The 57,671-nt window shown below is 70.8% G+C and carries 44 protein-coding genes and 1 other RNA gene (1 of these 45 only partly in view); 21 read left to right on the forward strand and 24 right to left on the reverse strand.

The genetic code is table 11. The features are described 5' to 3' along the window. Window positions 1–12: 12 nt before the first annotated feature. A complete protein-coding gene (locus ITJ56_RS03185) occupies window positions 13–684 on the forward strand; it encodes a response regulator (protein WP_194627604.1) in 672 nt (223 codons plus the stop codon). Between the two features lie 166 nt (window positions 685–850). On the opposite strand, the gene ITJ56_RS03190 is transcribed toward ITJ56_RS03185, so the two are convergent. The 4 genes from ITJ56_RS03190 to ITJ56_RS03205 form a co-directional block, all read right to left on the reverse strand. Beyond that, the gene (locus ITJ56_RS03190) at window positions 851–2,116 is read right to left on the reverse strand and encodes an MFS transporter (protein WP_194627606.1); all 1,266 of its coding nucleotides are present in this window, start codon (window positions 2,114–2,116) and stop codon (window positions 851–853) included. 162 nt (window positions 2,117–2,278) lie between these two features. Continuing rightward, window positions 2,279–2,458, reverse strand: coding sequence for a hypothetical protein (locus ITJ56_RS03195; RefSeq protein WP_194627608.1), 180 nt, complete (start codon window positions 2,456–2,458; stop codon window positions 2,279–2,281). Window positions 2,459–2,574: 116 nt separating this feature from the next. Beyond that, window positions 2,575–2,883 (reverse strand): thiamine-binding protein, encoded by a 309-nt coding sequence (locus ITJ56_RS03200; RefSeq protein ID WP_194627610.1) that lies wholly within the window; start codon window positions 2,881–2,883, stop codon window positions 2,575–2,577. Beyond that, entirely contained in the window at window positions 2,880–4,208 is a 1,329-nt protein-coding gene (locus ITJ56_RS03205; RefSeq protein WP_194627612.1) for a glycosyltransferase 87 family protein, read from the reverse strand. The genes ITJ56_RS03200 and ITJ56_RS03205 overlap by 4 nt, the downstream gene beginning before the upstream one ends. Before the next feature lie 82 nt (window positions 4,209–4,290). On the opposite strand from ITJ56_RS03205, the gene ITJ56_RS03210 reads away from it, so the two are divergent. Then, window positions 4,291–5,001, forward strand: coding sequence for a YceI family protein (locus ITJ56_RS03210; RefSeq protein WP_194627614.1), 711 nt, complete (start codon window positions 4,291–4,293; stop codon window positions 4,999–5,001). 184 nt (window positions 5,002–5,185) lie between these two features. Here the strand turns inward: ITJ56_RS03210 and ITJ56_RS03215 are convergent, their stop codons facing one another. Further along, window positions 5,186–6,046, reverse strand: a complete 861-nt coding sequence (locus tag ITJ56_RS03215) for an ADP-dependent NAD(P)H-hydrate dehydratase (protein ID WP_194627615.1) — start codon at window positions 6,044–6,046, stop codon at window positions 5,186–5,188. 24 nt (window positions 6,047–6,070) lie between these two features. On the opposite strand from ITJ56_RS03215, the gene ITJ56_RS03220 reads away from it, so the two are divergent. The 4 genes from ITJ56_RS03220 (at window position 6,071) to ITJ56_RS03235 (ending at window position 10,430) form a co-directional block, all read left to right on the forward strand. After that, window positions 6,071–6,703, forward strand: a complete 633-nt coding sequence (locus tag ITJ56_RS03220; protein ID WP_194627617.1) for an HAD family hydrolase — start codon at window positions 6,071–6,073, stop codon at window positions 6,701–6,703. Window positions 6,704–6,712: 9 nt separating this feature from the next. Then, window positions 6,713–7,795: an NADH:flavin oxidoreductase/NADH oxidase gene (locus ITJ56_RS03225; protein WP_194627619.1), complete on the forward strand. Its 1,083-nt coding sequence runs from the start codon at window positions 6,713–6,715 to the stop codon at window positions 7,793–7,795. Window positions 7,796–8,010: 215 nt separating this feature from the next. Continuing rightward, complete coding sequence (locus ITJ56_RS03230; RefSeq protein WP_194627621.1) at window positions 8,011–9,396, forward strand: hemolysin family protein; 1,386 nt, start codon at window positions 8,011–8,013, stop codon at window positions 9,394–9,396. Then, entirely contained in the window at window positions 9,393–10,430 is a 1,038-nt protein-coding gene (locus ITJ56_RS03235) for a hemolysin family protein (RefSeq protein WP_194627623.1), read from the forward strand. The genes ITJ56_RS03230 and ITJ56_RS03235 overlap by 4 nt, the downstream gene beginning before the upstream one ends. 95 nt (window positions 10,431–10,525) lie before the next feature. Here ITJ56_RS03235 and ITJ56_RS03240 read toward each other — a convergent pair whose 3' ends face one another. Further along, the gene (locus tag ITJ56_RS03240; protein WP_194627625.1) at window positions 10,526–11,965 is read right to left on the reverse strand and encodes a GuaB1 family IMP dehydrogenase-related protein; all 1,440 of its coding nucleotides are present in this window, start codon (window positions 11,963–11,965) and stop codon (window positions 10,526–10,528) included. Window positions 11,966–12,143: 178 nt separating this feature from the next. Between ITJ56_RS03240 and ITJ56_RS03245 the strand changes: the two genes are divergently transcribed. Continuing rightward, window positions 12,144–15,884: a multifunctional oxoglutarate decarboxylase/oxoglutarate dehydrogenase thiamine pyrophosphate-binding subunit/dihydrolipoyllysine-residue succinyltransferase subunit gene (locus ITJ56_RS03245; protein WP_194627628.1), complete on the forward strand. Its 3,741-nt coding sequence runs from the start codon at window positions 12,144–12,146 to the stop codon at window positions 15,882–15,884. A gap of 79 nt (window positions 15,885–15,963) precedes the next feature. Here ITJ56_RS03245 and ITJ56_RS03250 read toward each other — a convergent pair whose 3' ends face one another. The 3 genes from ITJ56_RS03250 to ITJ56_RS03260 all read right to left on the reverse strand — a co-directional run bounded on the left by ITJ56_RS03250 (window position 15,964) and on the right by ITJ56_RS03260 (window position 17,775). Continuing rightward, a complete protein-coding gene (locus tag ITJ56_RS03250; RefSeq protein ID WP_194627630.1) occupies window positions 15,964–16,404 on the reverse strand; it encodes a GNAT family N-acetyltransferase in 441 nt (146 codons plus the stop codon). 235 nt (window positions 16,405–16,639) lie between these two features. Then, entirely contained in the window at window positions 16,640–16,882 is a 243-nt protein-coding gene (locus ITJ56_RS03255) for a zf-HC2 domain-containing protein (protein WP_194627632.1), read from the reverse strand. Beyond that, window positions 16,879–17,775: a sigma-70 family RNA polymerase sigma factor gene (locus ITJ56_RS03260; protein ID WP_194628174.1), complete on the reverse strand. Its 897-nt coding sequence runs from the start codon at window positions 17,773–17,775 to the stop codon at window positions 16,879–16,881. Before ITJ56_RS03260 ends, ITJ56_RS03255 begins: the two co-directional genes overlap by 4 nt. 81 nt (window positions 17,776–17,856) lie before the next feature. Between ITJ56_RS03260 and aroA the strand changes: the two genes are divergently transcribed. From aroA to ITJ56_RS03280, 4 genes are all read left to right on the forward strand, one after another. Then, window positions 17,857–19,245, forward strand: coding sequence for a 3-phosphoshikimate 1-carboxyvinyltransferase (gene aroA, locus ITJ56_RS03265; RefSeq protein ID WP_194627634.1), 1,389 nt, complete (start codon window positions 17,857–17,859; stop codon window positions 19,243–19,245). Beyond that, window positions 19,242–20,303, forward strand: coding sequence for a ribosome small subunit-dependent GTPase A (gene rsgA / locus ITJ56_RS03270; RefSeq protein ID WP_194627636.1), 1,062 nt, complete (start codon window positions 19,242–19,244; stop codon window positions 20,301–20,303). Before aroA ends, rsgA begins: the two co-directional genes overlap by 4 nt. 264 nt (window positions 20,304–20,567) lie before the next feature. Next, window positions 20,568–21,719: a hypothetical protein gene (locus ITJ56_RS03275; protein WP_194627638.1), complete on the forward strand. Its 1,152-nt coding sequence runs from the start codon at window positions 20,568–20,570 to the stop codon at window positions 21,717–21,719. A 20-nt stretch (window positions 21,720–21,739) separates the two neighbouring features. Then, window positions 21,740–22,528, forward strand: a complete 789-nt coding sequence (locus ITJ56_RS03280) for an inositol monophosphatase family protein (RefSeq protein WP_194627640.1) — start codon at window positions 21,740–21,742, stop codon at window positions 22,526–22,528. On the opposite strand, the gene ITJ56_RS03285 is transcribed toward ITJ56_RS03280, so the two are convergent. Next, window positions 22,525–24,039, reverse strand: a complete 1,515-nt coding sequence (locus ITJ56_RS03285; RefSeq protein WP_194627643.1) for an MFS transporter — start codon at window positions 24,037–24,039, stop codon at window positions 22,525–22,527. The genes ITJ56_RS03280 and ITJ56_RS03285 overlap by 4 nt on opposite strands. Before the next feature lie 535 nt (window positions 24,040–24,574). Here ITJ56_RS03285 and ITJ56_RS03290 point away from each other — a divergent pair. The 5 genes from ITJ56_RS03290 (at window position 24,575) to ITJ56_RS03310 (ending at window position 33,298) form a co-directional block, all read left to right on the forward strand. After that, window positions 24,575–27,271: a helix-turn-helix transcriptional regulator gene (locus ITJ56_RS03290; RefSeq protein ID WP_194627645.1), complete on the forward strand. Its 2,697-nt coding sequence runs from the start codon at window positions 24,575–24,577 to the stop codon at window positions 27,269–27,271. A 527-nt stretch (window positions 27,272–27,798) separates the two neighbouring features. Beyond that, window positions 27,799–29,613 (forward strand): glutamine--fructose-6-phosphate transaminase (isomerizing), encoded by a 1,815-nt coding sequence (glmS, locus tag ITJ56_RS03295; protein ID WP_194627647.1) that lies wholly within the window; start codon window positions 27,799–27,801, stop codon window positions 29,611–29,613. 162 nt (window positions 29,614–29,775) lie between these two features. Next, entirely contained in the window at window positions 29,776–30,489 is a 714-nt protein-coding gene (locus ITJ56_RS03300) for a M50 family metallopeptidase (RefSeq protein ID WP_194627649.1), read from the forward strand. A gap of 91 nt (window positions 30,490–30,580) precedes the next feature. Continuing rightward, window positions 30,581–31,993 carry an O-acetylhomoserine aminocarboxypropyltransferase/cysteine synthase family protein gene (locus ITJ56_RS03305; RefSeq protein ID WP_228517111.1) on the forward strand — a complete coding sequence of 471 codons (1,413 nt, stop codon included), beginning with the start codon at window positions 30,581–30,583 and terminating at the stop codon, window positions 31,991–31,993. Next, the gene (locus ITJ56_RS03310) at window positions 31,994–33,298 is read left to right on the forward strand and encodes an LLM class flavin-dependent oxidoreductase (protein ID WP_194627651.1); all 1,305 of its coding nucleotides are present in this window, start codon (window positions 31,994–31,996) and stop codon (window positions 33,296–33,298) included. It begins immediately after the preceding gene. Between the two features lie 17 nt (window positions 33,299–33,315). On the opposite strand, the gene ITJ56_RS03315 is transcribed toward ITJ56_RS03310, so the two are convergent. The 11 genes from ITJ56_RS03315 to ITJ56_RS03365 all read right to left on the reverse strand — a co-directional run bounded on the left by ITJ56_RS03315 (window position 33,316) and on the right by ITJ56_RS03365 (window position 44,553). Next, window positions 33,316–34,161, reverse strand: coding sequence for a hypothetical protein (locus tag ITJ56_RS03315; protein ID WP_194627653.1), 846 nt, complete (start codon window positions 34,159–34,161; stop codon window positions 33,316–33,318). A 161-nt stretch (window positions 34,162–34,322) separates the two neighbouring features. Further along, window positions 34,323–34,699, reverse strand: a transfer-messenger RNA (tmRNA) gene (ssrA, locus tag ITJ56_RS03320). A gap of 94 nt (window positions 34,700–34,793) precedes the next feature. Then, window positions 34,794–35,270, reverse strand: a complete 477-nt coding sequence (smpB, locus tag ITJ56_RS03325) for an SsrA-binding protein SmpB (protein ID WP_194627655.1) — start codon at window positions 35,268–35,270, stop codon at window positions 34,794–34,796. 130 nt (window positions 35,271–35,400) lie between these two features. Continuing rightward, entirely contained in the window at window positions 35,401–36,315 is a 915-nt protein-coding gene (ftsX, locus tag ITJ56_RS03330; RefSeq protein WP_194627657.1) for a permease-like cell division protein FtsX, read from the reverse strand. Next, on the reverse strand, window positions 36,312–37,067 hold the full coding sequence (gene ftsE, locus ITJ56_RS03335; protein WP_194627659.1) for a cell division ATP-binding protein FtsE: 756 nt from the start codon (window positions 37,065–37,067) through the stop codon (window positions 36,312–36,314). The genes ftsX and ftsE overlap by 4 nt, the downstream gene beginning before the upstream one ends. Window positions 37,068–37,128: 61 nt before the next feature. Beyond that, window positions 37,129–38,238 (reverse strand): peptide chain release factor 2, encoded by a 1,110-nt coding sequence (gene prfB, locus ITJ56_RS03340; protein WP_194627661.1) that lies wholly within the window; start codon window positions 38,236–38,238, stop codon window positions 37,129–37,131. A 162-nt stretch (window positions 38,239–38,400) separates the two neighbouring features. Then, complete coding sequence (locus tag ITJ56_RS03345; protein WP_194627663.1) at window positions 38,401–40,038, reverse strand: alpha-L-arabinofuranosidase C-terminal domain-containing protein; 1,638 nt, start codon at window positions 40,036–40,038, stop codon at window positions 38,401–38,403. Window positions 40,039–40,097: 59 nt separating this feature from the next. Next, a complete protein-coding gene (locus ITJ56_RS03350; RefSeq protein WP_194627665.1) occupies window positions 40,098–40,967 on the reverse strand; it encodes a carbohydrate ABC transporter permease in 870 nt (289 codons plus the stop codon). 26 nt (window positions 40,968–40,993) lie between these two features. Continuing rightward, on the reverse strand, window positions 40,994–41,968 hold the full coding sequence (locus ITJ56_RS03355; RefSeq protein ID WP_194627667.1) for a carbohydrate ABC transporter permease: 975 nt from the start codon (window positions 41,966–41,968) through the stop codon (window positions 40,994–40,996). Then, window positions 41,965–43,299 (reverse strand): ABC transporter substrate-binding protein, encoded by a 1,335-nt coding sequence (locus ITJ56_RS03360; RefSeq protein WP_194627669.1) that lies wholly within the window; start codon window positions 43,297–43,299, stop codon window positions 41,965–41,967. The genes ITJ56_RS03355 and ITJ56_RS03360 overlap by 4 nt, the downstream gene beginning before the upstream one ends. Window positions 43,300–43,356: 57 nt before the next feature. Continuing rightward, complete coding sequence (locus tag ITJ56_RS03365) at window positions 43,357–44,553, reverse strand: ROK family transcriptional regulator (RefSeq protein WP_194627671.1); 1,197 nt, start codon at window positions 44,551–44,553, stop codon at window positions 43,357–43,359. A 210-nt stretch (window positions 44,554–44,763) separates the two neighbouring features. Here ITJ56_RS03365 and ITJ56_RS03370 point away from each other — a divergent pair, with 210 nt between their 5' ends. Both ITJ56_RS03370 and ITJ56_RS03375 read left to right on the forward strand, forming a co-directional pair. Continuing rightward, the gene (locus ITJ56_RS03370) at window positions 44,764–46,239 is read left to right on the forward strand and encodes a sulfatase-like hydrolase/transferase (RefSeq protein ID WP_323749709.1); all 1,476 of its coding nucleotides are present in this window, start codon (window positions 44,764–44,766) and stop codon (window positions 46,237–46,239) included. A gap of 296 nt (window positions 46,240–46,535) precedes the next feature. Further along, window positions 46,536–47,420, forward strand: a complete 885-nt coding sequence (locus ITJ56_RS03375) for a formylglycine-generating enzyme family protein (RefSeq protein ID WP_416354747.1) — start codon at window positions 46,536–46,538, stop codon at window positions 47,418–47,420. Between the two features lie 34 nt (window positions 47,421–47,454). Here ITJ56_RS03375 and ITJ56_RS03380 read toward each other — a convergent pair whose 3' ends face one another. Then, a complete protein-coding gene (locus ITJ56_RS03380) occupies window positions 47,455–48,642 on the reverse strand; it encodes a cysteine desulfurase family protein (RefSeq protein WP_194627673.1) in 1,188 nt (395 codons plus the stop codon). 59 nt (window positions 48,643–48,701) lie between these two features. On the opposite strand from ITJ56_RS03380, the gene ITJ56_RS03385 reads away from it, so the two are divergent. The 3 genes from ITJ56_RS03385 (at window position 48,702) to glgB (ending at window position 55,472) form a co-directional block, all read left to right on the forward strand. Then, a complete protein-coding gene (locus ITJ56_RS03385; protein WP_194627675.1) occupies window positions 48,702–50,774 on the forward strand; it encodes a glycogen debranching protein in 2,073 nt (690 codons plus the stop codon). A 172-nt stretch (window positions 50,775–50,946) separates the two neighbouring features. Beyond that, window positions 50,947–52,947 carry an alpha-1,4-glucan--maltose-1-phosphate maltosyltransferase gene (locus tag ITJ56_RS03390; RefSeq protein WP_194627676.1) on the forward strand — a complete coding sequence of 667 codons (2,001 nt, stop codon included), beginning with the start codon at window positions 50,947–50,949 and terminating at the stop codon, window positions 52,945–52,947. Further along, complete coding sequence (gene glgB / locus ITJ56_RS03395; RefSeq protein WP_194627678.1) at window positions 52,944–55,472, forward strand: 1,4-alpha-glucan branching protein GlgB; 2,529 nt, start codon at window positions 52,944–52,946, stop codon at window positions 55,470–55,472. The genes ITJ56_RS03390 and glgB overlap by 4 nt, the downstream gene beginning before the upstream one ends. A gap of 193 nt (window positions 55,473–55,665) precedes the next feature. Here glgB and ITJ56_RS03400 read toward each other — a convergent pair whose 3' ends face one another. Together ITJ56_RS03400 and ITJ56_RS03405 are read right to left on the reverse strand one after the other, a co-directional pair. Next, a complete protein-coding gene (locus tag ITJ56_RS03400) occupies window positions 55,666–56,673 on the reverse strand; it encodes a tetratricopeptide repeat protein (RefSeq protein ID WP_194627680.1) in 1,008 nt (335 codons plus the stop codon). Then, window positions 56,670–57,671, reverse strand: partial view of a hypothetical protein gene (locus ITJ56_RS03405; protein ID WP_194627682.1) — the 3' portion only. The gene runs 741 nt beyond the window's last position; the window shows 1,002 of its 1,743 coding nt (coding positions 742–1,743); its start codon lies off the right edge, out of view; the stop codon is at window positions 56,670–56,672. The genes ITJ56_RS03400 and ITJ56_RS03405 overlap by 4 nt, the downstream gene beginning before the upstream one ends.

The following is a 57,671-nucleotide window of genomic DNA, read 5'->3' on the forward strand; positions in this document are numbered from 1 at the left end:
AAGGACGCCAGCATGGCGACTCCAGAGGAACCGATCCGACTCGCACTGGTCGACGACCACAGGATGCTCCTCGGCGCGCTGACGGAGTGGATCCGGAACGCCGCCGACGACATCACCCTGGTGGCCGCCGTCACGACGTGGCCCGAGCTCCTGACGAGTCCGGCTTTCCCGGTCGACGTCGTGCTGCTCGACCTGGACCTCAAGGACTCCATCCCGGTGTCGCTGAAGATCTCCACGCTCAAGACCGCCGGTGTGAAGACCGTCGTGATGAGCACCTACTCGGAGCCCAACGTGGTGCGCGAGGCCCTCGGTGCCGGCGCCCTCGGCTACCTGGTCAAGAGCGAGGACGCCGACATGATCGTCGAGGCCATCCGCTCCGCCCAGCGCGGCGAGCAGTACGTCTCCGCCGAGCTCGACCTCGCCATCAACAGCGGTGACGTCGGTGGCGTGCCGAAGCTGAGCGCCCAGGAGCGCCGCGTCATGGCCCTGTACGGCGGTGGCGAACCCGTCAAGAGCGTCGCGTACCAGCTCGGCATCTCCGAGGAGACGGCGAAGAGCTACCTCAAGCGCATCCGCGAGAAGTACCGGGTCGCCGGCTTCGACGTGGGCACGAAGGTGGCGCTCCGGAAGCGTGCGATCACCGACGGCATCATCGTGCAGGACGGCAGCCCCATGAACCTGTAGCGTGCGTCGCGGTTCGCTTCGAGAGCAGGAATGGTCGGGTCCCGTGACGGGACCCGACCATTTCTGCTCACCATGGGCGGCCTGCCGCACAACACGGCCGACGGGAGGCCCGTGGCGGCGTCACCACGGGCCTCCCGTCCGGTGGGGTGCGCGTGGACCCCGCGGGTCAGGCTGTCGGGACCGGTGCGGTGATCGGGCCCGTGGACGGTGTCGAGGAGCGCAGCGCCGCACGGCGATGGCTGCGGCGCTCCACCGAGTAGCTGACCATCGTGACGAGGACGCCGAGCAGGGCGAGGCCGATGCCGAGCCAGCCCGGCGCGAGGAACCCGAACCCAGCCGCGATGACGGCGCCACCCAGGGCCGCGCCGAGCGAGTTGCCGATGTTGAACGCCGAGTGGTTGAGCGCCGCCGCGATGGTGCGAGCGTCGCCAGCAACGTCCATCAGGCGCGACTGCACGGCCGGCGGGATCGCCGACGAGGTCGCTCCGAGCAGGAACGCGCCGAGCAGCATCCCCCAGAGCCACTGCGCGGTGAGCACCGTCAGGAGCAGCGCCCCGATGAGCGCGAACATCCCGACGTAGATCGTGCGCTTCACACTGCGGTCCGCCAGCAGGCCGCCGAGGACCCCGCCGACGACCATACCGATGCCGACGACGACCAGGACGATCGGGACGAACGACTCCGGCATGCCCGTGACGTGCTGGACGAGCGGCGAGATGTACGAGTACACCGCGAAGAACCCCCCGAAGCCGACGGCGCCGAGGCCCATGACGATCCAGACCTGTGGCACGCGGAAGGCCCTGAGCTCGCGACCGATGGTGGCGTGCTTGTCGCGGGCGCTCTTCGGCACGAAGGCCGCGACCGCCAGGAACGTCAGGGCGAACAGGGCCGCGACGACACCGTACGCGACCCGCCATCCGGCCATCTGCCCGATCCAGGTGATCGCCGGGACTCCGACGACGTTCGCGACGGACAGCCCCAGCAGGACCATCGCGATGCCCTTGCCGCGCTTGCCCGGGCCCATCATGTCGCCGGCGACGATCGACGCGATGCCGAAGTAGGCGCCGTGCGGCAGACCTGCGACGAAGCGGGCGACGAGCACGAGGCCGAAGGACGGCAGCAGTGCGCTCGCGACCGTCGCGAGGACGAAGCCGACGAGCAGCACGAGGATCAGCCCCTTGCGCGGGAACCGGGCGGACATCGCCGCGATCGTGGGCGCACCGACCACGACCCCGAGCGCGTACGCGCTGACGAGCCAGCCGGCGTGCGCGATGCCCGCGTCCGGGTCGATGCCGTACTGCTGCGGGAGCAGGGCCTGCGCGATGTTCGGCAGCAGCCCCATCGCGACGAACTCGGTCGACCCGATGGCGAACCCGCCGAGGGCGAGCGAGATGAGCGCGAGGGTGCGACGCGCAGGCGTGAGCGGTGACATGGGGCCTGTTCTCGTGCGAGCGGAGCGGGACGACGGTGCAGCACCCCGCTGAGCGGGGCGGCCGTGTGGTATCCGGGTCTCAGCAGTGTAGACCGCTCCAACCGACCAGCGAAAGCCCGCTCGTCCAGCGCATCAGCGTGCAGGCGGACTTCCGGACAGGCGTCAGGCCGCCCTGCGCTCCGGGGTGCGGGTCTGTGCCGGGGTCTGCTCGGGCAGCTCGTCGCGGTGCACCCATCCGCTGCCGCACTCCGCGCAGGTCGCCCACGCGTGGTCGCCCCGTTCGTCCGTGTCGATGACGACCGTTCGCAGGTCGCAGTCGGGGCACCAGCCGTCGTGCATCATCACGCGCTCCTCATCGTCGTCTCGGGACCACCCGATGTGGCTCGATGCAGACCATGAGACACCCGACCACCGACATCCGAGGGACCGCTCCGGCGTGTCGCGGGCGGCGGAGCGGGCTAGTCGCCGAGCGCCGCCTCGAGCCGTTCGAGCTTGCCGTCGATCTCACCGGTGTGCCCGGGTCGGATGTCGGCCTTGAGCACGAGCGACACCCGCGTGCCGTACTCGCCGACGGCCTCGGTTGCGCGCTTGACGACGTCCATGACCTCGTCCCACTCCCCCTCGATCTCGGTGAACATCGACGAGGTGCGGTTCGGGAGCCCGCTCTCGCGGACCACCCGCACGGCTGCGGCGACGGCATCGTGCACGGACCCGTCCGACGTTGCAGCGGGACCACCGGACGGAGCGACGGAGAAGGCGACGATCATGCGTCCATCCTGCCCGGCTCGGGCTCGTCGCGCACCGACGATCCGACGCCCGAACCCGGCCCCGCGCCCTGCCCCGCACTTCGCCCCGCGCCGATTCCCATCCGCACCAGCACCGCCACGCTCCACACCAGGATCGCCACCTCGAGCACGTTCCGCAGCGTGAGCACCACGAGGATCCAGGGCTGCACGGCGAGCAGCTGGTCGTAGTAGCCCGGGTAGACCAGCTGCGTCAGCAGGGCCATCGGCAGCGCGAGCACCGCGACGGGCACGAACCGGCGCGCACTCGGGGTGCCGGCCGCGAGCCCCCACACGATCGGCACCGCGAACCAGCCGATGTACTGCGGCGACCCCACCTTGTTCGTTGCGATGAGCGCGGCGACGAACAGCAGCGCGAGGACCGGGGCGAGCTCGGCCCGTCGGGCTCCGCGGTGTGCGGCCCAGAGTGCGAGCACGACACCCGCCACGACGACGACGGCCATCAGCGGCGTCGACACCGCGGCGGCCGCGTCCGTGCCGGCACCGGACACCTCGAAGGTCAGGATCTCCTGGTTGTAGAACACCGCAGCTCCGGGAGCACCGAACGCCGCCGCCCACACGAACGGCGTGGCGAGCGGCGACTCGATCTGCAGCGCGCGGCCGGTCTGCTCGCCGATGAACGACAGCAGGTACGGCGCCCCACCCCACAGCACGTCGACCAGCACGATCAGGGCGCTCAGCACCAGCGCCCCGGCGAGCACCCCACGGCGGTGCCCGCGGCGCAGGAGCAGCAGCACCGCGACGAGCGCCGCGGGCCACACCTTCGTCCAGGCACCGGCGGTGAAGAGCGCCGAGGCGACGGCCGGTCTCGAGGCCACGAACGCCACGGCGACCAGCGCGAACACGGTCGCCACGGTGTCGATCCGACCGAGCGCGATCGGCCCGAGCGCGAGCAGGAACAGCAGCCACCACCAGACCACCCGCACGCCGTCACCGCCGAACCGGTGGGACGATGCCACCCGTGCCCGGAACCGCCAGAGGAACGCGCACGCCACGGCGTCGAGCAACACCATCAGCAGGAGCCACCCGGAGCCGATCGACGCGGCGCCCCCGAGGGCAGCGGCAGCCATCGGCACGATCGCCAGGATCGGGTAGACCCACGCTCCGTCGATGCCGACCCAGAAGTCGGCGGTCCGCCCGGTCTCGATCCACCGGCTGTACGTGATCGTCACGTCGCCGAGGGGCAGGTTCGCCGACACGAGGGTCAGCCGCCACAGGAACGCGTGCACCGCGGCGAACGCCAGGACGAAGCCGGCGAGTTCGAGCCACCGCTCCGAGGTCCTCTGCACCGATCGAGCGTAGCGGCCGGATCGCAGAGGACCACGCCGTGGTCCCAGGCTCTCCCGAGCATGCCGTGTCAACGTTCTGATCGTGACCCCAGCCACCCCGCGCAAGCGCCGCAAGGCCGTCATCTGGATCTCCGTCATCGCCGCCGTCGTCGTCCTCGGCGTCGTCGGCGCGGTGGTCTTCACGAACGTCTACACGAGCACCGAGAACGCGAAGGCCTCGGCCGCCCCCTCCGTCGCCGCGTCGCGCCAGGCTTCGACCCTCGAAGCCACGGACCTGTCCGGCGAGTGGACGGTCGGCGGTGACTCCGAGGCCGGGTACCGCGTCCACGAGGTCCTCAACGGCTCCGACGTCACCGTCACCGGCCGCACCGACAGTGTGTCCGGTACCGCGACCGTCGACGGCTCGAGCATCACCGCCGCGACCATCACGGTGCAGGTCGCCGACATCACCACCGACTCCGACCAGCGCGACGCGTACTTCCGCGACTCCGCGATGGACGCGGCGGCCTTCCCCGAGGCCACGTTCGAACTCAAGGCGCCGATCGCCGACGCGGTGCCGAGCGGATCCGACACGACGACGGTCGAGGCCGCCGGTACCCTCACGCTGCACGGGGTCACGAAGGACGTCACCGCGACGCTGCAGGTCGGTCTGAACGGCGACGGCGTGGACATCTCCGGCTCGGTCCCGGTCACGTTCTCGGACTACGACGTGCAGGCGCCGAACCTCGGTTTCGTCAAGGTCGACGACTCCGGCGCCGTCGAGTTCCTGGTCCACGCGACCCCCGCCGACTGACGTCCGCGACGCGCGTCACGCCCGTGCCGTGACCGCCGACGGCCGGGAGGCGCGGTGCCAGCTGGCACCGCGCCTCCCGGCCGTCATTGGTTGCGTACCGCAGGCACCCGTTGCGTGTGCATCGTCCGACAGAACACGCGTCGATCACCTGGTGGATCGTCGGAAGATGCGCGCGCACCGGCCCCTACCCGCGCGCGTCCCCGTTGACGACGAGGTCCCGCACGACCCCCGGCAGCTCGGCGATCAGCGACGTCATCGGGAACGGGCCCCCGCCCGATGCCCGCCGCGCGGCGAGACCGTGCACCACTGCGGCCGACGCGGCCAGGTGCGCGAGGTCCGACGGTGTGAGCGACGAACCGGCGGCCTCGACGGATCCCTGCCGAGCGGCGACGAGCGCCCCGAGCACCCCGCCCAGGACGTCCCCGGCACCGGCGGCCGCGAGCCACGGCGTGGCGGAGGACGCCACCAGCCGCACCGACCCGTCCGGGGTGACCACGTGGGTCCGCTCCCCCTTGAGCAGCACGACGCTGCCGGTCTGCTCGGCGGCGCGGAGGGCGGCCGCAGCGGGATCCTGCTCGATCGACTCGCGGGAGACCCCCAACATGGACGCGAGTTCGCCCGCGTGCGGCGTCAGGACGGCGAGCGGGCCGAGGTCGACGAGCGGGATCGCGCCCGCGTCCACGACGACCGGGACCCGGTCGTCGGAGGCACGGGTGAAACCCGACGCCGTCGTGTCGTCCAGGTCGCTCAACGACGACGCCGAGATCCCGGAGCCGACGAGCCAGGCCTGCACGCGTCCGACACCCGCCACGGCCTCGGGGCGGCGGGTGAGCACGTGGTCGGTGGCACGCGCGGGCCCGACGTACCGGACCATCCCGACCCCGGTGTGCACGGCGGCGTCGACGCCGAGCACCGCGGCCCCGGGGTACTGGTCGGAACCCGTCGCGATGCCGAGCACCCCACGGCGGTACTTCGTCGACTCCCCGGTCGGCGCGGTGATCCACCGGGCGGCATCGGACGGCTGGACGGGCACGAAGTCGTTCACTCCGCCCACGTTACGGTGGACCGCATGAGCCTGTTCCTGCGTGACCGTGTCGTCGTCTTCGACTACGGCGAGGTGATCAGCCGGACTCCGCACGCCGCGCGGGATTCCCTGGTGGCGGCGACCGGGGTCCCCGCCGAGGAGCTGTTCCCCGTCTACCAGGAGCTCCGGCACGACCTGGACCGCGGCGACCTGTCCGTCGTGGCGTACTGGCGCGCGATCGCGGCACGGACGGGGCGGACCTGGAGCATCGCGGACGTCCACCGGTTCTGGGCGATCGACTTCACCGGCTGGTTCGAGGTCGAGCCGGAGACGCTCGAGATCGTCGAGGAACTGCACGATGCCGGCACCCGTCTGGCGCTGCTGTCCAACGCCGGGTTCGACTTCGGTGACCCGTACCGCCGTTCCCCGATGGGCTCGCTGTTCGAGACCGTCGTGGTGAGCGCCGAGGAGCACGTCCTGAAGCCCGACGCATCCATCTACCGCGACACCTGTGCGCGTCTGGGAATCGAGCCTGGTCAGATGGTGTTCGTGGACAACAGGGCCGAGAACGCCACCGGCGCGGAAGCGATCGGGGCGGTCGGCCACCACTACACGTCGCCGGCGTCATTGCGGTCGTTCCTGACGGAACTGGCCGAGGCACCGGCACCCGTCCTCTGAGGAGCCCGCGTGACGCACGCCCTGTTCGACCCGATCACCGTCCGTGACCTGACCGTCCGCAACCGCATCTGGGTCTCCCCGATGTGCCAGTACTCGGTGGACGAACAGGACGGCGTGCCGACGCCGTGGCACCTCGTGCACCTGGGCGGGTTCGCCAAGGGCGGTGCCGGGGCGGTCGTGGTCGAGGCCACCGGTGTCGTGCCCGAGGGGCGGATCACCCCGCAGGACCTCGGTCTCTGGAACGACCAGCAGCGCGACGCCTTCACGCCGATCGTCGACTTCCTGCACGCGCAGGGCGCCGCCGCCGGCATCCAGCTCGCGCACGCCGGCCGGAAGGCGTCGACCTACCGCCCCTGGGACACCACCCACGGCACCGTGCCGGCCGATCAGGGCGGCTGGACGACGGTCGCGCCGTCCGCCGTGGCCTTCGACGGGTACGACGTGCCGCGCGAACTCGCCGTCGAGGACATCCGCGTCGTGGCCCTCGCGTTCGCCCAGGCCGCACGCCGCGCGGTGGAGGCCGGGTTCGACCTGGTCGAGATCCACGCCGCACACGGCTACCTGCTGCACCAGTTCCTGTCGCCGCTGAGCAACCAGCGCACCGACCAGTACGGCGGCTCGCTCGAGAACCGCGCCCGCGCGCTGCTCGAGGTCGTCGACGCCGTCCGTGCCGAGGTCGGCGAGGGCTTCCCGATCGTCGTGCGGTTCTCGGCCACCGACTGGGTCGAGGGCGGGCTCACGCTCGATGAGACCACCGTCGTCGCCCGTTGGGCCGCCGAGCACGGCGCCGACCTGGCCGACGTGTCGACCGGCGGCAACGTCGCGAGCGCGCCGATCCCGGTCGGGCCCGGCTACCAGGTGCCGCACGCCGCCGCGATCAAGCGCGACGCCGGCATCCGGACGATCGCGGTCGGCATGATCTCCGAGGCGTTCCAGGCCGAGCAGATCGTCGCCACGGGTCTCGCCGACGTCGTGATGATCGGGCGCGAGATGCTCCGCGACCCGTCGTTCGCGCTCCGGGCCGCCGTCGAGCTGCGTGTTCCGGTCGACTACGAGCCGCAGCAGTACCACCGCGCCCGGATCACTGCGTAGGTCGGCCTGACGAGCGCGGCTCGCGCCTCCGGCCCGGTCACGGCGACCGGCCTGGAGGCGCGACCCACGTTCTGTACGGATTCTCGGCTTCCCGCCGCGGCAGGCGGTACGATTGGCAGCACTGTGGACGATCCCCCGAATAGTTCTTCGCCTCACTCATCCGCCGCTCACTCGGTGAGCTGCACATCATCCCCGTGCGCGAACGGGGGTGAATCATGAGCCCGGTCGACATCGTCATGCTGATCGGCGGCATCCTGCTGACACTCGGCACGGGCGTCTTCGTCGCGTCCGAGTTCGCGCTGGTCAATCTCGACCGAGCCGACGTCGAGGCGCGGCGCGACCGCGGGGAGGCCGGCCTCGCACCCGTCATCGGTGCGTTGAAGGTCACGTCGACGCACCTGTCCAGTGCGCAGCTCGGCATCACGCTGACGACGCTGCTCACCGGCTACCTGCTCGAGCCCTCGATCGCGACCCTGCTCGAGGCACCTTTCCTGGCGATGCGGCTGCCCGAGAGCATCGTCGAGACCGTCGGCTCGATCGTGGCGCTCGTCATCGCGACCCTGCTGTCGATGATCCTCGGCGAGCTCGTGCCGAAGAACTTCGCGCTCGCGCTGCCGCTGCAGACCGCCCGCCTCGTCGTGCCGCTGCAGATCGCGTTCACCACGGTCTTCAAGCCGGCCGTCGCGCTGCTGAACGGCACCGCCAACGCCGTGCTCCGGTCGATGGGCATCGAGCCCCAAGAAGAGCTGTCCGGCGCCCGCAGTGCCGAGGAACTGACGTCGCTGCTGCGCCGTTCGGCGTCCGAGGGGTCGCTCGAGCAGGACACCGCGACGCTCCTGGAGCGCACCATCTCGTTCTCCGAGCTGAGCGCCAGCGACGTGATGACTCCGCGCCCGCGGCTCTCCACCATCCGGGTGTCCGACTCCGCCGAGGACGTCATCGCCCTCGCCCGCAAGACCGGTTTCAGCCGCTTCCCCGTCATCGAGGAGGACGCGGACGACGTCGTCGGCATCGTGCACGTCAAGCAGGCCGTCGCTGTGCCGCGCGAGAAGCGTCCGGAGGTCCCGGTCGGCGCCCTCATGACCGATGCCGAGCGCGTGCCCGAGACCATGCCCGGCGACACCCTGCTGGCCGAGGTCCGTGGGCGCGGCTACCAGATGGTCATCGTCGTCGACGAGTACGGCGGCACCGCCGGGGTCGTCACCCTCGAGGACCTCATCGAGGAGATCGTCGGCGAGGTGTCCGACGAGCACGACCGCGCCCGAATCGACGTGGTCCGCTCCCGCGACTGGCTGACGTTCCCCGGGCTCCTGCGTCCGGACGAGCTCGAGGACCGCGCCGGCGTGAAGGTGCCGGAGGACGGCCCGTACGAGACCGTCGGCGGGTTCGTCATGTCGACGCTGGGCCGCCTGCCCGCCGTCGGCGACGAGGTCACGCTCGACGACGGCGTGTTCCGCGTCGAGCGTCTCGACGGCCGCCGGATCGATCGGATCCGCTGGACCCCGACCCGGCAGCCGACCGACACCGCGGCGACCGCGATCATCATCCCCTCCACGAAGAGCGCACCGAAGACCACCACGACGAAGGGCCGTACCCGATGAGCTCGGACTGGTGGGGCATCTTCTGGCTCGTCGTGCTGCTGATGGGCAACGCCTTCTTCGTCGCGGCCGAGTTCGCCGTCATCTCCGCACGCCGCTCGCAGATCGAACCGCGTGCCGAGGAGGGCTCCAGGGCCGCGCAGATGACCCTGTGGGCGATGGAGCACGCCACCCGCATGCTCGCGACCACCCAGCTCGGCATCACTGTGTGTTCGCTGCTCATCCTGAACGTCTCCGAGCCGGCGATCCACCACCTTCTCGAGGTGCCGCTGCACCTCACCGGGTGGAGCGCCGAGGTGATCGGCACCGTGGCCTTCGTGTTCACGCTGCTGCTCGTGTCGTTCCTGCACGTGGTGTTCGGCGAGATGGTGCCGAAGAACATCTCGTTCTCGATGCCGGACCGTGCCGCGCTGCTCCTCGTCCCGACGCTCTGGTACATCGGCCACGGCCTGCACTGGGTGATCGTCGGCCTGAACGAGGTCGCGAACGCCGTGCTGCGCCTGTTCCGCGTCGAGCCCAAGGACGAGGCCGTGAGCGCCTTCACCGTGGAAGAGGTGCAGACCATCGTGGAGCAGTCCCGCCGCGAGGGCACCCTGACCGACAACGGCAAGCTCGCCCTGGCGTTCGAGTTCACCGAGAAGAAGGTCCGCGACGTCGCCGTGCCGATGGACGAGCTCGTCACCCTGCCCGAGGACGCCACCCCCGCCGACGTCGAGCACGCCGTGGCGCAGCGCGGGTTCTCGCGGTACGTGCTCGTCGGTGAGGACGGCTCGCCCACGGGCTACGTGCACGTGAAGGACGTCATCGACCTGCGACCGGACGAGTTCGACGACCCGGTGCCGCCGAAGCGCATCCGCCAGCTCATCTCGCTCTACACGGAGATGGACCTGGAGGACGCCCTCGCCACCATGCGGGCCGCGGGTCGCCACGTGGCGCGGGCGTTCGACGCCGACGGCCACACGATCGGTGTGCTGTTCCTCGAGGACATCCTCGAGGAACTCGTCGGCGAGGTCGAGGACGCGACCCGACGCCGGTAGACGCACCCGGAAAGCGGACGGGAGGCACAGTGCCAGCTGGCACTGTGCCTCCCGTCCGTCGTGCGGTCGCGTCCACCCCCGCGAACGCGACGTGCCTACCAGCTGACGGGCAGCGGCTTGCCCTCCTCGTACCCGGCGGCGGACTGGATGCCGACGAGCGCACGCTCGGAGAACTCCGCGAGGGACGACGCGCCGGCGTAGGTGGCCGAGCTGCGGACGCCGGTGGTGATCATGTCGAGCAGGTCCTCGACGCTCGGACGCTCCGGGTCGAGGTAGATCGTCGACGACGAGATGCCCTCGGCGAAGAGTGCCTTGCGCGCACGCTCGTACGGGTCGAGCCGCTCGAAGCGCTCGCGGACGGCCTTGGCCGAGGCCATGCCCCAGCTCTCCTTGTACGCCTTGCCCGCGGCGTCGCGGCGGAGGACCCCCGGTGCCTCGAGCGTCCCGGCGAACCACGAGCCGATCATCACGGCCGACGCACCTGCGGCCAGCGCGAGCGCGACGTCGCGCGGGTACCGCACCCCGCCGTCGGCCCAGACGTGTGCGCCGAGCGAACGTGCCGCGGCGGCCGTCTCGAGCACGGCGGAGAACTGCGGGCGTCCGACGGCGGTCATCATCCGGGTGGTGCACATGGCGCCGGGGCCGACACCGACCTTGATGATGTCCGCCCCGGCTGCGACGAGGTGCGCCACGGCATCGGCGGTGACGACGTTGCCGGCGACGAGCGGGATGCCCAGGTCGAGCGCCGCGACGGTGCGCAGCGCGCGGAGCATGCCCTCCTGGTGGCCGTGCGCGGTGTCGAGGACGAGGACGTCGACCCCGGCGGCCGCGAGGGCCCTGGCCTTCGCAGCGACGTCGCCGTTGATGCCGAGCGCGGCGGCGACCCGCAGCCGCCCGGAGGCATCGACGGCGGGCGTGTAGATGTCGGACCGGATGGCGCTCGTCTGGCTGGTCGTGCCGACGACCTTGCCGTGCCGCATGACGGGCGCGAAGTCGACCTCGGCGGCGGTGAGCACGTCGTACACGTGCCGGGGTGTGCCGGCGTCCTCGGCGTCGATCGCGGTGGAGGCGCCGTGCAGCAGGTCGCCGAGGGTCGCGTCGGGGCCGGCGTTGCCGAGGCGGGTGGCGGGGACGCAGCCGAGGTACTCGCCGTCGGCGTCCCGTACGACGACTCCACGACCGGCGACCGGCAGGAGCTGCTCGAGGGCCTCGGCGACGGTCGTGGCCGAGCCCATGTCGTAGGCGGTGTCGAAGTCGACCGGCTGGTCCTTCACCCAGCGGATCGCGGCATCGAGGTCCTGCAGGTGCATGTCCTGCGGCAGGACGCCGAGACCACCGCGTCGGGCGAGGGTGGCCGCGAGCCGGGGGCCGGTGACCGAGTTCATGTTGGCGCTGACGATCGGGATCGTGGCACCGCTGCCGTCGTTCGCGGCGAGGTCCACGTCGAAACGGCTCGTCACGCCGGAACGGCTCGGGACGAGGAAGACGTCGGAGTAGGTCAGGTCGTGCGTGGGCCGCGTCTCGTAGAACCTCATGCGCTCCACTGTACGGCTCCCGTCAGGGCCTCGGCCGGGTGCCTCCGGGGGGTCCGACCCGCGCCGGGGCTGACACGGAACGGACATGTCGGAGCGGCTAGGCTGGACACCTGTGCGGCGCAGGGTTGCTCCGCACGACACACACGAGCATCTATCGACGGAGAGTGGGCGATCGGCTGTGTCGAGCCATCTGACCGGAACGGACGAGACCGCGGGGGAATTCGGGGCGAACGAGTGGCTCGTCGACGAGCTGTACGAGCAGTTCGTCGCCGACAAGGAGTCGGTCGACAAGTCCTGGTGGCCGGTCCTCGAGAGCTACCACCGCACGCAGGTGACTGACGCTCCGGCTCCCGCTGCGGCGTCCGAGGCACCCGCGCAGCAGCAGTCCTCGACGCAACAGCCCGCCACCGGTGACGTCCCCGGCGAGGCGAAGGCCGGCCCGATCCAGGCGAAGACCACCTCGCGCCAGCCGACACCGCAGCCGATCCCGGCCGAGGCGAACGACGCGGCGGACGACCACGAGGAGACCCACGAGGACGTGGCGACCCCGCTCCGCGGCATGGCGAAGACCCTCGCATCGAACATGGACGCCTCGCTGACCGTCCCCACCGCGACGAGCGTCCGGACGATCCCGGCGAAGCTGATGATCGACAACCGGATCGTCATCAACAACCACCTCCGCCGCGCCCGTGGCGGCAAGATCTCCTTCACCCACCTGATCGGGTGGGCGATGGTCCAGGCGGTCAAGGACTTCCCGAGCCAGAACGTCTTCTACGACGAGCGCGACGGCAAGCCGTTCGTCGTCGCCCCCGCGCACGTGAACCTCGGCATCGCGATCGACGTCCCGAAGAAGGACGGCACCCGCTCGCTCCTGGTCCCGAGCATCAAGCGGGCGGAGACCCTGACCTTCGGCCAGTTCCTCACCGCCTACGAGGACCTGGTGAAGCGGGCCCGTGACAACAAGCTCACGCCGGCCGACTTCCAGGGCACGACGATCTCGCTCACCAACCCGGGCGGCATCGGCACCGTGCACTCGGTCCCCCGCCTGACGAAGGGGCAGGGCTCGATCATCGGCGCCGGTGCCCTGGAGTACCCGGCGCAGTTCCAGGGGTCGGCGTCGAAGACCCTGGTCGAGCTCGGCATCGGGAAGACCATCACGCTGACGAGCACCTACGACCACCGCGTCATCCAGGGGGCGGGCTCGGGCGAGTACCTCAAGCACGTGCACGAGCGGCTCATCGGCGAGCACGGCTTCTACGACGGCATCTTCGCCGCGCTCCGGATCCCGTACAAGCCGATCCAGTGGGCCAACGACATCAACGTCGACCTCGCGCACCGCGTCAACAAGACCGCCCGTGTGCAGGAGCTCATCAACAGCTTCCGCGTGCGCGGACACCTGATGGCGGACATCGACCCGCTCGAGTACCGCCAGCGCACCCACCCCGACCTCGAGATCGAGAGCCACGGGCTCACCTTCTGGGACCTCGACCGAGAGTTCGTCACAGGGGGGCTGGCCGGCACGACGTCGGCGCCGCTGCGCGACGTGCTCGGGATCCTGCGGGACGCGTACTGCCGCACGGTGGGCATCGAGTACATGCACATCCAGGACCCGGAGCAGCGCCGCTGGGTGCAGGAGCGCATCGAGGTCCCCTACTCGAAGCCGTCCAAGGAGGAGCAGCTCCGCGTCCTCGGCAAGCTCAACGAGGCCGAGGCGTTCGAGACCTTCCTGCAGACCAAGTACGTCGGCCAGAAGCGCTTCTCGCTCGAGGGCGGGGAGTCGACGATCGCGTTCCTCGACACGCTCATCCAGCACGCCGCCGGGGCCGGGCTCGCCGAGGTCGCGATCGGCATGGCCCACCGCGGTCGTCTCAACGTGCTGACGAACATCGCCGGCAAGACCTACGGCCAGATCTTCCGCGAGTTCGAGGGCTCGTCGCTGCCGGGCACGGTGTCCGGTCAGGGGTCCGGCGACGTGAAGTACCACGTCGGGACCGAGGGCGTGTTCCGCACGTCCGACGGCACGAGCATCCCCGTGACGATCGCCGCCAACCCGTCCCACCTCGAAGCCGTCGACGGGGTGCTCGAGGGCATCGTCCGCGCCAAGCAGGACCGCGAGGCGCCCGGCAGCTTCGGCGTGCTCCCCGTGCTCGTGCACGGCGACGCAGCCATGGCCGGCCAGGGCGTGGTCGTCGAGACCCTGCAGATGTCGCAGCTGCGCGGCTACCGCACCGGCGGCACGGTGCACCTGGTCATCAACAACCAGGTCGGCTTCACCACGCTGCCCGAGTCGGCGCGCAGCTCGGTGTACTCCACCGACGTCGCGAAGACCATCCAGGCGCCGATCTTCCACGTCAACGGTGATGACCCCGAGGCCGTGGCACGTGTCGCAGAACTCGCCTTCGCGTACCGCGAGGAGTTCCACCGCGACGTCGTGATCGACCTGATCTGCTACCGCCGCCGCGGCCACAACGAGGGTGATGACCCCTCGATGACGCAGCCGCTCATGTACAACCTCATCGAGGCGAAGCGTTCCGTCCGCACGCTGTACACCGAGGCCCTCGTCGGCCGCGGTGACATCACGCAAGAGGAGTACGACGAAGCGCACCGCGACTTCCAGGACCGCCTGGAGCGTGCCTTCGCCGAGACGCACGAGGCACAGACCGGCACCATCCCGGTGATCGAGGTCGACGACGACGGCGCCGTGCAGGGACTCGAGCGCCCGGCCGCGCAGCGCGACGACTCCGAGAACGAGGTGCACGAGACCGCGGTGTCGGAGGCACTCGTCCGGGCCATCGGCGACGCACACAGCAACCCGCCGGCCGGCTTCTCGATCCACCCGAAGCTCCAGCAGCTGCTGACCAAGCGCACCGAGATGACGCGCAACGGCGGCATCGACTGGGCGATGGCGGAGCTGATGGCGATCGGGTCGATCCTGGTCGAGGGCAAGCCCGTCCGCCTCGCCGGCCAGGACGCCCGACGCGGCACCTTCGTGCAGCGCCAGTCGGTGTTCCACGACCGGGTGAACGGTCAGGAGTGGCTGCCGCTGTCGAACCTCACCGAGGACCAAGCCCGGTTCTACGTGTACGACTCGCTGCTCAGCGAGTACGCGGCGATGGCGTTCGAGTACGGCTACTCGGTGGAGCGGCCAGAGGCCCTCGTGCTCTGGGAGGCACAGTTCGGCGACTTCGCGAACGGTGCCCAGATCGTCATCGACGAGTTCATCTCCTCCGCCGAGCAGAAGTGGGGTCAGCGCTCCGGCCTCGTGCTCCTGCTGCCCCACGGCTACGAGGGCCAGGGCCCGGACCACTCGTCGGCACGCATCGAGCGCTACCTGCAGCTGTGCGCCGAGGACAACATGATCGTCGCGCGGCCGTCCACCCCGGCGTCGTACTTCCACCTGCTGCGCCGCCAGGCCTGGGCCAGACCGCAGAAGCCGCTCGTCGTGTTCTCACCGAAGGCGATGCTCCGGCTGCGTCAGGCGACGAGCGCGGTGGCGGACTTCACGAACGGCACTTTCGAATCGGTCCTCGACGACAGGAAGATCGCCGACAAGCGTGCCGTGCGCCGTGTCGTGCTGCACTCCGGCAAGGTCCACCACGACCTGCGCGCCGAGGTCGACAAGCGGGGCGTCACCGACGTCGCCCTCGTCCGCCTCGAGCAGCTCGCCCCGCTCCCCCTCGAGCGCATCCTCGAGGTGCTGGCGGGCTACCCGGAAGCCGACGTGGTCTGGGCTCAGGAGGAGCCCGAGAACCAGGGTGCGTGGCCGTTCGTGTGCATGAACCTGTCGCCGCACCTCGGCGGCCGGCCGCTGTCGGTCGCTGCCCGGCCGGCGAGTGCCGCGCCGGCCACGGGTTCCTCGAAGCGCTCCTCCCAGGAGTCCACCGAGGTCATCAACACCGCATTGAGCGCGTCGGCCTAGCCACGAGGAAGCGCCCCGTCCGGGAGTCCGAGGGACTCCTGCACGGGGCGCTTCGACGTTCGCGAGGAATGTGACGCCCCTACGCGATCTTCGTGTAGCGCACCCCGGCGTCGTGGTACCCGCGCTTCTGGTAGAACCGGTGCGCGCTGTCCGTCGCGGCCGCACTGACGGCGCTGAGGCGACGCGCGCCCTGGTCCACGGCCCACGCTTCGAAGGTGCCGATGAGCGCCGAACCGGTGCCGAGCCTCCTGGCCGTGTCGTCGACCACCAGCAGCAGGAGCTGCGCGGTCGGCTCGTCACTGGCGTAGGCCCACGTGACCTGCGCCCCCGCGACGGCGACGACCCCGCCGTCATCGCCGCGGACCACCCAGGTGCGGTGCCCGGCTTCGGGTACGAGCCGTTCGAGGCGGGCTCGCATGGACGCGTCGTCCACGTCGTGACCGAGCAGGCGGACGAGGGTGGCGACGTCGGCGACGTCCGTGTCGGACCAGGAGGCGATCGACTCGACGGAGAGGGTCATGTCGGCCAACCTACCCGGGCCGTGTGTCGTGTTGCGACGGGGTTCCGCTCGTTTCGATCGCGGTCGATGACCCTCTGGCTCGACGGCGTCCAACAGGCAACCCGCTCGGACGCCGTCACGCTCCGCCAGTACCCGGGCCGTCCTCGACGCGGCGACCATCGCGGAGCACGCAGCCGCAGGACGCTGGCAGATCACCGGCAGCCAGCGGACACCCTCGACCCAGCGGCACGACCCGTCAGTGCGTCGCCTGCTCCACCCGGATGCGCGCGAGGATCTCACTCCGCAGCTGGTCGGGAGCGGTCTCCCTGCACGCGCGGCGCACGGTCTCCATGAGCACGACGCCGACGCGGTGCTCGGTGGTGCAGTCCTCGCACCCCTCCATGTGCTCGCGGATGTCCGCGGCGTCCTCGTGGCGGAGCTCGTCGTGCAGGAACTCCTCGAGCTCGGCCTTCGCCTTCGAGCAGTCGCAGCCGCTCATCGTGCGTCCTTCCGTCCGGTGCGGCCCGTGGCCGCGGTTGCCTTCGTTGTCGGAGCGGCGCCCCGTCCCCGGCCGCGCATCGTCGCCGTCGACGCTGCGTCCGGGACGATGCCGGTCTCACGGGCGTGGTCGGCCAGGAGCCCGCGGAGGAGCCGGCGTCCACGGTGGAGGCGGCTCATGACCGTCCCCACGGGGGTCTTCATGATGTCGGCGATCTCCTGGTACGAGAACCCTTCGACATCGGCGAAGTAGACAGCCATCCGGAAGTCCTCGGGGATCGCCTGCAGGGCGTCCTTCACGGCGGACGACGGCAGGTGGTCGATCGCGTCTGCCTCCGCTGACCGTGCGGAGATCGACTGGGTGACGCTCTCCGCGCCGCCGAGCTGCCAGTCCTCGAGCTCGTCGATGGTTCCCTGGTACGGGTTCCGCTGGTTCTTGCGGTACGTGTTGATGAACGTGTTCGTGAGGATCCGGTACAGCCAGGCCTTCAGGTTCGTGCCCTGCTTGAACTGGCGGAACGCCGCGAAGGCCTTGACGAAGGTCTCCTGCACCAGGTCCGAGGCGTCGGCCGGGTTGCGGGTCATCCGCATGGCCGCGCCGTACAACTGGTCCATGAAGGGCAGGGCCTGGTCCTCGAACAGGGACCGCAGCTCCCCCTCGGACACGGTCTTCGCGTCGACCGGCTCGGCGGCGTCGTCGTCGACCGGCCCAGCGGCGTCGGCGTCGGGCCCGTCGGCTGCGTCGTCGAGGGCGGTCTGCTCCTCTTCCACGGCGTCGAGCTGCACCTCGGTCTCCTCGACCAGGTCGTGCGGAGCTGCCTGCGGTTCGTCGGTCGTCATCGCCGCCAAGTCTAGGCCGAGCGTGCCGAGCGTCGTCGGCACCGCGGTCAGCACGGGGGCCGTGCCGGTCCGCTCTCGTGCGAGTGTTGCTGTCGCCACTGATCCTCCCGGTGCGTTCAGTACCCTGGTGAACCGATGGCAGACACGACGCATTCCCGAAGCGGGACACAGCCCGCCGCCCCCTGGATCGCCCCGCTGGCACGCGGTCCGCTGCGCGGTGACGTCGCGCTGCCCGGGTCGAAGTCGCTCACCAACCGGGAGCTCGTGCTCGCCGCCCTCGCCGACGGCCCGTCCGTCGTCCGGCTGCCGCTGCACTCCCGTGACTCCGCGCTCATGATCGCGGGGCTCCGCGCGCTCGGCGTCGGCATCGAGGAGCTCGAGCCGGCAGCCGGCACCGCCCCGAACCCCTACGGCCCCGACCTGCGCATCACCCCCGCCCCGGTGCACGGCGACGTCCGGCTGGACTGCGGGCTCGCCGGCACCGTGATGCGGTTCCTGCCGCCGCTCGCCGCGCTGGCGGTCGGCTCCGTCACCGTCGACGGGGACCCCTACGCCCGCAAGCGGCCGATGCACGCGGTCGTCCAGGCGCTCGTCGACCTCGGCGTCGACGTCACGGACGACGGCGGCGGTTCGATGCCCTTCACGTTCACCGGCACCGGGTCGGTCCGCGGCGGCGCGTTGACCATCGACGCCTCGGCGTCCTCGCAGTTCGTCTCCGGCCTGCTGCTCTCCGCACCCCGCTTCGACGAGGGCCTGCACCTCACCCACGTCGGCGAGCGCCTTCCGAGCATGCCGCACATCGAGATGACCGTCGCCGTGCTCCGCGCCCGCGGCGTGCGCGTCGACGAACCGTCCGTGGGCGAGTGGGTCGTGCACCCGGGGCCGATCGCCGCGCGCGACGTCACGATCGAGCCGGACCTGTCGAACGCCGCACCGTTCGCGGTCGCCGCGCTCGTCGCGGGCGGCACGGTCCGCATCCGCACCTGGCCCACCGGGACCACGCAGGTCGGGGCCGACCTCGAGACGCTCCTGCCCCTGTGGGGCGCGAGCGTGGCCCGCGACGGTGACGACCTGGTGTTCGACGGCGGCGTGGGGATCCTGGGCGGGGCCTCCCTTCCGGGTCTCGAACTCGACCTGAGCCGCGGCGGCGAACTCGCCCCGGCGCTCGTCGCGCTGGCGGCGCTGGCCGACGGACCGAGCGAGATCACCGGGATCGGTCACCTGCGGGGCCACGAGACGGACCGGCTCGCCGCGCTCGCGGCGGACCTCAACCGGTTTGGAGGCGCGGTGCACGAACTCGACGACGGCCTGCGCATCGCGCCTGCCGCGCTCCACGGCGGTGACTGGGGTGCGTACGACGACCACCGGATGGCGACGGCGGGCGCGATCGTGGGACTCGTCGTCGACGGCGTCGCCGTTGACGACATCGGATCGACGGCGAAGACGCTGCCGCAGTTCCCGGAGCTGTGGGCGCAGTTGGTGGCGACGGGGACCGGCGTCGCCGAGCGGGGAGTGAGCGCATGAGCTGGTGGGACGACGCGGACGGTGACGACACGGACGTCGACGAGCCGTACGGGCAGTACGACGAGTCGAGCGTGCGGGTGCGACCGAACCCGAAGGGCAACCGGCCCCGCACCAAGGTCCGTCCGACGTACGACGATGCCCCGGTCGGCTGGGTGACGAACGTCGACCGCGGGCGCTTCGGCGTGCTCGTGGGCTCGGGTACCCCCGAGGAGCACGTCATCACCGCGACGAAGGCCCGGGAGCTCGGCAAGAAGTCCGTCGTCACCGGGGACCACGTGTCCCTCGCCGGGGACGTCTCCGGGGACGACGGCACCCTTGCGCGGATCGTGAAGGTCGCCGAGCGGTCGACCCTGCTGCGCCGGAGCGCCGACGACTCGGACGAGGTCGAGCGCGTCATCGTGGCGAACGCCGACCAGATGCTCATCGTGGTGGCCGCCGCGGACCCCGAGCCGCGCACCCGCCTGATCGACCGGTACCTGGTGGCGGCGTTCGACGCCGGCCTCGACCCGATCCTCTGCATCACGAAGACCGACCTCGCCGACCCGGCGCCGTTCCTGGCGCACTTCGCCTGCCTGGACCTGCGGATCGTGACGAGCCGCTCGGACGACGTGCCGTTCGAGGCCCTGCACGAGGTGCTGGACGACAGGGTGACCGTGACCGTCGGACACTCCGGTGTGGGGAAGTCCACGCTGGTGAACGCCCTGACCGGGTCGACGCGGGCGATCGGTGTCGTGAACGCCGTCACGGGCCGCGGTCGGCACACCTCGTCGTCGTCGATCGCACTGCGGGTCGGCGACGGCAGCTGGATCATCGACACCCCGGGGGTGCGGTCGTTCGGCCTCGGCCACGTCGACCCCGCGAACGTGTTCCGGGCGTTCGCCTCGCACGCGATCCCGGTGCTGCCGGCGCGCGACGGGATCCCGCTGGCGCAGGCGCACGACTGGGAGATCGTCGACCGGGTGCAGGACGGCGAGCTCGGGCCGACCGGCGTCGAGCGGCTCGACTCGTTCCGCGCGCTGTTGACCGGCATGGGTGCGTCGGACCCCGGGTCCGAGTAGCACCACGGGGTGGGCCGCGGGTCCTCGGCCGGTGGGCGGCCTCGTCGGCGGGGTCGCCGGCCGGGGTCGGTCGGGGTCACTCCGGTTCCCGCCTCATCGCACGGTGCGGACCTCGCACCGTGCGATGGGGCGCGCGAACGGTGCGAGGTTGTGCACTCGGTGCGAGCTCGCGCGCCTCGCACGGAGTGCACAACCTCGCACCGGACGAGACCGCGACTCCGGCCACCGTCGACAAGCGTGCAACGGCGCTGTACAGTTTCCATCGTGTCTGAAGTTGCAAAGTACAACTTTGCGCCGACCTCCGCCGTCGACGCCCCGTCCCCGAGCTCGACGACGACGTCGCACGCGCACCACTCCTCCCCCACCCACCGGCGGACCGCCAGCGTCCTGCGTCCCGCCGGCCTCGGCCGAGTGCTCCTGACCTTCGCGTCGCACATCCTCGTGCCGCTGTTCCTCGCCGCCGGCATGGGGTTGGCCTACCTCGGCGCCTTCCACGCCCCGGCGCCGCACGAGCTGCCCGTCGGCATCGTCGGTCAGGGTGCCGCCACGCAGGTGTTCGCGCAGACCGTGACGGACCAGTCCGACGGGGCGCTCGTCGCCCACGTCGTCTCCTCGGCGAAGGACGCCGAGCGACAGGTCCGTGACCGCGACCTCGCCGCCGTCTACGCGCCGACCTCGACCGGAGCGACGCTCTACGTCTCGACCGCCGCGTCGGAGACCACCGCCAGTGCCGCGCAGAAGGTCTTCCTGCCGATCGCCTACGACCAGCACATGCCGTTCCGCGTGGTGGACGTCGTGCCCACGGGCGACCAGGACACCACCGGCCAGGGGCTGTTCTTCCTGCTCGTCGCACTGAGCGTCGGTGGGTACGCGTCAGCCATCGCCGTCGCCGCCGTCGCGACCAAGCTCCGCCCGCTGTGGACCGCGGTGGTCGGACTGGCCACCGCCGGCGTGGTCGCGGGCATCGGCACGGTCGTCGCCGGCCCCGTCTACGGCGTGCTCACGACGCACCAGTGGCAGGTGTTCCTGTTCGCCTGGCTCTACGACGCAATCATCATCGCGCTCGGCATCGGCCTGCACCCCGTCCTCGGCCGCTGGACCACGCCGATCCTCACGATGCTGTTCGTGATGCTGAACTTCACGTCGTCGGGCGGCATCTTCCAGCCGGGGTTCCAGGCCGGGTTCTTCGCCGCGCTGCACACCTTCTGGAGCGGGGCCGCCTGGCTGCAGGCGGCACAGGACCTGCAGTATTTCCCGGGCGCCTCACTCGGCCGTTCGTCGCTCGTCCTCGCCCTCTGGCTGGCCGCGGCGGTCCTGCTCTGCGTCGTGGTGCACGGCCTCGTCGCCCGTCGTACCCGCATCGCCCGCGAGCGCGAGGTCGGCCGCCTCGAGGAAGAGGAGGTCGTCGCCGCGTAGCGACCGGTAGGTTGGGCGACGTGGACCTCAGCGCCGACCTGGACTTCGCCCGCTCCCTCGCCGACACCGCCGACGCGATCAGTCTCGAGCGCTTCCGTGCCGCCGATCTGCGCGTGACGAAGAAGGCCGACAGCACCCACGTCACCGATGCCGACCAGGCCCTCGAACGGGCGCTGCGCGAGCGACTGGCAGCCGAGCGGCCCGACGACGCGTTCCTCGGCGAGGAGACCACCGCCGACACCGGCGCCGAGGTCGTCAGCGAGGGACACCGCCAGTGGGTCGTGGACCCCATCGACGGCACCGCGAACTACCTGCGCGGCGTGCCGGTGTGGGCGACCCTCATCGCGCTCGCGGTCGACGGCCGACCGGTGCTCGGCGTCGTGAGCGCCCCCGCGCTCGGCAAGCGCTGGTGGGCGGCGGCGGGCGCGGGCGCACACTCCCTCGACGGACCGCTCCGGGTCTCCGCGGTGTCCGAGCTCGCGGACGCCAGCCTGAGCTACAACAGCATCCAGCAGTGGGACGACGACGACCGCCTCGAACCGCTCATCGACCTGTCGCGCCGGGTCTGGCGCACTCGGGCCTACGGCGACATGTGGTCGTACATGATGGTGGCCGAAGGCGTGCTCGACGTCGCCGGTGAGCCCGACCTGAAACCGTGGGACATCGCGGCCCTCGTGCCCATCGTCGAGGAAGCCGGCGGCCGTTTCACCTCGCTCGACGGCGACCCCGGCCCCTGGCACGGCAGCGCGCTCGCCACCAACGGCCTGGTGCACGACGCCGTCGTCGAGGTCATCCGCCGCGACGGCTAGGGACGGTCGGCGGCCGCGGCGGGCTCTGCGTCCGATCGCCGTGCGGCCCGCCGCCGCGCCACCAGGTCGGCGCCCGCCAGCAGGAGCGCGAGGGCCATCAGCGACACGGTGAACGTCGTCCCGCTCCGGAACGCGTCGTGGTAGGCGTCGAGCCGGTTCCCCGGGCCCGGCCCCCCGGAGCCCGCCGACTCACTCCGCACGATGCCGTAGAAGATGCTCGTCGCCACCGCGGTGCCGATCGCCGTGCCGACACGCTGCCCGAGCTGCTGCATCGATCCGGCGACCCCGGATTGCTCGACGGGGATCTCGGCCAGGGTGAGCGTCTGGTTCGGCGACACCACGAAGCCGCCGCCGAGTCCGCCGACCAGGAACGCGCCCGCCATCGCCCACGGTGTGATCTCCGGCGGGGTCAGCACCGCGGCGAGCATGAGGAGCAGGAACCCGACGACGACCATGCCGAGCCCCGCGACGACGAGCGCCCGCCCCACCCGGTCCACGATCCGCCCGCCGATGTACGAGCCCGCCGCACTGGTCGCGGCGAAGGGGATGCTCACCATGCCGGCGTACAGCGGCGACAGCCCCAGACCCTCCTGCAGGTACAGCGTCACCATGAGGAACGACGCCGGCAACGCAGCGAAGTACACCGCGACGATCGACAGCCCGTTGCGGTAGGACGACAACCGGAACAGCTCGAAGTGCACCACTGGGGACTTGCCCTGCCGCTTGAAGCGCATCTCCCACAGGACGAACAGCGTCAGGAAGACGGCGAACCCGACCAGCCAGAACCAGCGCGCCCCGGAGCCGCCCGCGCCGCTGGTGAGCACGAACGGCAGCATCAGGGTGATGATCGCGGCGCCGAGCAGCAGGATGCCGACGACGTCGAGTTCCCGGTCCTGCGGCTTCCCCTGCGCACCCTTGGGCAGGAGCCGGATCGCGAACAGCAGGGCGGCGATGCCGAGCGGCACGTTCATCCAGAACAGCAGCCGCCATCCGGACTCCTCGCCGCCGATGGCGATGAGCCCACCGCCGATGGTCGGGCCGAGCGCGGTGGAGATGCCGATCATCGCGCCGAACAGGCCGAACGCCCGACCGCGCTCCGGCCCCCGGAACAGCTGCTGGACGAGCCCGATCACCTGCGGCATCTGGATCCCGGCGGCGAAGCCCTGCAGGATGCGCGTGACCATGAGCACCTCGATGTTCGGGGCGACGGCGCACAGCAGGCTCGATCCGGTGAACGCGGTGAGCCCGATGATGAACATGGCACGGCGGCTCTTCAGGTCACCGAGCCGCCCGGCCGGCACGAGGGCGAGACCGAAGGCCAGCGCGTACCCCGCCACGATGAGCTGCAGCGACGAACTGGTGGCGTCGAGGGAGCGCTCGATCGACGGCAACCCCACGTTCACCTTGGACAGGTCGAGGATCGTCAGGGCGGCGACCGCCACGCAGACGGCGAAGGCTCGCCATCGCGTGCGGTCGTCGGGGCGGGCATCGGTCGGTTCAGCGTTGGACATCCCGTCCGTGGTACACCTGTGGCGGCGAACGAGATCCGGACGAGCCTGTACCCCGGTTCTGCACCGCGGTCCCGATCCGGGGACCGGTGCACCGCTCGCGGCCGGGTCGAGGCGCCCCTCGTGCCCCCCCCGTACTGGGGGCACGGTTCCGGACATCCGTCCCCGGCGGTCCGACCGGCCGGCCGTTCCCTGAGTTATCGTGCTCCAGACGGCAGGTCAGGCGATGCCCTCGGATTCCCTAGATCCGATGCGGAGCCGGACCCGTCGTGTTCGTCCGAAGACCCTAACCCGAGGGGTGATACAGACGATGACATCATCGTTCCCGAGCGGAACCGAGTGCACCCTCACTCGTCGACCGCATTCCGTCCACGACAGCTCCGGCGCGCGCTCAGTCGCCGCCACTCGTCCGCACTCCGTCACGGTCACCCGCCGTGCAGCAGTCCGGCCCGCTTCACCGCGCCCCGTCCGCGCGAACACGACGTTCGCCGACGACTTCTTCGCAGCATCCGCGTCCGGACCCGGAGGCCGGTGAGTCATGGCACTCACCGGTCGACGTCTCGAGGTCGACCGGATCGCGACCCTCGCAGTACTCCCCCGGGAGTCCGCGATGGTCGTGGTCGGCGACCCTGGTTCCGGACGCAGCAGCGTCCTCGACGCGGTCTCGAACCGCGTTTCCCTCCCCGTCGTCCGGGTCGGTGTCAACGGGAGTGAATCCCGCTGGCCGCTGGCCGGGGTGACCGCACTGTTCACCGCGCTCGACGACCCCCGAGCGACCGCACACATCGCCCACCTCCTGCAGGTCGGCGGGACCGCGGCCGCCGTGACGGCCGGTCTGGCGGCGGCGCACGACTTCCTCGATGCCGTGCATGCCCTCACCCTGCCGCCGACGCTCGTCCTCATCGACGACCTCGACCGGATGGACGCGGAGAGCCAGGAGCTCATCGCGTTCCTCGCCGGTCGACTCGCAGGCACCGCCCTGCGCGTCGTGGCGACGGTCCGTTCCGTCCCGTCGGACGGTCCGCTCGCGGCCCTGCCGACCCTGCGCATCGAACCGCTGCCGTCGAACGAGGCCCTGCTCCTCGCCCGTGCAATGGCACCGGACGAGGCCAACGACGGCGTGCTCGCCGTCCTCGCGGAGGAGACCGGCGGCAACCCCGGCGCCCTCCGCGAACAGCTCGCGGTGCTCAGCCGTGAGCAGCTCACCGGCGCGGAGCCGATCGTGCTCCCGCTCCGACCCACCCCGACGACCGAGGCCATCGCGGCGCTCGCACTCGGGTCCGCCGCGGGACGCGATCTGGACGTCCTCGCGAAGCTCGCCCTGGTGCCGGTCGCGAAGACCACGGCCTGGGACCGCGACGAGCTGGACGACCTGGTCGGAGCCGGCCTCGCCACCGTGCGGGGGCAGAGCGTCACCGTGCGGGACCCCCTGGTCCGGTCCGCGCTCTACTGGCGGATGCCCGCCCGCGACCGCCGGGCCGCGCACACCGCGCTGGCCACGGCGAGCGCCGAGTCCGACCCGCGGGCAGCCGCGTGGCACCGGAGTTTCGTCGACGACGTCCCCGACGTGGTCGCCGTGCTCCGTGCCGCTCGGTCGTACGTGGTGGACGGCAACGTGCACGCGGCGATCGCGCTGACCGAGCGTGCGCTGCACATCGGCAGTGGCACCGAGGACGAGCACCTGGCGCTCCTCGGGGTCGCGGAGGCCCTGCTCGGCAACCGACTGCTCGGGTTCGCCGCACGGTACCTGGCCGCGCTCCGTCCGTTCCGGACGACGGCGCACGAGGTCCGGCGGCTCCGGCTGCAGTACTCGTCCGAGTACCTCAGGGGTGACGCCGTGCACGCGGACGAGCTCCTCGTCCCCGTCGACGCAACCGACGCCGCCGAGGTGGACGCGATCGCGGGCCTGATGGCCATGGTCGCGTGCTTCCGCGCCGAGGCGTGGGAGCTCGACCAGGCGAAGGACCTGCTGCACCGGGTCGAGCCGCTCGAGGCGTCGGCGTCCGCGCACACGCTCGAGATCACGACGACCGCACGTGAGCTCATCGCGGCGGTCGACGGCGTCCTGCCGCCGGACACCGAGCTGCACGACGGGCTCGCGACGTCGGCGCTCGTGGCGATGTCGGACCCGGCCCTGCTGCTCCTCGCCCACGCGCTGAGCATCGGCGAGCGCTACCGGAGCGCTCGACGGGTGTTCGCCCTCGTCCTCGCCCGGGGACAGGAGACCCCGGCGGTGTGGACCGAGGCGGCCCGCTACCTGACCGCCGAGAACGAGGTGCGCTCCGGGAACTTCCGGCAGGCGCTCCGCGCCATCGACGTGTGGGAGGCCGGTTCGTCGGCCGTGGAGCGGCTCCGTGAGCCGTCCCGTGCCATCGCCGTCGCCTGGCGGCACTTCGCCGAGGGGCGTTCGGCCGAGGCGCTGGACGTGGTCGACCGGTGCCTCGAGCACCGCTCGACGAACCGGTTGTGGGGTGCGACGGCGAAGCTGCACGCGCTCCGCGGTCGGGTCCTGCTGCTGGACGGCCGTCTGGACGAGGCCGCGACCGCGCTCGAGGCCGCCGACGCCGTCGGTCGGTCACTTCGGAACCCCGCGGTGCTCCGCCATCTCGGCGACCTGGTCGAGGCGTACGTGCGCCTCGGACGGATCGACGACGCGCGGACGATCACGGCCCGGCTCGCGGCGGACCACCACGCCCGCCCGGGGCGCTGGGGCGCCCTGGTGCTGGCGCGGAGCCTCGCGCTCGTCGCCGACGACACCACCCGGGAACCCGCTCGTCGCCGCGCGCTGGAACTGTTCCAGCCGCACGACTCACAGTTCGAGCGGGCTCGGACGTTCGCGGCCCTCGCGGCCGTGGGCAGCCCGGCGGAGCGTCCGCGCCTCGGTGCCGCCGCAGCAGCTGCCTACGAGGCGGCCGGTCTCCGACGTCCCCTCGTCACGCCGGCACCGGCAGCGGCCATGCCGCAGTTCGGTACGGGGTCGTCGCTCCGGTCCGCCCCGGTGCTCTCGCCGTCGTTCCCCGGGACGCCGCGCAGCGCCCCGGACTCGTCGGCAGTGCTCACCTCGCTGACGGCCGAGGAGCGCGCCGTGGTGCAGAAGGTCACGGAGGGCTACCGCAACCGCGAGATCGCGTCGTCGTTGTTCATGTCGCAGCGCACGGTGGAGCTGCGGCTCACGCAGATCTACCGCAAGGTCGGAGCGCGCTCGCGCTCCCACCTGGTCGCGCTCCTGACGTAGGAGACGGCACATCCAACCGGGCTCGCAGGCTCGCCCGGCGCTGGGTCCGCGCGCCGCTGGCGCGTCGCTCAGAGCGAAGACCGCGCGGGAGGCCCGGTACCAGCTGGTACCGGGCCTCCCGTTCGTGCTGCGCAGGTCCACCGCGACCGGTTGCGGGAGTCCGCACGCGACCGCAGCCCACCGGTGCCCCGCACGCGGGGAACCGCAAGAGCGGGCGACGACTGTTGCCGTGGCCGCACCGCCGAGCGAGAGTTCTCCTGCACCGACCGCCGTGCCCCTCCCCCGGGGGACAGTCCGCGGTACCTCGTCCGGTACCCGAACCTCGCGGCCCACCGACACCGACGTCCGTCCTCGCCTGATCCGAGGACGGGCGCTGGGTGGGCCGCCAGGACCCGGACGCGCGGCAGACCCGACGGCGGTCGGTGCATCCCCCGCTCCACACACCCCGCCCAACGCAGCCCCGCTCCACGCACCCGCTCGACCCGCCCCGTTCCACCCACCCTCGTTCCCACCCGAAGGGACTGCCGATGTGCGGCATCATCGCGGCCCGCGTGTCTGACGACGCGACGCCCTACCTGCTCGACGGACTCGAACGGCTCGAGTACCGCGGCTACGACTCCGCCGGCATCGCCGTCCGGACCGCCACCGGACGCACCGAGACGATCCGCTCGGTCTCCCGCGTCGGCGACCTGCGCACGCTCGTCGCGGCACGCTCCGGCGACGCCCTGACCGGCGTCGGCATCGGCCACACCCGCTGGGCCACGCACGGCGCCGTCCGCGAGGCGAACGCCCACCCGCACGCCGACTGCTCAGGCCGGATCGCGATCGTGCACAACGGGATCATCGAGAATGCCGACCAGCTGCGTGAGACCCTCGCGGCGCAGGGGCACCGGTTCCGCTCCGAGGTCGACTCCGAGGTCATCGCGCACCTCGTCGAGCGTGCGCTGGCGGTCGACCCCGACCTCATGCTCGCGGTGCAGATCGCGACGGCGCAGCTCGAGGGGTCGTGGGCGATCGTCGTCCTCGACGCCCGTGACGGCCGCATGGTCGTGGCGGCCGACCGCTCCCCGCTCGTCGTCGCCCGGTCGGGCCGCGGCGACTTCGTGGCGAGCGACATCGGCGCCATCGCCGAGTGGTGCGAGACCTTCGTGGCGCTCCGCGACGGGGACGTCGTCGAGCTCGGCGAGGCGTGGACCTGGTCGTCCGACGGCATCACGGTGCCGGTGCCGTTCCCGACGCCGTCGCCGTTCGCGGCCGCCGCGCTCGACCTCGGCGACCACCCCGACCACATGGCGAAGGAGATCTCCGAGCAGGCCGACGTCGTCGCCGGGATCCTCGACCGTGTCGTCCGTCGGACCGCCGACGGCAGCACGTGGGTGGGCCTCGGCCTGCCGGGGTTCCACCGGCTCGCAGTCGTCGCGTGCGGCACGTCCCTGAACGCCGGGCAGGTGATCGCCACCGCGGTGCGCGGCATCGGCGGCGTCCCGACGGACATCGTCGTCGCGAGCGAGGCCGACCAGGCCGTCCTCGGCCCGGGCACCCTCGTCGTCGCGATCAGCCAGTCCGGCGAGACCGCCGACGTGCTGCGCGCCCTCGACCGGTTCGAGGACCGGCACCCGGTGCTCGCGCTCACGAACAACATGCACTCCTCGCTCGCTCGTCGCGCCGACGCCGTGCTCGACTGCCACGCCGGCCCGGAGATCGGTGTCGCGGCCACGAAGACGTTCACCGCGCAGGTCGTCGTCGGTGTCGCCGCGATGATCTCGGCGATGGTGGCATCGGGGCGCATCGAGCCGTCACGTGCGCGGGTGCTCGTCGACGAACTGCTCGACCTGCCCGCACGCATCGAGCACGCCGCACGGGTGGCCGCCGACCGGATGCCGCTGCTGGTGTCGAGCGTCAAGGGGGCCACCGGGTTCCTGTTCCTCGGGCGGGGCGCAGGCCTGCCGTACGCCGCCGAGGGTGCCCTGAAGCTCAAGGAGCTCAGCTACCGCTGGGCCGAGGCGTACCCGGCCGGTGAGCTCAAGCACGGCCCGCTCGCGCTGGTCGACGACGGGACCCCGGTCGTCGTGATCGACCACGGCGAACCGAAGATCCAGTCGGCCATCGCCGAGGTCCGTGCGCGCGGCGGGTTCGTGATCACGATCGGCGGTGAGGCGTCCGACATCCCCGCCCTCGGCCGCCGCGGCACCGGCGACCTGGCCTGGGGCGCGATGACCGCACCGTGGGGTCCGCTCGAGGCCGTCGTGCCGCTGCAGATGCTCGCCCGCGAACTCGCCCTGCAGCTCGGGTGCGACGTGGACAAACCACGCAACCTCGCGAAGTCGGTGACGGTCGAATAGCCGGACGCCGACGCATGGACCGTCTGACGGTGTTCCTCATCGTCCTCACCGCCCTCGCGATCACCGCGACCGCCGTCCTCATCGCGGTGGTGCTCGTGACGACGGGCCTCCCCTGAACCCGGTTCCGGGGTTCCTCCTGGGCGGGGCTGCGATGCTGGTCCCTTGACCACCGCAGCCCCGCCCCTCGTCTTCGTAGCGCTCCTCGTCGGCGCTGTCCTGCCGTTCGTGCCACTCGTCGGCCGCGTGGCCCGCATCGCCGCGACCGTCGCGCACGAGGTCGGGCACGCGATCGTCGTCGTGCCGTTCGGCGGACGCATCCAGCGGATCGAACTCCACGCGGACGGCTCCGGCGAGGCCTGGGTCCAGCTCGGCCGAGTGCCCGCCGGCGTCCGCTGGCTCGTCCGGATCCTCAACCTGTACGCCGGGTACAGCGCCCCGCTCTGGGCCGGTGTGCTCCTGGTCACCGGGGTGCTGCACGGCTCGCGGTGGCTGCCGGTCGTCGTGCTCGGCATCGTGGGACTCGTCGCGCTGGCCTTCGTCCGGAACTGGTTCGGCATCCTCGTCGTGGTCGGCTTCGACGTACTCGCGCTCTGGGTCGCGCTGCGTCCGTCCGAGTCCACCGTGCTCGTCGTCGCCGCAGTCGGGGCGTTCTTCGTCGTCGACGGCATGCGTTCGGTGGTGCAGGTCGCACGATGGCTGCTCACGGGCGCGCGGGTGCAGACGGACTTCCACATCGCCGCGGCCGAGATGCGCGTGCCCGCGACGCTGTGGTTCGTGCTGTTCGTGGTGGTCAACGGCGCCGCGGTGTGGCTTGCCCGAGGTCCGTTGCTCGAGGTCGGGGACACCGTCGTCGCCGGGGTCCGCGCGCTCGTCTGACACCCGGACCCGGCGTAACCGGACGCCGCAAACCCCCGCTGCGCCGGTGCGGGCTGCGCGGCTGTCGCCAGACGACCCCCGGAGGTGTCCCATGACGACCGACGACCACGGCTTCGCGACCGAGCAGGTGCACGGCGGCGTCGTGCCCGACGCAGCCCACGGGGCACGGGTGCCCGCGATCCACATGTCCTCCGGGTTCGTCTTCGACGACTTCGACCAGGCCCGTGACCGCTTCGCCGGCACCGACGACGGCTACACGTACACGCGGCTGGGCAACCCGACGAACGCCGACGTCGAACGCCGCGTGGCCCTGCTCGAGCGCGGCGTCGAGGCGATCCTCGTCGGCAGCGGCCAGGCGGCGGCGACAGTGGCGTTCCTCGGGCTCCTGGGGGCCGGCGACCACGTCGTCAGCGCGCGGAGCATCTACGAGGGCATGCGCGGGCTCCTGCTGCAGAACCTCGGCCGACTCGGCATCGAGGTCGACTTCGTCGCCGACGCCCGCGACCTCGATGCATGGGCGGCCGCTGTCCGGCCGAACACCCGGGCCTTCTTCGGTGAGACGATCCCCAACCCGAAGAACGACGTCCTCGACATCACCGGGGTCGCCGAGACCGCGCACCGCGCCGGCGTCCCGCTGATCGTCGACAACACCCTCGCGACGCCGTACCCCGTCCGCCCGGTGGAGCACGGTGCGGACATCGTGGTGCACTCCGCGTCGAAGTTCCTCTCCGGGCACGGTGCCGGCCTCGGTGGCGTGGTCGTCGACGGTGGTACGTTCGACTGGTCCGCCGCGCCCGAACGGTGGGCACACCTGACGCGCCCGGAACGGTCGCTGGACGGCGCGAGCTACGTCGAGCGGTACGGCAACCGGGGCTTCACGGTCTTCGCCCGCGACGTCGTGGCCGCGCGCATCGGACCGGCGCCGTCACCCTTCAACGCCTTCCTGCTCCGGCAGGGCATCGAGACGCTGTCACTGCGCGTCGAACGCCACTGTGCGAACGCGCTGGCCGTCGCGTCCTGGCTGGAGCAGCAGCCGGAGGTGACGAGCGTCGACCACGCGGGTCTCGCCTCCAGTCCGTTCCACGACCTCGCCCAGCGCTACCTGCCCCGTGGGGCCGGTTCCGTCTTCGCGTTCACGCTGGCCGGTGGCGAAGCCGCCGCGCGCACGTTCATCGACAGCGTCCAGCTGTTCAGCCGGATGACCCACCTCGGTGACGTCCGCTCGCTGATCCTGCACCCGGCCACCACCACGCACGCCGGGCGCACGCGCGAGGAGCGTGCGGAACAGGGCATCGGCGACGGGCTGATCCGCCTGTCGGTCGGCATCGAGGACGTCGCGGACCTGCTCGGCGACCTGGGACGCGGGTTCGCCGCGTTGCGTCGGGGGCGTGCACACGGCCGGGAGGCCCGTGGGGCGTCCGGCTCGCAGCCCCTGTCTCCGGGACACCGCGTGGCGCTTGCCCACGCCGGTCCGCAGGACCGCGCCATCGCCGCGGAGCGCTGAGTGGCCGAGTTGCAGCACTTCGGGTACTTCTTCTCGCGTGGGTTCGGGCCGCAGGCGTGGGGCCGGTCCGACTGGGACTGGGGCCACGACTGGACGAAGCCCGACCTGTACCAGCAGTCTGTCCGCGCACTCGAGCAGGCCGGCATGGACCTCGTCATCGCCGAGGACGCCGTCTCGCTCGGCAGCCCCGACACGCTCGACCTGCGTATCAGGCAGGCCTACGGCGGGCCGAAGCACGACCCGCTGCTGCTCGCGCCCTCCCTGTTCGCCGCCACCTCGCACATCGGCATCGCGCCGACCGTGAACGCCGGCATCACGCCGCCGTACCTGGCGGCCCGACAGTTCGCGACCCTGGCGCACCTGTCGTCGGAGCGGCTCGGGATCAACCTCGTGACCGACGTCGGCAGTGCACGCCACGCCGGGCTGCCGCCGCTACCGCACGACCAGGCGTACGACCGCGCCGAGGAGTGGATCACCCTGCTCCGGCGGCTCTGGCACTCGTGGGGAGACGGTCACGTCGGGGACCCTTCGGATTGGCATTTCGCGAACGGCGACGCGCTCGACGCGTTCCACCACGAGGGGCCGTACTTCACCGCCGACGGTCCGCTCAACGCGCTGCCGCTGGACTCGGACCCCGTGGTGGTCTCCCCCGGCGGGTCGGGCCGAGGGATCAGGTTCGCCGGGACCCACTCGGACGTCCAGCTCGCCCTCGCGCCGCTGTCCACCGCCGCGGTGACGGCGTACCGGGCGACGGTGATCGACGCTGCCCTCGCCGCCGGACGCACCGCCGCCGATCTCCGGATCCTGTTCGTGCTCAAGGCGCAGATCGTGTCGTCACCCGCCGAGGCCGACCGCATCGTCGACGCGTCCGGACACCCGTCCGATCAGGACCTGCCGACCGCGGCGATCGCCTGGTCGAGCGACTCCGAGACCGACCTGCTCGCGCTCGACCTCGACGGCCCGGTGCCGGCCGGTGCCTTCGGCGAGCACGTCTCCGCCGGCACTGTCCGCGGGCTGCTCGGGGACACCCCCGACGCCCCGCTGCGGGAGCTCCTGACCCGAAAGGCCCGCCTGGGGCGGATCTCGTCACGCTCCGGGTTCGTGGGGACCGCCGACGAGTTCGCGGACTTCATCGAGGAGCTCGGCAGCGACGCCGACAACGACGGGATCGTCTTCTCGGGTGACCTCCACCCGGCGCAGGTGTACCGGATGCTCGGTGACCTGGTGCCGGTGCTGCGGCGCCGCGGGCTCCTGCGGCGGGAGTACGGCGCCGGAGGGATCCGGGCGAACCTGTTCGACTTCTAGGGGACGACTGGCCGCGGCTACTTCTTCTTGGACTTCTTCTTGTCGTCCTTCTTCTTGTCGTCCTTCTTCTTGTCGTCCTTCTTCTTGGACTTCTTCTTGTCGTCGTCCTTCTTCTTGGACTTCTTCTTGTCGTCGTCCTTCTTCTTGGACTTGTTCTTGTCGGTGGGCAGCGGCAGGACGGCCGCGACCGGCTCGGGCTCGGGTTCGAGTTCGGGTTCGGGTTCGGGTTCGGGTTCAGGTTCGGGTTCGGGTTCGGGTGACAGGAGACCGTCGATCGGCTCGACGACCACGGCCGAACCGCTGTCGAGCGCGACGTCGACCTCGCGCTCCTCCAGCACGGGTGCCAGCGCATCGGCCACCCGCTCGACCGTGAGTTCGGCGTCCGCCTCCGCCAGCCGGAGCAGCGCCTGGGCCGTTCGGACCCGCATCGTCGTCTTGCGGGCGAGAACATCAGCGCGGGCGCCCTCGAGGAACGTCCGCAGGGACCGTTCGACGACGGAACGCCCGCGCGGGGCGGCCCGGTCGAGCCGGTCGAGCTCACCGGCGACCCCGGAGACGTCGTCGGCGACGTGCTCGTGGCGAACCGACTCGACGAGCGCGGCGAGAGCAGCAGCGGCACGTTCCACCGCGGCCGACCGCTGGTCGAGCACGACGAGCATCTCGACGACGGACCCGTACGTCACCGTCTCCAGCCGAACCGGCTCGGCGCCACGGCCGCGGACGACCAGCCGGGCGTCGGGGTTCGGGAGCCAGGCGGCGAGTGCGGCAACCGTGGCGACGGACCCCACGACCCGCTCGTACTCGGCGAGCACCACTCGCTCCTGCGCTCGCAGACGGACACGGATCGCGATCTCCTGCACCACGTGCTGACCTCTCGTTCGGGACGGGCGCGAGAGTGTTCTGCGCGCCTGCTCCGGAGCGTAGTCCTCGGAGGTATGCGAACAGCGAACGCCCCGACACTGTCCAGGGACGGTGTCGGGGCGTTCGGGTTGCACAGCGTGACAGCGGTTCGTCGTTCGGCGAATGGTGGAGATGGGGGGAATCGAACCCCCGTCCATCGCTGCAATTCGACGTCTTCTACGGGCGTATCCGGATAGTTCGTTCTGCTCGGCCCCGTCCTTTGCTACCGGCTTCTAGGACGACGGGCCCAGTCTCAGTGCAAGTCCCACACGGCCCTGAGGCGCAACCGTGCAGCAAGTCCTCTGGATGACGTCGGGATCAGGTTAGGGGACGGTCACCTGGCCGACGGACTTCATGTGCTGGGCTGCTTACGCAGCGAGAGCGAAGTCAGTGCGCTTGGAATTGGCACTTGTTGTTTTCCACGGATCGTTAACGAGATAACCGTGGGTCCTCGGCCCGCTTCCCGTCGGCACACAGGCAATGTCGAAACCGATCATCCCCATGCAGGCCGGAAGGCGAACCGCTGTCACACTGTTGAGTTGCCAATGCTCCCTTCGGAGCAGTCCCTCAGTCTAGCCGACCAGGTGCGTCGGCGCTACTCCCCGACGCGGTTCCGGGTCCGCATGGCCCGCTCGGCCTCCCGCTTGTCGGTCTTCTCGCGCATGGCCTGACGCTTGTCGAACTCGCGCTTGCCCTTGGCGACCGCGATCTCGATCTTCGCCCGACCGTCGTGGAAGTAGATCTGCAACGGCACGAGGGTGTATCCCCCCTGAGCCGTCTTGTGCGAGATCTTCACGATCTGCTGCTTGTGCAGCAGCAGCTTGCGCTTCCGCCGAGGTGCGTGGTTGTTCCACGTGCCCTCGGTGTACTCGGGGATGTGCACGGCATCGATCCAGGCCTCCCCGCGGTCGATGTACGCGTAACCGTCGACCAGCGAGGCCCGCCCCATGCGGAGGGACTTCACCTCCGTGCCGGACAGGACCATGCCGGCCTCGTACGTGTCCTCGATCAGGTAGTCGTGCCGCGCGCGACGGTTCGTCGCGACGATCTTCTCACCGCGTTCCTTCGCCATGACGACTCCTCTCGATGGTGGCCGGTGCACTTCGCTGCGCTGCACCGTTCAGCGCAGCCCTACAGACTACCCAACACGAACGACCCACCGCATCTTCCCGGCGCGCCGCCCGTGCACGAGAACCGACGGGTCAGACCTTCAGGTAGCGGCGGATGGCGATCGACGCGGAGACCGCGGCCAGCAGCACCCCGATGACGATCACCGCGGGGACCACGACTGCCGCGTCCCCCATGCCGATGAACGCCGTTCCGGTGAAGCGCTCGGCCAGGAAGTTCCGGACGAAGAACCACACCACGGCAGTGATGGCGCCACCCGCCAGGACTGCACCGATGGCGGCAGCGATCACCCCCTCGAGCACGAACGGTGTCTGGATGAACCGGTTCGATGCACCGACGAGCCGCATGATGCCGAGCTCTCGCCGTCGACTGAACGCCGACAGTCGGATCGTCGTCGCGATGAGCAGCACGGCCGCCACGAGCATGAGCGCCGCGATGCCGATCGCCGTGTACGACGACGCGTTGAGCAGGTTGAAGATCGGCTGCAGGTACCCGCGCTGGTCGACGACGCTCTGCACGCCCGCGACCTTGGACAGGCTCTCGACGAGGACGTCGGCCTGCGACGGGTTCTTCAGGTTCACCCAGAAGGTCTCGTTGAGGTACTCGGGCTTCACGAACTCCGTCGCTGCCGAGTCCTTGAACTGCTCCTTGAACCGCGTGAAGGCCTGGTCCTGGTCCTCGTAGTAGGTCTTCTCGATGTAGGGCTTCAGCGTCGACGACTCGAGCTGCGCCTGGACCTGCTCGCGCTGGTCCTCTGTGGCCTTCGCCCCGGTGCAGTTGCCAGTGGTGTCGGTGTCGGTGCACAGGTAGACGGCGACCTGCGCGCGGTCGTACCAGTACCCCTTCATCTGGTTGATCTGCATCTGGAGCAGGATCGCGGTGCCGACGAAGGTGAGCGAGATGAAGGTCACGAGGACGACGGAGACGACCATCGACACGTTGCGCCGCAGGCCCGACCCGACCTCGGACATGACGAGTCCGAACCTCATCGGATGAGCCCCGGGATCGTCTGGATGCCGGTGGTGTTCGACACGGCACCCCGCTGGATCGGCACTGCCTGGGTCTGGTAGCCGCCCGACTGCTCGTCCCGCAGGACGGCGCCGTTCGAGAGCTCGATGACCCGGCGCTGCATCTGGTTCACGATGCTGGCGTCGTGTGTCGCCATGAGCACGGTGGTGCCTCCTTGGTTGATGCGTTCGAGGAGCGCCATGATGCCGGCGGACGTGGTGGGGTCCAGGTTCCCGGTGGGCTCGTCGGCGAGGAGGATCGCGGGCTTGTTCACGACGGCACGGGCGATCGCCACGCGCTGCTGCTCGCCACCGGAGAGCTCGTGCGGCAAGCGCGTCGCCTTGCCGGCGAGACCGACGAGCTTCAGCACGTCGGTCACGGCCTCACTGATGAAGCCCTTGCTCTTGCCGATCACCTGCAACGAGAACGCGACGTTGTCGAAGACGTTCTTGTTCGGCAGGAGCCGGAAGTCCTGGAAGACCACGCCCAGGTTGCGACGGAAGTACGGGACCTTCCGCGACGCCAGTGATCCGAGGCGCTGCCCGAGCACGTGGATCTGCCCGCTGGTGGGCCGCTCCTCCTTGAGCACGAGGCGCAGGAAGCTGGACTTCCCGGAACCGGACGCGCCCACGAGGAACACGAACTCGCCCTTGAGGATCTCGAGGGTGAGGTTGTCGAGCGCCGGACTCGGGTTGCCCGAGTAGACCTTGGTGACCTGGTCGAATTTGATCATGACCGGACCAGGGTAGGTCGCCGCGCTTGGAAAACGAGCCAGGCGCGCGGCTCACGGTGCCCTAGTCGGCGGCGGATTGCTTCCGCCAACGGATGCCCGCGTTGATGAACCCGTCCAGATCGCCGTCGAACACGGCTGAGGGGTTGTTCACCTCGTGCTCGGTCCGGAGGTCCTTGACCATCTGGTACGGCGCCAGCACGTACGAGCGGATCTGGTCGCCCCAGCTCGCCGTGATGTTGCCGGCGAGCTCCTTCTTCTTCGCGCTTTCCTCTTCCTTCTTCAGGAGCAGGAGGCGCGACTGCAGCACACGCATGGCCGCGGCGCGGTTCTGGATCTGCGACTTCTCGTTCTGCATCGAGACGACGGTGCCGGTCGGGATGTGCGTCAGGCGCACCGCGGAGTCGGTCGTGTTGACGGACTGCCCGCCGGGGCCGGACGACCGGAACACGTCCACCCGGATGTCGTTCTCGGGGATGTCGATGACGGCGGTCTCCGGCATGAGCGGGATGACCTCGACCGCGGCGAACGATGTCTGGCGCTTGCCGGCGGCGCCGAACGGCGACATCCGGACCAGGCGGTGGGTGCCGGCCTCGACCGACAGCGTGCCGAAGGCGTGCGGCGCGTCGATCTCGAACGTCGCGGACTTGATGCCCGCTTCTTCCGCGTAGGACGTGTCCATCACGGTGGTCTTGAAGTTGTGCTGCTCGGCGTACCGCAGGTACATGCGCAGGAGCATCTCCGCGAAGTCCGCGGCGTCGACACCGCCGGCACCGGCGCGGATCGTGATGACCGCCGGCCGGTCGTCGTACTCGCCGTCGAGGAGCGTCTGCACCTCGAACGCACTGATCATCTTCTGGATCGCCTTGAGCTCGGCGAGGGCTTCGTCGGCGGACTCCTGGTCGTCGCCCTCGTTCGCCATCTCGACCAGCACCTCGAGGTCGTCGATGCGCTGCTCGGTGTCGGTGATCTTCTTCAGCTCCGACTGCCGGTGCGAGAGCGCGCTCGTCACCTGCTGCGCGTGCTCGACGTCGTCCCAGAGGTCCTGGGCCCCGGCCTGCTCGCTGAGGTCGGCGATCTCACGCTGCAGGCGGTCGACGTCGACCACCGAGCGGATGTTGCCGAAGGTCTCGCGAAGGGCGGAGAGCTGCTCGGTGAAGTCCAGTTCGACCATGGTCACCGATCCTACCGGCGCGAGTCCCACACGGCCGACCGGGAGGCCCGGTGCGCTCCCGTCGCGCCGGTCACGGGCCTCCCCCGGACACCGCTCGCCCGCCGCCGCCTCGGCGAGATCGGCAGCACCGGGGCCCTCCCGACGCCGTGCACCGCCCGTCGGTCAGGCACGGAACAGCAGCAGAGTGATCGCGTGCGCGTCGAACGTGTACGAGCTGTCGGTGCCGAAGGCCGCCTCACGCTCGTCGGAGAGCGTCACGACGTCCGGATCGGACAACGAGTTCACCGCGAACAAGTCCTCCGCGTCGACGCCGAGGGTCCGGACCGTCGCTCCCGCGGTCGACCAGCCCTCCGGGAGGTCAAGCTCCGTCGTGATCGCGTCGGACGCGGAGCGGTTGATGACCGCGACGCGCAGCACGCCGTCGGCGTCCGTGGTCGAGGAGACGTCGAGCAGCGACACCGTCGTCGGCATCGTCCTGAAGGTCCCGGAGGGCAGGTGCTCGTCGCCGAGGCGCATCTCGAGTGACCGTGACGGCGCGGTCACGGCGGTCTCGAGCGGGATCCTCCCGGTGTGGTTCTGGTACAGGTCCCAGACGTGGAACACAGCGGTGCGGACGACCCCGTCCGGCCTGACTGCGAGCACCCCGTTCGCGTTCACCAGGTTGACGGCGTTCGCCATCCCGACCGGGACAGGCCGCTGCGATGCACGGTGCATGGCGTGGAACACCCCGGCGTACAGCAGGGCATCCGCGAGCGTCCGGGGGCTGTAGCGGCTCACGCGCAACGATCCGGCGTCACCCTCGCGTTCTGCCGCGGACGGCTCCGGGAGCAGGCCACGGTCGGCGATCCCGCCGTCGTCGCCCGGCATCGGCTCCGGCCAGCTGCTCGGCTCGAGGTGACGGCAGTTCCACTCGTCGATCGCGATCGCGATCGGCCTGGTGAAGCCGAGCTCCCCACGAATCCGCTCGATCGTGTCGGATTGCGCACCGATGGCGTGCTCGAAGTAGGCCGCCTGCCCGACGACGGCCTCCCACTCCTCGGTACTCCGGTCCACCAGCTGCATGCTCGCCGCGTAGAGGTGCAGCGAGACGTAGTCGATGCGGTCACCGAGTCCGCGGACGACCGCCTCCGTCCATTCCTGCCGTTCCGAGCCGACTGCGACGAACGACAGCCCAGGGGACACCTGCTCCATGAACCGGAGGTGCTCGGATGCGTCGTGCACGTACCGCTCGACGGGCCGGTGCCCCATCTGCCACTCGCCGTAGACCTCGTTGCCGACGCCCCAGACGCGCACGTCCCACGGTTCGTCGCGACCGTCGGCCCGGCGGCTCCGCGCGAAGTCGGTGTCGCCACCGTAATTCGTGTACTCGACCCATCGCACGGCTTCGTCGACGTCCCTGGCGCTGTGGGCGAGGTACGGCGTGGTCCCGACCGCCTCGCACCACGACAGGAACTCCGGCGTCCCGAAACGGTTGGTCTCCTCGGACCCCCATGCCAGCTCGAGACGTCTCGGACGCTCGTCCCGCGGGCCGATCCCGTCTTCGAAGTGGTACGGGGACGTGAAGTTCCCGCCGGGCCAGCGCACGATCGGCAGGCCGAGGTCGCGGAACGCGTCGATGACGTCGCGGCGGCAGCCACGGAGCGGGGTGTCGTCATCGACGGAGAGCGGTGAGCCCTCGTCGAAGACGCCCCCCTCGATGTTGCCGAAGAACGCACTCTCGAGGAAGTGCCCGTAGATCTCCGACGAGATCGGCTTCGGAGCAGCATGGTGGCGGACACGGATGGTGGCTGTCGCTGACATTGGTTCCTTCGGTCGGGAGGCACGGGTCGCCTCGTCGGGTTCGGTCCTGGCGGTCGGCGTCATCCCTTGACCCCGCCTGCGGAGACGCCGGCGATGATCCACCGTTGGGACACCACGTAGACGGCGAGGACCGGGAGGCTGGCGACCACCCCGCCGGCCATGAGCAGGTCGTACCGAGTCGCGTTGTCGCTCTGCAGCTGCGCGAGACCGGCCGGCAGGGTCATCATGTCCGAGCTGAAGAGCACGAACACCGGCCACAGGAAGTCGTTCCAGCTCGCCAGGAACGCCAGCACGGCGAGCGTGGCGATCGCGGGCTTGGCGAGCGGCACCATGATCTTGATGAAGATCGACCACTGGTTGCACCCGTCGAGGAGCGCGGCCTCCTCGATGGACCGGCTGATGCCCACGAAGAACTGGCGGAGGAAGAACACCCCGAACGCCCCCGCGGCACTCGGCACGACGAGGGAGGCGTAGGTGTTGAGCCACCCGAGTTCGTTGACGATCTGGAAGTGCGGGATGAGGAAGATCACGCCAGGCACGAACATCGTCAGGACGATGAGCGCGAACAGTGTGCGCTTCAGGGGGAACTCGATCCGGGCGAGCGCGTAGGCGGCGGTCGTGGCGAGCACGACGACGAAGGCGCTGTGCAGGAGCGCCGTCACGACGCTGTTCAGGAGCCATCGGAGTACCGGGATCTGACCGGACCCGAGGATCTCGCGGTAGGCGTCGAGCGTCGGGTGCTGGGGCAGCAGGCTGAACTCCAGCGCGTTCGCCTCGGTCGCACTCTTGAAGGAGGTCGACACCATGAACGCGAGCGGCAGCAGGAACGCGACCGTCAGCGCCACGAGAACGATCCAGAACGCGACGTTGCCGGGGCGGAGTGCGCGCCGGAGTCGACGGGAGCGCGGACTGGGAGCTGTGTTGCTCATGGGCTGCCTCCCGGCGGTTGAGGTCGTCATTCGTCGCTTCCTCCGACTCGGCGGAACACGGTGAACACCAGGGCGCTGATCGCCATGAGCACCACCGCGAGGATCATGCTCATCGCCGACGAGGTCCCGATGTCGAAGCCCTGGATGCCCGTCTGGGCGATGAACCCGATCGCGGTGCGCGTCGACGTGCCCGGTTGTTCCTGCGTGATGAGCGCCGCCTGGCCGTACATGTTGGCGCTCGCGATGATGGTGATCGTGACGACGAACTGCAGGACCCTGCGCGTGTTCGGGACGGTGACCGTCCAGAACTGCTGCCATGCCCCCGCACCGTCGACGCGCGCGGCCTCGTACAGTTCCTGCGGGACGTCCTGCAACGCGGCGAGGTAGATGACGGCGTTGTAACCGACCGTCCACCAGATCGTCACGCCGACGAGGGTGATCCACCCAGCGGGCAGGGAGGTCTCCCACGCAGTGTCGCTCGGGAGACCGAGCGCGCCGAGCACGGCGTTCACCGGTCCGATGTTCTGGTCGAGCAGGTAGCGCCAGAGAAGACCGATGACCGCCACGCCGAGCACGTACGGCGCGAAGAACGCTGCACGGAAGAACGTCCGTCCCCGGAACCGTCGGTTCAGCAGGAGCGCGATCGCGAACGGCACGACGACGAGGAACGGCACGCTCGCAACCGTGAAGATCCCGGACGCGGACATCGACTTCCAGAACTCGATCGACGTGACGCTCTGGCCGCCGAAGAGATCCGCGTAGTTCCCGAGACCGACGAACGGACGACCGGGAAGCCCGAGGCTGATGCTGTGCAGACTCGACCACAGAGCCAGCACGATCGGGAGCAGCACGAACACCGCGAAGACGACGAAGAACGGCGCGAGGAACACGTACCCGGTCCACGCCCGACCGCCGCGTGGCGTCCGACGGCGGCGCGCGGCGGGCGTGCGGCTCGGGTCCTGACGGGCTGACGAACGTTCCGAGATGGTCGAGGCGGTCACAGTGCGTACACCTTCCGCAACTCGTCGAGCTGCTGTTGCGCGGTCGTGGCGGCGAAGCGCGCCGCGGTGTCCGGAGCGCTCTGCCCGAGCACGACCTGGCTCACGGCACGCTGGTAGCTGTTCGCCGCGATGGTGCGCGAACTCGGGATCTGCGGCAGGAACGCGAGCCCGTCGAGGGTGTCCGGATCACCGAGCAGCGCGGACTGCGACGCGTTCCGGAAGGTCGAGGTGTCACGAGCCACGTTCCGGGCCGGGATGTTGCCCGCGTCCGCCCACGTCGCCGAGTTCGCGCTCGCCCACTGGACGAAGGTCTGCGCGGCGTGCGCGGTCTCCCGGCTGGTCTGCGACTGGGCGGTGAGGACGAAGTTGTGCGAGTTCGCGAACGACCCAGGGCGGTCGCCCACGGTCGGCAGCGCATCGATCTGCCACTCGAGGTCCGGTGCGGTGTCGTGCAGGTCGGGGACCGCGGCGGTCAGGTCGGCCATGAGCGCCTCGGAGCCGTTCTTGAACGGCACGCGGACGTCTCCGACACCGGCTGGACTGACGCCGGTCGTGACCTGCTCACGCATCCAGGCGAGCGCCTCGACGCCGGCGTCGCCACCGAAGGTCGCCCGCGTGCCGGACTCGTCGAAGAGCGTCCCGCCGAACTGCGCAAGCAAGGAGATGTAGAGCTGCCAGTTGCCCCCTGAGACCCAGAACGGGTTCTCGATCCCGGCCGATCGGAGCGACTGCATCTGGTCCGCGAACGACGAACCGTCGAGCGGTGCAGTGAGACCCGCCTTCCGCAGTGCAACCGTGCTGGTGTACTGCGCGAGCACGAAGACGTCGAGCGGGATACCGTACCGGTGCCCACGGTACGCACCCTCGTCCCAGACCTGCCCGATGAAGTCCTGCCGGTCGAGTCCGGCGCCGTCGACGACGTCGTCGAGCGGCAGGATCGTTCCCCGGAGAGCGAAGGTGGACAGCTGGTCGAGGTGCATGATCGCCACCTCCGGGCCTTTGCCCGAACCGACTGCCGGCAGCACCTTGGCGTACAGGTCGTCGGCGGCGAGCGAGGTCATCTCCACGGTGATGTTGTCGTGGGCCTCGTTGAACGCGGTGACGATCCGACCCATCGTCGGTCCGTCGCCGCCCGTGAACGGGTTCCAGAACTGCAACGTGACGGGTTTGCCCGAGTACGCAGCATCGAAGGCCCGCGCGGGTCGGCCGGTGCCGCCACTCCCGACGCTCGCGCCGCAGGCGGTCAGGAGGCCGGCGCTGACCAGGCCGATGCCTGCGGACAGGAAGGTCCGCCGGCCGAAGCCGGTCGGGGGCGGTGCTGATCTGGACACGGCGACTCCTTCGTCGGGGCGGGTCTGAGTGGTGCGGGTGGTGGCGGGGTGGGCGGGTCAGGCGGTCGTTGTGGCGACGAGCGGCGCGGGGGTCGCCATCGCAGCCGCCGTCGCGGTCCGGTGGAGGGCGATGGTGCGGTCGTACAGGACCAGCGCGACCCCGCCGAGCGCACCGTCGAGGTCACCGAGTCGAGCGAGCCGTACGCGCACCCTGTCGAACTCGTCCGCCAGCACGTGCCGGTCGAGCTCGCGTCGAACGGGCCGCACGAGGCGGTCGCCGAGTGCCGCGAGCTCGCCGCCCAGCACGACCTCGTCGAGGTCGAGCGCGGTGATGACGTTCGCGAGCACCAACCCGACCCTGGTGCCAGCGTCGTCCGTGGCGGCCTGTGCCCGCAGGTTCCCCGCGTCGATCATCGAGGCGAGTGAACGCACGTCCTGCGCACCGGCTTCGGCGAGGACCGCTCGGAGTCCGACGAAGGCCTCGAGACACCCGAGGTTCCCGCATCGGCAGCGTGGACCGACCGGATCGACGCACAGGTGGCCGAACTCCCCGGCTCGTCCGTTCCGTCCGTGGTGGATCCGCCGATCGAGGACGATCGCGCCACCGATGCCGTCGGACAGTCGCATGTACGCGCTGGCGTCCGCATCCTGCGCTGCGCCCCACACCGACTCTGCGAGACCGGCCAGCCGAGCGTTGTTGTCGGTCCGGACCGGAACGCCGAACCGTTCGCCGACGCGACGCTCGACGTGGGCGATGATCCGGTGGCGGGTGGGCAGTGTCCCTGCGACGCCGACCCCGATCGCGGCGAGCATCGGGGCGTCGTCGTCCGCGGTCGACCGGTCGAGGAGAGTGGCGGCGAGGTCGAGTGACCGTTCGATCCGATCCGCCCAACCGGCGCTCGGATCGAACAGGCGCTCGCCCGAGGCGACGATGGCGTGCGCGGCGTCTGCGACGACTCCGCGGACGCGACGGTGACCGATGTCGAGTCCGACGACGAGACCCGCGGTCGGGTTGAGCGTCAGGTGTTCCGGTGTGCGACCGACGCCTCCGCTCGTCGGCGCCGCTTCGACGCGGACGATGTGCCCGGATCGGATGAGATCCCCGGTGATGGACGAGACGGTCGCCCGCGAGAGCCTGGTCAGCGTGACGAGGTCGCCTCGACTCGCTCTGCCTCGGCGGCGCAGCTCGTCGAGGATCGCAGCCTCGTGCTGGGCCCTCGGAGAGCGCGCCTCTCGTATCCGTCGTTGTGACACGTGCTCAGTCTGGCCAGAAGATCAAGCGTTCCGTCAACGGCAGTGCAGACGTTCTGTCGGATGTTCGACAGAACTCGACAAAACGCTCCGGTCGCACCGGGATTCGGCCCGATCCGGTTGGCGAGCGACCCGAGGGCGTTCCTACGATGGGCCTGTGGGGGCGCCGAGCCGCCGCGACAGCTCCACGCTCCCCCGCAGAAAGGACACCCCGTGGCGGACAACATCCTGTTCCTCATGACGGACCAGCACACCCGCTCGACGCTCGGGGCCTACGGCAACGGCACCGTCCAGACGCCGAACCTCGACCGGATCGCCGCCATGGGCACCCGCTTCGAGGCCACCTTCACCCCGACGGCCATCTGTACCCCGGCGCGCGCGAGCCTGCTGACCGGGGCCGCGCCGTTCCGCCACAAACTGCTCGCGAACTACGAACGGAACGTCGGCTACATCGAAGACCTCGCGGACGGTCAGTTCACCTTCGCCGAGGCACTGCGGGACGCGGGCTACCAGCTCGGCCTGGTGGGCAAATGGCACGGCGGCGTCGAGAAGACCGCCGCGACGTACGGGTTCGAGGGGCCGGAGTTCAACGGCTGGCACAACCCCGTCGACCATCCCGACTACCTGCGGTACCTGGCCGACAACGATCTCCCCCCGTACGAGATCAGCGACAAGATCCGCGGGGTGACGCCGAACGGCGGTGCGGGCAACCTGCTCGCGGCACGGCTTCACCAGCCGCTCGAGGCGACGTTCGAGCACTACCTCGCCGACCGCAGCATCGAGATGCTCGAACGATTCGCCCTCGGGCACCGCGACGGGCGACCGTTCTTCCTCGCGACGCACTTCTTCGGGCCACACCTGCCCTACATCCTCCCGGACGCGTTCTTCGACCTGTACGACCCGGACGCGGTACCGCTGCCCGAGTCCGTCGCTGAGACGTTCGAGAACAAACCACCGGTGCAGAAGAACTACTCGGGGCTGTGGACCTACGACACCCTGCCGGAGTCCGTCTCCCGGAAACTCATCGCCGCGTACTGGGGGTACGTCACCATGATCGACCTCGAGATCGGTCGGATCCTCGACGCGGTGGAACGACTCGGCCTCCTCGACTCCACCGCCATCATGTTCACGGCCGACCACGGCGAGTTCACCGGGTCGCACCGTCTGCACGACAAGGGTCCTGCCATGTACGACGACATCTACCGGATACCGGGTCTGGTCAGGATCCCCGGCGCACCGGAAGGGCAGGTGCGCGACGAACTGGTCTCGTTGACGGACTTCACCGCGACGATCCTCGAGGTAGCGGACCTCGATCCGGCGCCCGCTGTGGACTCTCGCTCACTCGTCCCACTCGTCGAGGGCGGACATCCCGCGTGGGCGGACACGATCCTCTGCGAGTACCACGGGCACCACTTCCCGTACCCGCAGCGGATGCTCCGTTCCCGCACCCACAAACTGGTGGTGAACCCGGAATCCGTCAACGAGTTCTACGACCTCGAACGCGACCCGTCGGAACTCACGAACCGCATCGACGACCCGGACTCCCGGCCCCACCGCGACACGATGATGACAGCGCTCTACGAGCAGTTGCGGGCGAGGGGTGACAACTTCTACCACTGGATGACGCCGATGTTCGCCGTCGGAGGCGCGGACCACGACGCGACCCTCTCGGCATTCGAGAACAGCTGAGCCGGACCACTCCCGGACGGTGGTCGACCGACCCCGAACTGCAGCGCGCCTCGATCGCCGGCCGGGCACCGGTCCCCTGCGCGGGCCTGACCGCCGGTGGCAGGTGACCGGTGGATGATGGGAGCGTGATGGAACACGACAGCTCCGGTGAACACGATTGCTGTGCACCGACGGGCCGCCCCTCGCTCTCGGCGCGAGCGCAGGGGTCGGCCCAGGGGCCGGGCAGTGCGCCGCCGATCCGGGCGGACGCGCCGCGTTCAGCAGATCGGCCCGTCCACCTGATCGAGCAGGCCACCATCCCCGCGCAGACGTTCCGGATGGGCGACACGCTCGGCGACGGCAGGTGGGGCGACGGCGAGACGCCGGTGCACGCGGTCTCGATCACCGCGTTCGACATCGACACGACGAGCGTCACGAACGACGACTTCGCACGGTTCGTCCGCGCCACGGGGTACCGAACCGAGGCCGAGGTGTTCGGGTACTCGGCGGTGTTCCACCTCGCGCTCGATGCCGATGACGACGACGTCCTCGGCCAGCCGCCCTCGACGCCCTGGTGGCTGGGCGTGCGCGGAGCGGACTGGCGCCACCCCGGCGGTCCGCGGTCCTCGGTGGTCGGCATCGGCGATCACCCGGTCGTGCACGTCTCATGGAACGACGCGGTCGCCTACTGCGACTGGGCAGGTCGCACACTTCCGACGGAGGCGCAGTGGGAGGCGGCGTCCCGCGGTGGCCTCGACGGCGCACGCTACCCGTGGGGCGATGATCTCGGGGCCCACGACGGGGACGGCCGCGACTGGCGGGTGAACATCTTCCAGGGACGGTTCCCGACCTCGAACACGCTCGACGACGGGTACCTCACCACAGCACCCGTCCGCTCCTTCACGCCGAACGGCTACGGGCTGTGGCAGACCGTCGGCAACGTGTGGGAGTGGTGCTCGGACGTGTTCGACGACGGGACCTACTCTCGCGACGCACAGCTGGGGACGGTCCAGGATCCGGCCGGTCCCGGTCCCGGTCCTGCCGCCGACGGCCGAGACCGGCCGCGGGTGATGCGCGGCGGGTCGTACCTGTGCCATGACTCGTACTGCAACCGGTACCGGAACGCGGCCCGGTCGCAGAACACCCCGGACTCGTCGACGGGGAACGCCGGGTTCCGGACCGTGTCGCGACGCGCGGAGTGAGCCGGACGCGTGTCCAGCGGTCCCTCCGCGGTCCTCAGGACCACCGCCCCAGCAGCGGTTCCCTCGACGCCATGCCGGCAACACCGGCCCGTGCGACAGCGTCCGGCAGCGCCGCCAGGAACGCGTCGACGTCCGCGCCGGTCGACGTGTGGCCGAGGGTGATCCGGAGTGCACCACGCGCGTCCTGCTCGGACAGCCCCATCGCGAGCAGCACGTGCGATGCCTCGGGCACCCCGGCCTGGCACGCCGAACCGGTCGAGACCGCCACCCCGGCCGCGTCGAGCAGGAACAGGAGCGAGTCGCCCTCGCACCCGGGGAACGTGAAGTGCGCGTTGCCCGGCAGCCTGCCGACCGGGTCCCCCATCAGCACCGCCGACGGCACGGCGGCCCGCACGCCGGCGACGAGCCGGTCCCGCAGGGCGACGAGCGAGGGGTGCGGCATCGGTTCGGCGACGACCGCGGTGGCGGCGACACCGAACGCGGCAGCCGCGGGGGCGTCCTGCGTCCCGCTCCGGACCTGTCGCTGCTGCCCGCCACCGTGGATGAGGGGTTCGATGGTGGCCTTCCGGCCGAGCACGAGGGCGCCGATCCCGACGGGCCCGCCGATCTTGTGCGCGGAGACGCTGAGCGCGTCGAGGCCCGACGCCGCGAAGGACACCGGCACCTGCCCGTAGGCGGCGACCGCGTCGCTGTGCACTGGCACGCCAGCGGCATGCGCGAGGTCGACGATCCGTGAGACGGGCTGGATGGTGCCCACCTCGTTGTTCGCCCACAGGAACGTGACCAGGGCGACGTCCGAGGCGTCGGCGAGCCGCGCCTCCAGGCCGACGAGGTCGACGAGACCCTGCCCGTCCAACGGGACCACGTCGATCACGGCGCCCTCGTGCGTCTCCAGCCAGGTCAGGGTGTCGACTGTGGCGTGGTGTTCGCCGCCGGGGACGACGATGCGGCGCCGCCGGCGGTCGCGCTGCCGGGCCCAGAACAGGCCCTTCACGGCGAGGTTGATGCTCTCGGTGCCGCCGGAGGTGAACACGACCTCGACGGGGTCGGCGTCGAGCGACCGGGCGACGGCGGCACGGCCGTCCTCGAGCAGCATCTTGGCGCGCTGCCCGGCGCTGTGGATGGACGACGGGTTGCCGACGGTCCCGAGCGCGTCGGTGAAGGCGGCGAGCGCCTCCGGCAGGATCGGCGTCGTCGCGGCGTGGTCGAGGTAGACCGACAAATGCACCCCCTGGAACGAGTGATGTCCAGGATACGCGCCGGTCCTCGTACCCTTGTCGGGTGCACGAGACAGCGATCGACCACATGCCGGGGTTCTCCCTCGGGGGCGCCGTCCCGCGGTTCTCCCTGCGGTCCGCCACCGCAACGGGCGTCGTGCTCGTCGTCGAGGGTGCGGACGGGCAGCCGACCAGTCACCCGCTCGAGCGCGTGCCGGACACCGACGTGTGGACCGTTGAGATCCCCGGGGTCGTGCCCGGCGACCGGTACCACCTGCTCGTCGACGGGCCGGTGGGCCCGCGGCACGAGTTCGACCCGACGCGGCCGCTGCTCGACCCGTACGCGCGCGGCATCCTGCCGACCGGGAGCGACGAAACGGCCGGCCCCCGCTGGACGAGCGTCGTCGTCGACCAGGCCTTCGACTGGGGCGGCGTCGTCAAGCCGCAGGTCCCGCTCGACCGCGCCGTCGTCTACGAGGCGAACGTGCGCACGCTGACCGCCGCGAACCCGCACCTGCCGGAGCACCTGCGCGGCACGTACGCAGGGGTCGCGCACGAGAGCACGATCGCGCACCTGCACCGCATCGGCGTCACGACGCTCGAGCTGCTGCCCGTGCACGCGTTCGACACCGAGAACTGGCTGCGCGACGCCGGCCGCGAGAACGCCTGGGGCTACAACACGCTCGGGTTCTTCGCCCCGCACGCCGCCCACGCCTCGGCACCAGCGCAGCAAGCCGGCGCGGACGCGGTCCTGCGCGAGTTCAAGGGCATGGTGCGGCTGCTGCACGAGGCCGGCGTCCAGGTCGTGCTCGACGTCGTCTACAACCACACGGCGGAAGAGGGCCTCGGCGGCCCGACGACGAGCCTCCGGGGCATCGACGGTGCGAACCGGTACCGCTGGGCACCCTCCGTCTCCCCGTACCGGGACAGCTACTACGACACCTCCGGCTGCGGGAACACCCTGGACACCTCGGTCGAGGCCACCGCCGACCTCATCGTGGACAGCCTGGTGTACTGGGCGCGCGAGGTGCAGGTCGACGGGTTCCGCTTCGACCTGATGGCCGCCCTGGCCCGCGACGCCGAACACCGCTTCGACCCGTCGCACCCGCTGCTCGAGCGGATCCGGAACCACCCCGACCTGCAGGACACCCTGGTCATCGCGGAACCGTGGGACGTCGGCCCCGACGGTTGGAAGACCGGGGCCTTCGGCGCGGCTGGGGAACGCACGAGCGAGTGGAACGACGGCTTCCGCAACACCGTCCGGCAGTTCTGGCTCACGGACATCGCCGAGGAGCGCCGCACCGGCATGCCGCAGGCCGGCATCGGCGGTCTGGCCGCGGCGATGTCGGGGTCGAGGAGTGTCTTCGGCGCCGATCGCGGTCCGCTGGCCAGCGTGAACTTCGTCACCGCCCACGACGGCTTCACCCTGCTCGACCTGGTGTCGTACGACGACAAGCACAACGAGGCGAACGGTGAGGACAACCGCGACGGCTCGAACGACAACCGCTCCTTCAACCACGGCGTCGAGGGGGACACCGCCGACCGCGGTGTCCGCGCCGCCCGGGGCAGGTCGATGCGGAACCTGATGGCGACGCTCGTGCTCTCCGCCGGGGTGCCGATGCTGACCGCCGGTGACGAGCGGAGCCGCACGCAGCACGGCAACAACAACGCGTACGTCGTGTCCGACGACCTGACCCCGGTGGACTGGTCCGACGACGAGGACGCCGAGACCATGACCGAGGCCGTCGCCGCCCTGGCCCGGTTCCGACAGGCGCACCCGGCGCTCCGCCCGACGCGCTTCGGCGTCGAGGGGCAGGAGACCCCTGGGGCCTCGCGGATGTCCTGGTACGGGCCGGACGGGCACCCGATGACGCTCGAGGGGTGGGACCAGCCGGTGCACCGCGCCCTGCAGTACTTCGCGGAGTCGACACCGGAGCACGAACCGTTCGACCGCGTGCTCGTCGTCGTGCACGGCAGCGGCCGCACCCGCGACATGACCCTGCCGGCGCGCGAGGACGTCCTGGGGTACCGCCTTGTCTGGTCGAGCGAGAAGCACCGCGACCACGAGCGACTCCGGCCGGCGGGCCAGGTCTTCACGGCCTACGGCCCCGGCATCCACCTGTTCGAGGTGGCGTAGCGCGCCCAGGCGGGCGCGGCCCGGCACCGCTTCGACAGGCGGACGGGAGGCGCGTGGCGGCCCCGCCACGCGCCTCCCGTCCGGTTCTCCACAGGCTCCACGGCGCGCCCGGCCATCCCCAGCGGGCGGAAAACGGGGAACGCGGAGCCGCTCGCCGGGTAGCGTCGCTTCCGTGGCCACCGCAGACCGACCCCGCCGCCCGAAGATCGGGCGCATCCCGATCACCGAGCTCGCCCCGAGGACGCCGAACGGCTTCCCCGGCAAGGCATTCGACGGCGAGGTGATCACGTTCGGTGCAACCGTCTTCCGAGAAGGACACGGCATCATCGGCGCCGACCTCGTGATCGAACGCCCAGACGGTGGAACCCGCACCGTCCCCATGACCCCCGGTGCCCCGGGCACCGACCGCTACGAGGCGACCGTCCAGGTCGACCACGTCGGCGTGTGGACCTGGCACGTCGAGTCGTACTCCGACGACTGGGCGACCTGGCTGCACGCTGCACGCCTGAAGATCGCGGCCGGCGTCGACACCGAGGCGACCCTGCTCGACGGCGGGGTGCTGCTCGACCGCCTGGCCGGGGAGACCGACTCCCCCGCAGCCACCCGTGCCGCCGCACGTGTCCGCGACCGCGACCTCGACCCGGCCGAACGCCTGGCCGCCGTCGACGACCCGCGGATCGTCGCCGAGGTCGAGGAAGCGCCGCTCACCTCACTCCGCACGCACTCCGCCACGCAGCTGCTCGACGTCGAACGCACCCGCGCCGGTGTCGGCGCCTGGTACGAGTTCTTCCCCCGCAGCGAGGGCGCGAAGAAGAACGCCGACGGCTCGTGGAAGAGCGGTGACTTCCGCACCGCGGCCCGCCGTCTGCCGGCTGTCGCCCGGATGGGCTTCGACGTCATCTACCTGCCGCCGATCCACCCGATCGGCACCACCGCACGCAAGGGTCCGAACAACACGCTGACCCCCGGGCCGAACGACCCGGGCAGCCCGTGGGCGATCGGTTCGCCGGAGGGCGGGCACGACGCGATCCACCCGGACCTCGGCACCGAGGACGACTTCCGCGACTTCGTTGAGACCGCGAAGAACACCGGCATGGAGGTCGCGCTCGACTTCGCGCTGCAGTGTTCCCCGGACCACCCATGGGTCACCGAGCACCCCGAGTGGTTCACGGAGCGCGCCGACGGTTCGATCGCCACGGCCGAGAACCCGCCGAAGCGCTACCAGGACATCTACCCCATCCAGTTCGACACGGACCCCGAGGGGCTGGTCACGGAGGTCGAGCGCGTCCTGCGGCACTGGATGGCGTTCGGCGTCCGCATCTTCCGCGTCGACAACCCGCACACGAAGCCGCTGTGGTTCTGGGAGCGCGTCATCCGCGAGATCCGTGACGAGCACCCCGACACGGTGTTCCTCGCCGAGGCGTTCACCCGCCCGGCGATGATGCGGGCGCTCGCCGAGGTCGGGTTCCAGCAGTCGTACTCGTACTTCACGTGGCGGAACACGAAGGACGAGATCGAGGAGTACTTCACCGAGCTCTCCCACGAGACGAGCGACTACCTGCGCCCGAACCTCTTCGTGAACACGCCGGACATCCTGACCGAGTACCTGCAGTTCGGCGGGCGCGCCGGCTACAAGGTCCGTGCCGCCCTCGCCGCCACCGGGGCACCGACGTGGGGCATGTACGCCGGCTACGAACTCTTCGAGGACGTCGCCCGACCGGGCTCGGAAGAGAACATCGACAACGAGAAGTACGAGTACAAGCCCCGCGACTTCGCGCTGGCCGAGGCTGAGGGCGCGTCCCTCGCTCCGTACGTGACGATGCTCAACCGCCTCCGTGCGGCGCACCCCGCGCTCCGGCAGCTCCGCAACCTGCACGTCCACGCCGCCGACGACCCGGCGATCGTCGTGTACTCGAAGCACCTGCCGGGCGAGTTCATCCGGTCGGGTCGCGCCGACACGGTGATCGTCGTCGCGAACGTCGACCCGCACTCCGCCCGTGAGACCACCGTGTACCTGGACCTCGCAGCGCTCGGCCTGCCGGACGAAGGCCAGTTCGACGTCCGTGACGTCGTGACCGGTCAGCGCTGGGTCTGGGGCGCGTCGAACTACGTCCGCCTGGACGCGTTCCAGGAGCCCGTGCACCTGCTCGTCGTGGAAGGACCCCACCAATGACCACCGACCCGATCGACCCCACGAAGCGCGGACCGGCAGTCCCGCCGGTACCGCCTCCGCCGCCGGCCGTGCCACGGTACGAGCCCAGGGTGTCCGCTCCCGACGAGGACCTGCCCGGCGCACCGCCGGTGCACCGCGAAGCGCCCGACCGGGGCGTCGCGGAGTCCGCCACGCTCGCCGGTCACCCGGCCGACCCGACGCACCCACGGGAGCCATCCGTCGCGCCCGCCGCGACGGTCGACGCCCCGAAGGCCCCGTCAGGAGGCGCGACCCCGGTCGTACCGCCGGCCTCGGTCGACACTCCGGTCGCCCCCACGGCTGCTGCCGCGGCTCCCGCAGGGCCCCCGACCGACCCCCGTCCTGCCCCGCTCGAGGACTGGCTCCGTCAGCAGGTCGCCGAGGGCCGCTGGTCGCAACCGCACGACGTCCTCGGGCCGCACCCCGTCGACGGCGGCACGAGCGTCCGCGTCGTCCGGCACCTCGCCCGGGCCGTGCGGGTCGTCCGCCCCGACGGCGACGACATCGAACTCACCCACGAGGGCGACGGGCTCTGGGCCGGTGCGACCGCCGGTCAGCTCGGCCGCTACCGCGTGGAGTCCGAGTACGACTACGACGAGTCCTCCGAGGACGACGACGCCACCTGGACGAGCGACGACGCCTACCGGTTCCCCCCGACGCTCGGCGAACTCGACCTGCACCTGTTCGGCGAGGGCCGTGACGAGCAGCTCTGGCACCACCTCGGCGCGCACTCCCGCGCCGTAGACGGCGTCGACGGCGTCGCGTTCGCGGTCTGGGCCCCCCGGGCCACCGCCGTCCGCGTGATCGGCGACTTCGAGGGCTGGGAGGGCCGCACCACCGCGATGCGCCGCCTGAGCGACCTCGGCGTCTGGGAGCTGTTCTGGCCCGGTGCCGTGGTCGGGCAGCGGTACAAGTTCCAGATCCTCACCGACTCGGGCTGGGTCGAGCGAGCGGACCCCTTCGCCCGACAGGCGGAGATCGCCCCGGCGACCGCCTCGGTGATCACCGAGTCCACGTACACGTGGTCCGAGGGCGACCGGGCGTGGATGGAGCAGCGCGCCCAGACGACCACGCACGACAAGCCGATGAGCGTCTACGAGGTGCACCTCGGCTCGTGGCGACCCGGTCTGTCGTACCGCGAGGTCGCCGACCAGCTCATCGGGCACATGGAGTACACGGGCTTCACGCACGTGGAGTTCCTGCCGCTCTCCGAGCACCCGTTCGGCGGCTCGTGGGGCTACCAGGTCACCGGGTACTACGCGCCGACCGCACGGTACGGCTCGCCCGACGACCTGCGGTACCTGATCGACCGACTGCACTCCGCCGGCATCGGCGTGATCATGGACTGGGTCCCCGGGCACTTCCCCAAGGACGAGTGGGCGCTCGGTCGTTTCGACGGCCACGCGCTGTTCGAGCACCCGGATCCCCGCCGCGGCGAGCAGCTCGACTGGGGCACCTACGTGTTCGACTTCGGGCAGCCGCAGGTGCGGAACTTCCTGGTCGCCAACGCGCTGTACTGGCTCGAGGAGTTCCACATCGACGGCCTGCGCGTCGACGCCGTCGCCTCGATCCTGTACCTCGACTACTCCCGCACCGACTGGCTGCCGAACATCCACGGCGGCCGCGAGAACCTCGACGCCGTCGCGTTCCTGCAGGAGACGAACGCCACCGCGTACAAGCGGTACCCCGGCATCGTGATGATCGCCGAGGAGAGCACCTCGTGGCCCGGTGTCACTCGGCCGACGAGCGCCGGCGGGCTCGGGTTCGGCCAGAAGTGGAACATGGGCTGGATGCACGACTCGCTCGAGTACGTGCAGCGTGACCCGGCGTACCGCAGCTACCACCACGACGAGATCACGTTCTCGTTCGTCTACGCGTTCAGTGAGCAGTTCACCCTGCCGATCAGTCACGACGAGGTCGTGCACGGCAAGGGGTCCCTGTACGGCAAGATGCCCGGCGACGAGTGGCAGAAACTGGCGAACGTCCGCGCCTACCTGGCGTTCATGTGGGCGCACCCCGGCAAGCAGCTGCTCTTCATGGGCCAGGAGTTCGCACAGCCCTCGGAGTGGTCCGAGGCGAAGGGGCTCGACTGGTGGCTGCTCGACCAGCCCGGCCACCGGGGCGTGCAGGACCTCGTCGCGGAGCTCAACCGCGTGTACAAGGACTCCCCCGCGCTCTGGACCCGGGACTCGACGGCCGACGGCTTCGAGTGGCTCGAGGGCGGCGACGCCCCGCACTCGACGCTCGCGTTCCTGCGGAAGGACGGCGACGACCGGGTCGCGGTGTTCGTGAACTTCTCGGGCGTCCCGGTGGAGCGGCGCTTCGGTCTGCCGATCGCCGGCGAGTGGCACGAGGTCCTGAACACCGACGCCGCCGAGTACGGCGGCTCCGGCGTGGGGAACCTCGGCGTCGTCGTCGCGGAGGACACCCCGTGGGCAGGCCGTCCTGCCTCGGCCCACCTGGTGGTCCCGCCGCTCGGAGCGGTCTGGCTGAAGCTGGCGCGCTAGCCGCGGGCACGGACGGACGGGAGGCGCGGTGCCATCTGGCACCGCGCCTCCCGTCCGTCGTCACGCATGTTCTCGACCACGGAAGGACACCGTCGTGTCCGCTGGACACCGCGGACACAGCGAGACGCGGCCGTATCCGGCGGCGTCTCGCTGTGACGACGGCGTCTCGCTCGCCGCTCGTGTCCGTTCGGCGCTAGTACAGGGCGTTCGCCAGACGGCGGCGAGCCGCGACCACGCGCGGGTCGTCGCTGCCGATGAGCTCGAAGTACTCGACCAGACGCACGCGGAGTGCCTCGCGGTCGTCGCCGAACACCGTGGGCACGAGGTCGAGGAGGCGCGCGAAGGCGTCCTCGACGTGTCCACCCGAGATGTCGAGGTCGGCGACGGCCAGCTGTGCCTGCACGTCCTGCGGACCTGCCGCTGCCGCGGCGCGGATCTCGTCGGCAGTCCGGCCGTTCAACCGGTCGAGCAGCGAGACCTGCGCGAGGCCCGCGACGGCCATCTGGTCGTGCGGGTCCTGCAGGATGGCGGTCTTGTACTCCTCGATCGCGGTGGCGAAGTCGCCCCGCTCGATCGCGTCGTACGCGGCCTGGTGGTGCGGCGGGAGCGGCTCCGGCTCTGGCTCGCCCTGCTCGGCGGCGTCCTCGGGAGCGGCTGCCCCGTCAACGGTGACCCGGCCGGACACGCCGTTCTCCTCAGCGGCCTGCAGGACCTGCTCGAAGACGTCGCGGACCTGCGCCTCGGGCAGGGCGCCGACGAAGAGCCCGAGCGGGCGTCCGCCGATGACCGCCGCCACCGTCGGGATCGACTGCGCCTGGAACGCCTGCACGAGCTGCGGGTTCGTGTCGGCGTCCACCTTGGCGAGCACCACCCGGCCGCCGTACTCGGCGGTGAGCTGCTCGAGGATCGGCGAGAGCTGCTTGCACGGCCCGCACCACTCGGCCCAGATGTCCACGATGACGGGGACGACGGTCGAGAGCTGCAGGACGTCCTGGAACGTCTGGTCGGTGACGTCCATGACGAGCGACGGGACCGTCAGGTCCGCGCCGGTCTCGGTTCCGGGTGCGACGGCACCGGCCGGGCCACCGGCAGGAGCCGGAGCGCCGACGGGCGGTTGGGAGGACCGCTGTGCGCGGTCGACGAGGGACGACAGGTCGACGGCTCCGCGGAGCCCGGACGGTGTCGGGGGGATGTTGCTCATTGCACCTCACTTGCTGCGGTCAGGCCCTGCGTGAACCCGAGCAGGACCACTCTGTCATCCGAGGCGACCGGGGGCACGTAGAAGAGCAGCTGGACGCTGTAGGTCGCGCTGATGCCCTTCGTGCTGGTGTCGACACCGGACAGCGCCTTCACGGCACCCTCGGTGTTGACCTCGGCGCCCGATGCGGTCGGGGTCACCTTCTCGATCTCGTTCAGGTCGGCGGACACGAGAGCGCCCGCGTCGTCGGTCGCGATGGCGACCGCGGAGTCCGACGGGACCTCGGACGAGTACTCGATCTCCGCCGTGTCCGGCAGGGCCTTGGCCTTCTTGTCCTTGTAGGCCTTGCCGATCGTGGTGCGGAGCGCGTCACCCTCGGTCGCGAACAGGTCCGCGTACTCGCTGGCGGTGTCCTTCGACAGGATGTCGCCGTAGGCGGTCGCCACCTGGTCGGGTGCGATCGTCAGGAGCTTCGACTCCGGCGCCAGGAGCGCTGCGCCGATCGAGGTCGGGGCGAGGCTCGGGATCTTCGCGTCCGCCTCGAGCGAGACGTCGTAGGCGACCTTGTAGGGGTCGCGCGCCGAGTCCTGCACGAGGGTCAGGGCCTGCGGCGCCGACTTGGCGTCGCAGTCCTCGGCGACGATGGTGAACACCGTGCGGGGCCAGGCCTCGGTCTGCTGCGGCAAGGCCACGCACACCTGGCCTGCCGAGATCGTCGGCGGTGCCTCGACGTCGGAGTCCTTGCCGCGGATCGAGTAGTTCGCCTGGCGCAGCTCGAGCGCGGCGCCGGTGAACCGGGTCTCGGCGAGCTTGCCGTCCCGCGCGCCGTCGGCCTGCTCGGCCACGGCGGCGATGCGCTGCACGACGCGCGTGATCTGCTGCTTCGTCGCGGCGGTCGGCTCGGTGGTGTCCGGCGCTCCCGTCGCGGTCGCGGTGGGTGTCGGGGTGGCGAGCGAGTCGTCGCCGCCCTGCGGCCAGTAGTCCGACGAGCACCCGGCCAG

This window comes from Curtobacterium sp. VKM Ac-1376 (assembly GCF_015351025.1).
In the GTDB taxonomy this organism is placed as follows: domain Bacteria; phylum Actinomycetota; class Actinomycetes; order Actinomycetales; family Microbacteriaceae; genus Curtobacterium.

Excerpts from the sequence above, each read along its gene's own strand:
- glgB (WP_194627678.1), top strand. The coding sequence starts at position 52,944 with ATGACCACCGACCCGATCGACCCCACGAAGCGCGGACCGGCAGTCCCG.
- ITJ56_RS03285 (WP_194627643.1), bottom strand. The coding sequence starts at position 24,039 with ATGTCCAACGCTGAACCGACCGATGCCCGCCCCGACGACCGCACGCGA.
- ITJ56_RS03190 (WP_194627606.1), bottom strand. The coding sequence starts at position 2,116 with ATGTCACCGCTCACGCCTGCGCGTCGCACCCTCGCGCTCATCTCGCTC.
- ITJ56_RS03345 (WP_194627663.1), bottom strand. The coding sequence starts at position 40,038 with ATGTCAGCGACAGCCACCATCCGTGTCCGCCACCATGCTGCTCCGAAG.
- ITJ56_RS03250 (WP_194627630.1), bottom strand. The coding sequence starts at position 16,404 with ATGACCCTCTCCGTCGAGTCGATCGCCTCCTGGTCCGACACGGACGTC.
- ITJ56_RS03240 (WP_194627625.1), bottom strand. The coding sequence starts at position 11,965 with ATGAGGTTCTACGAGACGCGGCCCACGCACGACCTGACCTACTCCGAC.
- rsgA (WP_194627636.1), top strand. The coding sequence starts at position 19,242 with ATGAGCTGGTGGGACGACGCGGACGGTGACGACACGGACGTCGACGAG.
- prfB (WP_194627661.1), bottom strand. The coding sequence starts at position 38,238 with ATGGTCGAACTGGACTTCACCGAGCAGCTCTCCGCCCTTCGCGAGACC.
- ITJ56_RS03290 (WP_194627645.1), top strand. The coding sequence starts at position 24,575 with ATGGCACTCACCGGTCGACGTCTCGAGGTCGACCGGATCGCGACCCTC.
- smpB (WP_194627655.1), bottom strand. The coding sequence starts at position 35,270 with ATGGCGAAGGAACGCGGTGAGAAGATCGTCGCGACGAACCGTCGCGCG.
- ITJ56_RS03350 (WP_194627665.1), bottom strand. The coding sequence starts at position 40,967 with ATGAGCAACACAGCTCCCAGTCCGCGCTCCCGTCGACTCCGGCGCGCA.
- ITJ56_RS03235 (WP_194627623.1), top strand. The coding sequence starts at position 9,393 with ATGAGCTCGGACTGGTGGGGCATCTTCTGGCTCGTCGTGCTGCTGATG.
- ftsX (WP_194627657.1), bottom strand. The coding sequence starts at position 36,315 with ATGAGGTTCGGACTCGTCATGTCCGAGGTCGGGTCGGGCCTGCGGCGC.
- ITJ56_RS03185 (WP_194627604.1), top strand. The coding sequence starts at position 13 with ATGGCGACTCCAGAGGAACCGATCCGACTCGCACTGGTCGACGACCAC.
- ITJ56_RS03195 (WP_194627608.1), bottom strand. The coding sequence starts at position 2,458 with ATGATGCACGACGGCTGGTGCCCCGACTGCGACCTGCGAACGGTCGTC.
- ftsE (WP_194627659.1), bottom strand. The coding sequence starts at position 37,067 with ATGATCAAATTCGACCAGGTCACCAAGGTCTACTCGGGCAACCCGAGT.
- glmS (WP_194627647.1), top strand. The coding sequence starts at position 27,799 with ATGTGCGGCATCATCGCGGCCCGCGTGTCTGACGACGCGACGCCCTAC.
- ITJ56_RS03220 (WP_194627617.1), top strand. The coding sequence starts at position 6,071 with ATGAGCCTGTTCCTGCGTGACCGTGTCGTCGTCTTCGACTACGGCGAG.
- aroA (WP_194627634.1), top strand. The coding sequence starts at position 17,857 with ATGGCAGACACGACGCATTCCCGAAGCGGGACACAGCCCGCCGCCCCC.
- ITJ56_RS03305 (WP_228517111.1), top strand. The coding sequence starts at position 30,581 with ATGACGACCGACGACCACGGCTTCGCGACCGAGCAGGTGCACGGCGGC.
- ITJ56_RS03200 (WP_194627610.1), bottom strand. The coding sequence starts at position 2,883 with ATGATCGTCGCCTTCTCCGTCGCTCCGTCCGGTGGTCCCGCTGCAACG.
- ITJ56_RS03255 (WP_194627632.1), bottom strand. The coding sequence starts at position 16,882 with ATGAGCGGCTGCGACTGCTCGAAGGCGAAGGCCGAGCTCGAGGAGTTC.
- ITJ56_RS03400 (WP_194627680.1), bottom strand. The coding sequence starts at position 56,673 with ATGAGCAACATCCCCCCGACACCGTCCGGGCTCCGCGGAGCCGTCGAC.
- ITJ56_RS03230 (WP_194627621.1), top strand. The coding sequence starts at position 8,011 with ATGAGCCCGGTCGACATCGTCATGCTGATCGGCGGCATCCTGCTGACA.